Annotated in this window: 40 protein-coding genes (1 of these 40 only partly in view); 18 read left to right on the top strand and 22 right to left on the bottom strand. The window is 64.3% G+C overall.

The annotated features are described in order from the left end of the window. Positions 1-110: 110 nt before the first annotated feature. Positions 111-317 (bottom strand): DUF7455 domain-containing protein, encoded by a 207-nt coding sequence (locus GNZ21_RS13660; RefSeq protein WP_157325264.1) that lies wholly within the window; start codon positions 315-317, stop codon positions 111-113. A gap of 129 nt (positions 318-446) precedes the next feature. Between GNZ21_RS13660 and GNZ21_RS13655 the strand changes: the two genes are divergently transcribed. Genes GNZ21_RS13655 through GNZ21_RS13640 form a run of 4 tightly spaced genes read left to right on the top strand, consistent with a single transcriptional unit; the run spans position 447 to position 5,734 of the window. Further along, on the top strand, positions 447-2,507 hold the full coding sequence (locus GNZ21_RS13655) for a DNA gyrase/topoisomerase IV subunit B (protein ID WP_157325262.1): 2,061 nt from the start codon (positions 447-449) through the stop codon (positions 2,505-2,507). A gap of 49 nt (positions 2,508-2,556) precedes the next feature. Then, on the top strand, positions 2,557-3,513 hold the full coding sequence (locus tag GNZ21_RS13650) for a heme o synthase (protein WP_229659383.1): 957 nt from the start codon (positions 2,557-2,559) through the stop codon (positions 3,511-3,513). After that, positions 3,513-4,157 (top strand): ABC transporter ATP-binding protein, encoded by a 645-nt coding sequence (locus GNZ21_RS13645; protein ID WP_157325257.1) that lies wholly within the window; start codon positions 3,513-3,515, stop codon positions 4,155-4,157. Before GNZ21_RS13650 ends, GNZ21_RS13645 begins: the two co-directional genes overlap by 1 nt. Beyond that, a complete protein-coding gene (locus GNZ21_RS13640; protein WP_157325255.1) occupies positions 4,154-5,734 on the top strand; it encodes a hypothetical protein in 1,581 nt (526 codons plus the stop codon). Before GNZ21_RS13645 ends, GNZ21_RS13640 begins: the two co-directional genes overlap by 4 nt. A gap of 4 nt (positions 5,735-5,738) precedes the next feature. On the opposite strand, the gene adhP is transcribed toward GNZ21_RS13640, so the two are convergent. Together adhP and GNZ21_RS13630 are read right to left on the bottom strand one after the other, a co-directional pair. Beyond that, entirely contained in the window at positions 5,739-6,764 is a 1,026-nt protein-coding gene (gene adhP, locus GNZ21_RS13635; protein WP_157325253.1) for an alcohol dehydrogenase AdhP, read from the bottom strand. 65 nt (positions 6,765-6,829) lie between these two features. Further along, a complete protein-coding gene (locus GNZ21_RS13630; RefSeq protein WP_157325251.1) occupies positions 6,830-8,020 on the bottom strand; it encodes a sigma-54-dependent transcriptional regulator family protein in 1,191 nt (396 codons plus the stop codon). Between the two features lie 157 nt (positions 8,021-8,177). On the opposite strand from GNZ21_RS13630, the gene exaC reads away from it, so the two are divergent. Next, on the top strand, positions 8,178-9,701 hold the full coding sequence (gene exaC, locus GNZ21_RS13625; RefSeq protein ID WP_157325249.1) for an acetaldehyde dehydrogenase ExaC: 1,524 nt from the start codon (positions 8,178-8,180) through the stop codon (positions 9,699-9,701). A gap of 26 nt (positions 9,702-9,727) precedes the next feature. Next, positions 9,728-10,126: a DUF779 domain-containing protein gene (locus GNZ21_RS13620; protein WP_157325247.1), complete on the top strand. Its 399-nt coding sequence runs from the start codon at positions 9,728-9,730 to the stop codon at positions 10,124-10,126. A 21-nt stretch (positions 10,127-10,147) separates the two neighbouring features. Here the strand turns inward: GNZ21_RS13620 and GNZ21_RS13615 are convergent, their stop codons facing one another. The 4 genes from GNZ21_RS13615 to GNZ21_RS13600 are packed head-to-tail and all read right to left on the bottom strand — an operon-like array spanning position 10,148 to position 15,907. Next, positions 10,148-12,067 carry a glycoside hydrolase family 13 protein gene (locus GNZ21_RS13615; RefSeq protein WP_157325245.1) on the bottom strand — a complete coding sequence of 640 codons (1,920 nt, stop codon included), beginning with the start codon at positions 12,065-12,067 and terminating at the stop codon, positions 10,148-10,150. After that, entirely contained in the window at positions 12,064-12,960 is an 897-nt protein-coding gene (locus GNZ21_RS13610; protein ID WP_157325243.1) for a sugar ABC transporter permease, read from the bottom strand. Before GNZ21_RS13610 ends, GNZ21_RS13615 begins: the two co-directional genes overlap by 4 nt. A gap of 1 nt (position 12,961) precedes the next feature. Next, positions 12,962-14,605, bottom strand: coding sequence for an ABC transporter permease subunit (locus GNZ21_RS13605; protein WP_157325242.1), 1,644 nt, complete (start codon positions 14,603-14,605; stop codon positions 12,962-12,964). Between the two features lie 3 nt (positions 14,606-14,608). Further along, the gene (locus GNZ21_RS13600; protein WP_157325239.1) at positions 14,609-15,907 is read right to left on the bottom strand and encodes a sugar ABC transporter substrate-binding protein; all 1,299 of its coding nucleotides are present in this window, start codon (positions 15,905-15,907) and stop codon (positions 14,609-14,611) included. A 153-nt stretch (positions 15,908-16,060) separates the two neighbouring features. Between GNZ21_RS13600 and GNZ21_RS13595 the strand changes: the two genes are divergently transcribed. Further along, entirely contained in the window at positions 16,061-17,737 is a 1,677-nt protein-coding gene (locus GNZ21_RS13595; protein WP_157325237.1) for a glycoside hydrolase family 13 protein, read from the top strand. A gap of 28 nt (positions 17,738-17,765) precedes the next feature. Next, positions 17,766-18,782: a LacI family DNA-binding transcriptional regulator gene (locus GNZ21_RS13590; protein ID WP_188503463.1), complete on the top strand. Its 1,017-nt coding sequence runs from the start codon at positions 17,766-17,768 to the stop codon at positions 18,780-18,782. A 28-nt stretch (positions 18,783-18,810) separates the two neighbouring features. Here GNZ21_RS13590 and GNZ21_RS13585 read toward each other — a convergent pair whose 3' ends face one another. Next, positions 18,811-21,471 carry an alpha-1,6-glucosidase domain-containing protein gene (locus GNZ21_RS13585; protein ID WP_229659368.1) on the bottom strand — a complete coding sequence of 887 codons (2,661 nt, stop codon included), beginning with the start codon at positions 21,469-21,471 and terminating at the stop codon, positions 18,811-18,813. Positions 21,472-21,986: 515 nt separating this feature from the next. On the opposite strand from GNZ21_RS13585, the gene GNZ21_RS13580 reads away from it, so the two are divergent. After that, complete coding sequence (locus GNZ21_RS13580; protein ID WP_188503449.1) at positions 21,987-24,116, top strand: carbohydrate binding domain-containing protein; 2,130 nt, start codon at positions 21,987-21,989, stop codon at positions 24,114-24,116. Here the strand turns inward: GNZ21_RS13580 and GNZ21_RS13575 are convergent, their stop codons facing one another. The 3 genes from GNZ21_RS13575 to GNZ21_RS13565 form a co-directional block, all read right to left on the bottom strand. Continuing rightward, on the bottom strand, positions 24,117-25,715 hold the full coding sequence (locus GNZ21_RS13575; protein WP_157325228.1) for an HNH endonuclease: 1,599 nt from the start codon (positions 25,713-25,715) through the stop codon (positions 24,117-24,119). It abuts the gene before it with no gap. A 91-nt stretch (positions 25,716-25,806) separates the two neighbouring features. Further along, positions 25,807-27,165: an NADP-specific glutamate dehydrogenase gene (gene gdhA, locus GNZ21_RS13570; protein ID WP_188503450.1), complete on the bottom strand. Its 1,359-nt coding sequence runs from the start codon at positions 27,163-27,165 to the stop codon at positions 25,807-25,809. Between the two features lie 91 nt (positions 27,166-27,256). After that, the gene (locus GNZ21_RS13565) at positions 27,257-28,501 is read right to left on the bottom strand and encodes an MFS transporter (RefSeq protein ID WP_188503451.1); all 1,245 of its coding nucleotides are present in this window, start codon (positions 28,499-28,501) and stop codon (positions 27,257-27,259) included. A 105-nt stretch (positions 28,502-28,606) separates the two neighbouring features. Here GNZ21_RS13565 and GNZ21_RS13560 point away from each other — a divergent pair, with 105 nt between their 5' ends. Genes GNZ21_RS13560 through GNZ21_RS13550 form a run of 3 tightly spaced genes read left to right on the top strand, consistent with a single transcriptional unit; the run spans position 28,607 to position 33,427 of the window. Continuing rightward, complete coding sequence (locus GNZ21_RS13560) at positions 28,607-31,516, top strand: DEAD/DEAH box helicase (RefSeq protein WP_157325226.1); 2,910 nt, start codon at positions 28,607-28,609, stop codon at positions 31,514-31,516. Then, positions 31,513-32,676: an amidohydrolase family protein gene (locus GNZ21_RS16410; protein WP_157325224.1), complete on the top strand. Its 1,164-nt coding sequence runs from the start codon at positions 31,513-31,515 to the stop codon at positions 32,674-32,676. Before GNZ21_RS13560 ends, GNZ21_RS16410 begins: the two co-directional genes overlap by 4 nt. A 10-nt stretch (positions 32,677-32,686) precedes the next feature. Continuing rightward, positions 32,687-33,427 (top strand): polyprenol monophosphomannose synthase, encoded by a 741-nt coding sequence (locus tag GNZ21_RS13550; protein ID WP_157325222.1) that lies wholly within the window; start codon positions 32,687-32,689, stop codon positions 33,425-33,427. A 12-nt stretch (positions 33,428-33,439) separates the two neighbouring features. Here the strand turns inward: GNZ21_RS13550 and GNZ21_RS13545 are convergent, their stop codons facing one another. The 4 genes from GNZ21_RS13545 to GNZ21_RS13530 form a co-directional block, all read right to left on the bottom strand. Next, the gene (locus tag GNZ21_RS13545; RefSeq protein ID WP_157325220.1) at positions 33,440-33,781 is read right to left on the bottom strand and encodes an RNA polymerase-binding protein RbpA; all 342 of its coding nucleotides are present in this window, start codon (positions 33,779-33,781) and stop codon (positions 33,440-33,442) included. A gap of 76 nt (positions 33,782-33,857) precedes the next feature. Continuing rightward, positions 33,858-35,150, bottom strand: a complete 1,293-nt coding sequence (locus GNZ21_RS13540) for an SPFH domain-containing protein (protein WP_157325218.1) — start codon at positions 35,148-35,150, stop codon at positions 33,858-33,860. A gap of 39 nt (positions 35,151-35,189) precedes the next feature. Beyond that, entirely contained in the window at positions 35,190-35,675 is a 486-nt protein-coding gene (locus tag GNZ21_RS13535) for an NfeD family protein (RefSeq protein WP_157325216.1), read from the bottom strand. Positions 35,676-35,721: 46 nt separating this feature from the next. Beyond that, positions 35,722-36,603, bottom strand: coding sequence for a putative RNA methyltransferase (locus GNZ21_RS13530; RefSeq protein WP_157325214.1), 882 nt, complete (start codon positions 36,601-36,603; stop codon positions 35,722-35,724). Between the two features lie 136 nt (positions 36,604-36,739). Between GNZ21_RS13530 and GNZ21_RS13525 the strand changes: the two genes are divergently transcribed. The 5 genes from GNZ21_RS13525 to GNZ21_RS13505 all read left to right on the top strand — a co-directional run bounded on the left by GNZ21_RS13525 (position 36,740) and on the right by GNZ21_RS13505 (position 41,008). Then, positions 36,740-37,114, top strand: a complete 375-nt coding sequence (locus GNZ21_RS13525) for a DUF3054 domain-containing protein (protein WP_229659369.1) — start codon at positions 36,740-36,742, stop codon at positions 37,112-37,114. A 121-nt stretch (positions 37,115-37,235) separates the two neighbouring features. Further along, positions 37,236-38,423, top strand: coding sequence for an alcohol dehydrogenase catalytic domain-containing protein (locus tag GNZ21_RS13520; protein ID WP_188503452.1), 1,188 nt, complete (start codon positions 37,236-37,238; stop codon positions 38,421-38,423). Positions 38,424-38,459: 36 nt separating this feature from the next. Then, positions 38,460-39,380, top strand: coding sequence for an SDR family oxidoreductase (locus GNZ21_RS13515; protein WP_157325210.1), 921 nt, complete (start codon positions 38,460-38,462; stop codon positions 39,378-39,380). Positions 39,381-39,386: 6 nt separating this feature from the next. After that, positions 39,387-39,656 (top strand): DUF7218 family protein, encoded by a 270-nt coding sequence (locus GNZ21_RS13510; RefSeq protein WP_157325208.1) that lies wholly within the window; start codon positions 39,387-39,389, stop codon positions 39,654-39,656. Beyond that, complete coding sequence (locus GNZ21_RS13505) at positions 39,656-41,008, top strand: GntP family permease (RefSeq protein WP_157325206.1); 1,353 nt, start codon at positions 39,656-39,658, stop codon at positions 41,006-41,008. The genes GNZ21_RS13510 and GNZ21_RS13505 overlap by 1 nt, the downstream gene beginning before the upstream one ends. 9 nt (positions 41,009-41,017) lie before the next feature. Here the strand turns inward: GNZ21_RS13505 and GNZ21_RS13500 are convergent, their stop codons facing one another. The 5 genes from GNZ21_RS13500 to GNZ21_RS13480 form a co-directional block, all read right to left on the bottom strand. Further along, complete coding sequence (locus tag GNZ21_RS13500) at positions 41,018-41,425, bottom strand: sensory rhodopsin transducer (RefSeq protein ID WP_157325204.1); 408 nt, start codon at positions 41,423-41,425, stop codon at positions 41,018-41,020. Beyond that, positions 41,425-42,675, bottom strand: a complete 1,251-nt coding sequence (locus GNZ21_RS13495; protein ID WP_157325202.1) for a D-arabinono-1,4-lactone oxidase — start codon at positions 42,673-42,675, stop codon at positions 41,425-41,427. Before GNZ21_RS13495 ends, GNZ21_RS13500 begins: the two co-directional genes overlap by 1 nt. A gap of 17 nt (positions 42,676-42,692) precedes the next feature. Continuing rightward, the gene (locus GNZ21_RS13490; RefSeq protein ID WP_157325200.1) at positions 42,693-44,291 is read right to left on the bottom strand and encodes an NAD-dependent epimerase/dehydratase family protein; all 1,599 of its coding nucleotides are present in this window, start codon (positions 44,289-44,291) and stop codon (positions 42,693-42,695) included. Positions 44,292-44,422: 131 nt separating this feature from the next. Next, entirely contained in the window at positions 44,423-44,770 is a 348-nt protein-coding gene (locus GNZ21_RS13485; protein ID WP_157325198.1) for a MerR family transcriptional regulator, read from the bottom strand. Positions 44,771-44,777: 7 nt separating this feature from the next. Further along, positions 44,778-46,907, bottom strand: coding sequence for an amylo-alpha-1,6-glucosidase (locus GNZ21_RS13480; RefSeq protein ID WP_157325197.1), 2,130 nt, complete (start codon positions 46,905-46,907; stop codon positions 44,778-44,780). A 130-nt stretch (positions 46,908-47,037) separates the two neighbouring features. On the opposite strand from GNZ21_RS13480, the gene GNZ21_RS13475 reads away from it, so the two are divergent. Next, positions 47,038-48,159, top strand: coding sequence for a glycosyltransferase family 4 protein (locus tag GNZ21_RS13475; RefSeq protein WP_157325196.1), 1,122 nt, complete (start codon positions 47,038-47,040; stop codon positions 48,157-48,159). A gap of 75 nt (positions 48,160-48,234) precedes the next feature. On the opposite strand, the gene GNZ21_RS13470 is transcribed toward GNZ21_RS13475, so the two are convergent. Both GNZ21_RS13470 and GNZ21_RS13465 read right to left on the bottom strand, forming a co-directional pair. After that, entirely contained in the window at positions 48,235-51,072 is a 2,838-nt protein-coding gene (locus tag GNZ21_RS13470) for an aconitate hydratase (protein WP_276529592.1), read from the bottom strand. 104 nt (positions 51,073-51,176) lie between these two features. Next, on the bottom strand, positions 51,177-51,746 hold the 3' portion of the coding sequence (locus tag GNZ21_RS13465; protein WP_157325194.1) for a class I SAM-dependent RNA methyltransferase. The gene runs 861 nt beyond the window's last position; only the last 570 of its 1,431 coding nucleotides appear in the window; its start codon lies beyond the right edge, outside the window; it ends in the stop codon at positions 51,177-51,179.

Below are 51,746 nucleotides of genomic sequence, written 5' to 3'. Positions count from 1 at the left end.
CGAGAGCCGAGCGGGGTTTCCCCGCCGGCGGGACAATGCAGCTAGCGGGATACGGTTCCCGAGCATGAAAAATGCCCCGGCAGACTGCCGGGGCATTTTTCTGTGCGGACTCAGCTGATGCGGTCGGACTCGTCGATCCAGCTAGCGGTCTGCGGCCGCAGCTTCGCCTCCACGTCCCGACCGTGGTGGTTGCAGAAGAGCAGCACTCCGCCGGAGAGGAGCTCAGCGCGAATATAGGCCTGTGCACCGCAGCGGTCGCAGCGGTCCAGGGCAGTCAGCTTGGTGGTGGCCTCCAGAGTGCCAGTGGTTGCTGTCATGCTCTCGCCTCCTAGCGTTGAGTGATGGTGTCACCCATACAACCACGTGAACCGCCTGCACATTCGCGATTTGCTCCGCTGAGGCGTGCCTTTCGCCACCGGCGAAGAGGTGCGGATAGTCTTTCCTGCATGGCAAAGCGCGATGAGTACAGTGCCCGGCACCTCTCCGTCCTCGAAGGGCTGGAGGCAGTGCGCAAACGCCCCGGCATGTACATCGGCTCCACCGGCTCCCAGGGGCTGATGCACTGCCTCTGGGAGATCATCGACAACTCCGTGGACGAGGCCCTGGCCGGGCACGCCTCGACCATCGCTATCACCCTGCACCCGGATGACTCCGTAGAGGTCTCCGACGACGGCCGCGGCATCCCCGTTGACGTGGAGCCGCGCACCGGGCTTTCCGGGCTTGAGGTGGTGTTCACCAAACTCCACGCCGGCGGGAAGTTCGGCGGCGGCTCCTACAACGCCGTCGGCGGACTGCATGGCGTGGGCGCCTCAGTGGTCAACGCGCTCTCCGCCAGACTGGACGCCACGGTGACCCGGGGCGGGAAAGTCCACCAGATGAGCTTCCGGCGCGGTGAGCCTGGCACCTTCGCCGGCGCCAAGCCCACTGATCCCTTCACCGCCGCGGAGAAGGGATCACCGCTTCTAGCCGCAGGCAGGGCCAAGCGCGGGGTCACCGGCACCACAGTGCGGTACTGGGCCGATCGGGACATCTTCTCCCCGGAGGCTCAGTTCATGGAGGATGAGCTGGTCAACCGTGCCCGGCAGACGGCCTTCCTGGTGCCAGGACTGCGGATCACCATCGAGGACCGCCGCGGGGCCGAGACCAGCGAACAGGTCTTCCAGTACGACGGCGGAATCAGCGAGTTCGTGGACCACCTGGCCACTGACGGCCCGGTCACCGGCATCTGGCGGATCCAGGGTCACGGCAGCTTCAGCGAACGGATCCCAGTGGACGGACAGATGACCGATGTCGAGCGCGACTGCGAGGTGGACATCGCCCTGCGCTGGGGAGTCGGCTATGACACCACGGTGAAGTCCTTCGTGAACATCATCTCCACCCCCAAGGGCGGCTCACACCTCACCGGATTCGAACAGGCCATGGTCAAGGTCCTGCGCAAAGTGGTGGAGGCCAATGCCCGCCGACTCAAGGCCGGCAACGACAAGCTCGAGAAGGACGATGTGCTGGCCGGGCTGACCGCAGTGGTCACGGTACGCATCGCCGAGCCGCAGTTCGAGGGCCAGACCAAGGAAGTCCTGGGCACCCCCGCGGCCAAGCAGATCGTCAACAGAGTGGTCTCCACCGAGCTCGAGAAGCGGCTGACCAGCACCAAGCGCGCCGAGAAGCAGGAGGCCGCCGCGGTTCTGGAGAAGGTGGTGGCGGAGATGAAGTCCCGTATCGCCGCGCGCCAGCACAAGGAGACCCAGCGCCGCAAGAACGCCCTGGAGAACTCCTCTATGCCGGCGAAGCTGGTCGAATGCCGCAATAAGGACGTGGAATCCTCCGAGCTGTTCATCGTGGAGGGCGATTCCGCCCTGGGCACCGCCAAACTGGCCCGCTCCTCCGACTTCCAGGCGTTGCTTCCCATCCGCGGCAAGATTCTCAATGTCCAGAAAGCCTCAGTGGCAGATATGCTCTCCAATACTGAATGCGCGGCCCTCCTGCAGGTGATCGGAGCCGGATCCGGACGCAGCTTCGACCTCGAGGCGGCCCGCTACGGCAAGGTAATCCTGATGACTGACGCCGATGTGGACGGAGCCCATATCCGGACACTGCTGCTGACCCTCTTCTTCCGTTATATGCGCCCGATGATCGAGGCTGGACGGGTCTTCGCCGCAGTGCCTCCGCTGCACAGGGTAGAGGTCATCCATTCCGGCCGGAAGGCCAATGAGGTCCGCTACACCTATTCTGAAGCTGAGCTGGTCACCCTGCTGGCCGAACTGGAGAAGAAGGGGCTGCGCTATAAGGAACCCATCCAGCGCTATAAGGGCCTGGGGGAGATGGACGCCGACCAGCTCTCAGAGACCACTATGGATCCCGAGCACCGTTCCCTGCGCCGGATCCGAGCTGAGGACGCCGAGGCTGCCGAACGGGTCTTCGAGCTGCTGATGGGCTCCGTGGTGGCTCCTCGTAAAGAGTTCATCATCGAGGGCGCAGCAGCCCTGGACCGCGAGAAAATCGACGCGTAGCAATTCTTCTACGGGCTGTAGAACACGGTAGACTGACATGGTGACCGATCTGAGCACCCGCCCAGCTGATGACGCCGCTGCATCTGTGGCACCCACAGCAGGCCGGATCGGATTCAAACGCAAGGCCGCCGCCTACCTGTCTCTGACCAAGCCGCGCGTGGTCGAGCTGCTGCTGGTGACCACCCTGCCGACTATGTTCTTCGCCCAGGGCGGGCTGCCGAACTTCTGGACGGCATTGGCCACCATGATCGGCGGTGCTTTCTCCGCCGGCTCGGCCGGTGCCTTCAACTGCTACCTGGACCGCGATATGGACCGGTTGATGAACCGGACCAAGAAGCGGCCCCTGGTCACCGGGGAACTGAGCCCGCGGGAGGCCCTGGTCTTCGCAACCCTGCTGGGCATCGCAGCACTTGCGATCCTCTGGTTCGGCGCCAATCCACTGGCCGCCGGGCTCGGAGCACTGGCCATGTTCTTCTACGTGGTCATCTACACCATGGTGCTCAAGCGCCGCACTGAACAGAACATCATCTGGGGCGGCCTGGCCGGCTGTTTCCCGGTGCTGATCGCCTGGGCGGCGGTTCGCGAGACGGTGGAATGGCCCGCCCTGGTGCTGTTCTTCATCATCTTCCTGTGGACCCCGCCGCATTACTGGCCGCTGTCCATGAAGTACCGCACCGACTATCAGAATGCCGATGTTCCGATGCTGGGTGCGGTGGCCACCGCCAAGACAGTGTCGGTGCAGGTGGTGCTCTACGCCTGGGCCACCGTGGCCTGCTCGCTGCTGCTGATCCCGCTGGGCTGGGCCGGCATCACCTACACCGGATTCGCAGTGGTCGCCGGGGCCTGGTTCATCTATGAGTCCCATGTGCTCTACCGTCGAGCGCAGAACGAGTCGCTCACTGATAAGCGGGCGATGAAGCTGTTCCACCTCTCGATCCTCTACCTGACCCTGCTGTTCATCGGGTTGTGGATCGACCCCTTCATCGGCAGTCCCCTGATGGGCTGATGACCGCCTCGGTGATCTGCCGCGGGCTGGGAGTCTCCGCAGAGGAGGCCGTCCTGCTCCCGGAGACCAGCCTCACGGCGGAGAAGCCAGCCCTGATCGCACTGACCGGGGCCAATGGGACTGGTAAGACCACCCTGCTGAAGACCCTTGCCGGTAGGCAGCTGCCCAGCATCGGGGAGTGCCTGATCAACGGGCGGCCGCCCTATGAGTTCGATCCCGCCTTCCGGGCTGCGGCAGCCTCGCTGATCGACACCCCGCCGATGGCCAGGGATATGACACTGTGCGAACAGCTGGCCCTAGTGCGGGTCTCCTGGGGGGAGGACGAGGCCGCAGCCTTCACTGGTGCTGAGCAGACTCTGGAACAGCTCACCATCGCCGAACTGGGGGAGCGGTTCCCCTATGAGCTTTCCGCCGGGCAGCTGCAGCTCTTCGCCCTGGCACTGACGCTCAGCCGGCCCTTTGAGCTGCTCCTGCTGGACGAGCCCGAACGGCATCTGGACACTGACCGGGTGCAGCGACTGATCAGCCTGCTCCAGCAGCGGGTGGCTTTCGGAGCGCTGATCATCACCGCCACGCACCGGGCTGAGATCATCAGCCAGGCAGATCAGCAGATTGCTCTGAACCGCAGCCCAGCAGCCGAATGAGTACTCCGGCTCAGCGGCTGAAGGCAGCGCGCGGGATCCACCTGGGCCGCGAAGGTGCGCCCACAGCAGGGGACCGCTGGTTCTCCCTCTACCTGATCGGCTTCGTCACCGCGTTCTACATTCTGCCGGTGGTCTACGTGGTGGGTGATTTCCTTGACCCGGATTTCGCCCTGCAGCTCACCCAGCCGCAGAGCGAGCCCGTCATCACGGCTGCACTCACCCTGCTCGCCGTGGCCGCGCTATGGACCGGGCGCATTCAGGGGCCGGTGCTGCTGACCCCATTCCTGGCCCATACGCTGCTGGGCACTGATATCCCCAGGCGCCGGGTGCTGCTGCTGCCTACGCTCAAAGCGGTGGCCTGCGTAGGTATGGCCGCTGCGGGGCTGGCCGCAGTGGGCCTCTTTGCACTGACCCTGACCGGGGTCTGGGACTGGGACCGGTTCGGGCTGCTGGTTGCCGCCGCATTCGCCGGCGGCGTGCAGCTGGCACTGCTGGCCTTCCTGGGTCAGCGGCTCAGCCTCCGAGCCCTGCTCTTCAGCGCGGTGGTGATATCGGCTGCTGGGGCACTCGGCCTGGTCTTCTCAGAAATGCGTCTGGCCACACCAGCCGGGTGGTCGGGGCTGCTCTGGACCGGCGGGGCTGCCTGGCCGGTGGCAGCCCTGGCATTGACAGCTGCTGCGGGGGTGATCCTGATCGCAGCAATACCTGCGGCCCTGGATCGACTGCCTGCGGCACGGGTGCTGAACCAGAGCCGCAGAATCTCCGAAGCCCGGCTGTTCACCTCCACCGGCAGCATCAACGACGCGGTGGAGCTCTTCCGGAGCAAACCCGCACACCGGTTCCACCGGGTGCCGGTGACTGCTGGCCCGGCAGCGCTCAGCGGACTGCGTCAGGACCTCATCTCGGCACTGCGCAGCCCGCTGTCCCTGCTCGGGGCAGCCGTACTGGTCCCGGCAGGGGCCGCCCTGCTGACCCTCGCCGCCCCAGCCGCCGGGGAGAGTTTCCAGGACAGCAACCTGCTGGCCACCGTGCCTCTGGGTGTGGCCGGAGCGGTGCTGCTCTTCCTGGGCACCGGCAGCCTCAGCGAGGGATGGCGGCAGCTGAAGAACGAATTCGACGCCGCCGCCCTCTTCGGCTGGTCATCTGCTGGCGCCCTGGGCCGCCGGCTGCTCTGGCCGGTGCTGACCAGCGGTGTGCTCACCACGGCAGGTGCGGCGGGCGTCGTCGTACTCCCCGGCAGTGCTGCGCAGTGGAAGGAGCCGGCATGGACCCTGGCCGTGACTGCGGCGGCGCTGGCAGCCCGGTTCTTCCAGTCCATGCGCAGCCGGAACATCCCGGTGGAGTTCCTAGCCCCCACCGTGATTCCGGGCCGGGTTGACCTTTCGGCGGTGAAGATCCTGCTCTGGCTGGGTGACGGGATCATCATCACCGTCACCGCGGTGCTTGCCGTGGTGGTGCTGCCCCTGCAGCCGAGCACGTTGGTTGGGGTGCTCGGCGCCCTGATCCTCACGGTGATGATCTGGGGCTGGGCCCGGACCGGGGTGCAGATGACTGCTGGTCCACCTCGGCCGGTGTGAGTCCTCAGCTGGTGTAGTCGATGACCACGCGACCGTCGATCTTGCCGTGTCGCATTTCGTCCAGAATGGCGTTGATATCGTCCAGTGGCCGCTTGGAATACGTGGGGTGGATCAGCCCCCGTGCGTAGAAGTCCAGGGCTTCGACCATGTCCTGCCGGGTTCCGACGATGGACCCGCGGATGGTCAGGCCTTTGAGCACAATGTCGAAGATCGGGGCCGGGAAGTCCCCTGGGGGCAGTCCGTTGAACACGATGGTCCCGCCGCGACGTGTCATACTGATCGCTTGCCCAAAGGCGCTCGGGTGTACAGCGGTGACCAATACTCCATGAGCACCGCCGATCTGCTCCTGGATCTCATGGGCAGGATCGGTTCCCATGGCGTTGAGGGTGAGCTCAGCCCCATGCTTCTTGGCCAAGGCGAGCTTGTCATCGGCAATGTCTACTGCAACAACGCGCATGCCCATGGCCACCGCGTACTGAACAGCAATATGCCCCAGACCACCGATGCCTGAGATCACGACCCACTGGCCGGGGCGGACGTCAGTCATCTTCAACCCCTTGTACACGGTCACGCCAGCACAGAGGACTGGGGCGATTTCATGGGGGTCGGCACCTTCCGGGATGGCCGCAGCATGGCTGGCCTCCACCAGCATGTATTCGCCGAAGGATCCGTCTGAGGAGTAGCCGCCGTTGAGCTGATCTTCGCACAGGGTCTCCCACCCGGTCCGGCAGTACTGGCAGTGACCGCAGGCCCTCCACAACCAGGCATTGCCAACGGTCTGGCCAACCTGTATGTTCGTCACCCCCTCGCCGAGCTTCTCCACAATGCCTACTCCCTCGTGTCCGGGAATGAGGGGCAGCGTGGGCTTTACCGGCCAGTCTCCCTCCGCAGCGTGCAGATCGGTATGGCAGACTCCCGAGGCGATCAGTTTCACCAAGACCTGACCGGGGCCGGGTTCCGGCACGGGCTGGTCTGTGACGGCAAGCTCCTTGCCGAAATCTTCCACTACTGCTGCAGTCATAACTGACATGTCGGCTCCTTTTGTCACAAGTGGTTTTCAGGTGCACTTGTGACGTTAGCCACACTGAGGTTGCGTCAAGGTTGCATACGTACCACCAGTGCTGCACGCTGCGGGGAATCCGGGGGCAGCAGCCGCAGTGCGGTGTAGACCACCTGCTCATCGCGGGCAGCTTCAGACAGTTGGAGGTACCTCAGCAACTCCTCAGGTGTACCGTCTGAGAGCAATGCTTCACGCAGCGCCGCTGAGATGTGCTGGCGCAGCTCCAGAATGCCGGGGGCCTCAGAATTCGGCAGCAGCGCCCCTCCGTAGATGTCCAGTGCGGTGCTGCGGTCTCCGGCGGTCAGTGCCGTGACCACTGTCAGCGCATCCAGATCCAGAGGGGAGGAGAGCCGGTAGGGCCTCGATTCCAGATCCATGCCGGCAGCAGCTGGGGTGGCCCTGAGGATCCTGCGAAGTCGAACAATCTCAGCACGGAGCGTGACTTCATGGCCGGACTCGCCGAAGATGAGCTCCGCCAGTTCTCCGGCACTATGCCCTCTGCCCGAGGTGGAGCCGTCCCAGGCGAGCAGGGTGAGAATCTCTGCATGGCGCAGGCTCAGCGACTCCCGGGCTGCGGCAATACCGATCTGTGGCCGGCGGGTTCCCAGCGTGGTCAGCTGGGCAAGGCCGGTGTCCGCCGGCAGAACCTTGAGCTCTGCCTCCGCTGCCGAGATGGCTGCTTGAATAAGCGGCAGCGAGTGGGTGGCCACTGCCATCTCGCCCCCCGTGAGGTCCACTACGCCCAGCAGGCCGCCGGTGTGGGGGTTGCAGATCGGTGCCGCAGAGCATGAGAACTGGTGTGCCGAGGAAGCGAAATGCTCCTCCTGATGAACCTGGACACCCTGCCCGGTGATCAGCGCCACGCCGGGAGCTGAGGTGCCGATAGCCTCCTCGGACCACGTGGCCCCTGGCTGAAACGCTGAGCCCTCAGCTATTCGCAGGGCCTTCCGGTCCCCATCCACCCAGAGCAGCCTGCCCTTGGCATCTCCGATTGCCACGACCAGCCCGGCGTCGGCAGCAGGTTGCACCAGAAGCTTCTCAAAGATGGGAAGCACCTGGCGGAGGGGATGTTCCCTGCGGTAGGCGTCGAGATCCCCGTCATCCATTTCCACCGGAGCCAGTGCTGAACCAGGATCCCGCAAAAACTGCGCTGAACGGTGCCAGGACTCGCGCAGCGCCGGCCTGAGTGCGCTCCAGGTCTGAGGGTCGTCAGGGACTGCCTTCATCTCCCTCCTTCGTGGAAGAGAAACGTGCTGTGGATCACAGTCTACTGTGCCGCCGGCATGCTGAGTCATGCAACGTTGGTGCAACGGTGCATGGGGTAGGTTCTTGAATTGTAGTGATCTTCATCACTATCCTTGACCTGACGACAAAGGAGTCACCATGACCGTATATGCACAGCCCGGCACTGAGGGAAGCACCGTCAGCTTTAAGTCTCGGTACGAGAACTTCATCGGCGGCGAATGGGTGGCCCCGGTCAAGGGCCAATACTTTGAGAACCCCTCGCCGGTGACCGGAAAGACCTTTACTGAGGTGGCCCGCTCCACTGCCGAGGACATTGAGCTGGCCCTGGACGCCGCCCACAAGGCAGCCCCGGCCTGGGGGAAGACCTCAGTGGCTGAACGTGGCGTACTGCTGAACAGAATCGCTGATCGGATCGAGGAGAACCTCGAAGCTCTGGCCGTGGCAGAAACCTGGGAGAACGGCAAGCCGGTGCGCGAGACTCTGGCCGCGGACCTGCCGCTGGCTGTAGACCACTTCCGCTACTTCGCCGGGGTGATCCGTGCCCAGGAGGGCGGGATCAGTGAGATTGACTCCAGCACTGTGGCCTATCACTACCACGAGCCGCTGGGCGTGGTCGGTCAGATCATCCCCTGGAACTTCCCCATCCTGATGGCAGTCTGGAAGTTGGCGCCGGCCCTGGCCGCGGGCAACGCTGTGGTGCTCAAACCTGCCGAGCAGACGCCCAGCTCCATCCTGGTGCTCATGGAGCTGATCCAGGACATCCTGCCTGCCGGCGTGGTCAACGTGGTCAACGGGTTCGGCACCGAGGCCGGAGCGCCGCTGGCCTCCAACCCGCGGATCAAGAAGATCGCCTTTACCGGAGAGACCACCACCGGCCGGCTGATCATGCAGTACGCCAGCCAGAACCTGATCCCGGTCACTCTGGAGCTGGGCGGGAAGTCCCCGAACATCTTCTTCGAGGATGTGGCCGCCGCAGATGACGCCTTCTACGACAAGGCTCTGGAGGGCTTCACCATGTTCGCCCTGAACCAGGGAGAGGTCTGCACCTGCCCCTCCCGGGCGCTGATCCAGTCCACCATCATTGATGAGTTCCTGGACAAGGCGGTGGCCCGCACCAAGGCGGTGAAGCAGGGCAACCCGCTGGACACCGAGACCCAGGTGGGCGCCCAGGCCTCCAATGACCAGCTGGAGAAGATCCTCAGCTACCTGGACATCGGCCAGAAAGAGGGCGCAGAGGTGCTCACCGGCGGTTCGCGGTTGCAGCTGGAGGGTGATCTCGCCGAGGGCTACTACGTGGAGCCGACCATCTTCCGCGGCAATAACAGGATGCGTGTCTTCCAAGAGGAGATCTTCGGACCGGTGGTCTCGGTGACCGAGTTCACCGATTACCAGGATGCCATCTCCATCGCCAATGACACGCTCTACGGACTGGGGGCCGGAGTCTGGGCGCGCAGCGGCAATACTGCATACCAGGCGGGCCGCGACATTCAGGCCGGCCGGGTCTGGACCAACTGCTACCACCAGTACCCGGCCCATGCCGCATTCGGCGGGTACAAGCAGTCCGGCATTGGGCGGGAGAACCATCTGATGATGCTGGCCCACTACCAGCAGACCAAGAACCTGCTTGTCAGCTACAGCGAAGACAAGCTGGGCTTCTTCTGAGTTAGTTCCGGGGAAAGGAGAGTGCCATGGGTGCTGAGCGCGTTGCAGTAACAGATGATGCTGCCGCTCTGCTGCGTCAGCTCCGTGACGAGCACGGACAGCCGCTGATGTTCCACCAGTCAGGAGGATGCTGCGACGGCTCGGCACCCATGTGCTACACCCAGGGGACCTTCATGACTGGGCCACAGGACGTGCTGCTGGGTCAGCTGGAGCCGGGCACACCGGAGCCGGTGCCGGTATGGATATCCAAACCGCAGTTCGAGTACTGGGCGCATACCCATATCACCATCGATGTCACCAAGGGCCGCGGCTCAGGCTTCAGCATCGAAGGTCCCACCGGCAACCGGTTCATCGTCCGGTCCCGGCTCTTCACCGAGCAGGAAACCGCGCAGCTGGAACCGGTCAGCTACGGTTCAGTGGCCTGACTCACCTGGTCTGTGGGACTTTTAGGGAACGACGACGCCCGGCAGCTGCCATACAGCGAAGCAGGGGCCCTGAGTGCCCAAAGTCAGTGAGTCGGCACCGAAGCTGAGTTCAGCATCGCCGAACAGCCTGGCAGCCTGCGAGACTCCGCCGCCGAGCAGCGCTGAGGGAAGTTCCGCCCGCCACTGCTGGCCCTCAGCCGGCGCTGCGGCGAGCACCAGCATGGTCTCCTCTGTCGAATCGCGCAGGAACACCACGGCCTGTTCGTCCGCGTGGAGCCAGCGCATGCTCCCGGTGCGCAGCACCTGATGCTGCCGCCTGAGCGCGATCAACTCTCGGTAGAGGCTCAGCCGCCGCACAGTCTCCGGCTGCTGCGCACTGTCCCAGGGGATCGGGGTGCGGCTGCTCTCGCCGTCGGCGCCGCTCAGCCCGAACTCATCTCCGGCGAACAGAGTGGGCAGCCCCGGCAGGGTCATCTGCAGGCCCACCGCCACCGGAACAGTGCCTGGCGCGGCGTTCTGCACGAAGCGGGCCGTGTCATGGGTATTCAAGGGGTGCATATTGCCCAGCCGAACCCGCCAGGGGATGGGAGAGTTGAACCGATCCACTGCCGCGGCGAACTTCTCCGCACTGCCCTGCGGGATCCCTCCGGCAGGCTGGCCGAAGAACCATGGAACGGTCTCCTTCTCACCCTGGGCGTCCAGATAAGGCTCACCAGAAGAGGCGGAAAGCCAGCTCCACAGCGGTCTGGTGAATGACGGATACGTCATCGCCCCGTGCCAGGCATCTCCAGTGAGATCGCTGGTGGCATCGTTGGTCGACTCTGCCAGCAGGATCGAGTCCGGCTTCACCTGCTCCATGGTGCGCCGCAGGATCTGGCGGACCTCAGCATTCAGGTCAACCTCACCGAGCCGTCCGGTCATATTGGCCACGTCGATCCGCCATCCGTCCAGGTTGAACGGTGACTTCAGCCAGTGGGCGACCACGGAGTCCGGCCCTTCGATAAAGGCCTCACGCAACTGCTGAGAAGCCCAGTTGAACTTGGGCAGGGTGGCAGTGCCCAGCCAGGATTCGTAGCTGCCGTCCTCGTTGAAATAGTAGAAGCTGCGCTCGGGAGACTCGGGGTCGGCCAGTGCACGCTGGAACCACTCATGGCGGTCCCCGGAATGATTGGTGGTCAGGTCCCCAATCACCTTCATGCCTCGGTCATGGGCGGCCTCCACCAGACGAATCAGCGCCTGCTCCCCGCCGAGCAGCGGGTCGACCCGCATGAAGCTGGAAGCGTCGTAGCGGTGGTTGGAAGCAGCTGGGAAGAACGGGGTCAGATAGAGGATCCGCACCCCCAGTGACTCCAGATGGTCCAGTCGCTCGGTGATCCCGTCCAGGTCACCGCCGTAGAACTGACGGACCCGCGCGGGCATCACCGGGTCCACCGGGTCCGTCCAGTCAGCTGGCTGTGCCCAGTCCGGCAGGCTGCGCTGGTCCGCGGCAGCCGAGCGGGCGAACCTGTCCGGGAAGATCTGGTACATCACGGACTCGCACAACCAGTCCGGCGGTGCGGGATGCGCCAGCAGCCGGAAATCATAGGCATCGAGAACCTCTTGGCGGTGTGTGCCGGCCTGATTGACCCACCCCACTCTGGGCTGGGAGCCGGCTGGGGCCTCGTCGTCGGTCTCATGCACCAGCATCCAGCGGTAGCCATGGTTCGGAGTGGTCACCGTGATCTCCGCCTGCCACCAGTCCCAGCCTTGGGCAGTGCCCACCAAGCGGGCGTGGTCCCAGTGCGGTTCGTGATCGGGGTTCGACCGCACGGTGACCTGTCGCAGCGGGGGATAGCCCGTGGGCACCCGCAGCCGAAGAGTCACCTTCTCACCAAGACTGGGCGCCTGGTTGGAGACGTGCAGCGGGGAGCCGTCGTGATGGGGGAGGAGCGGTGCCGTCATTTCACACTTCCCGCCACGAGCCCTGAGACGATGTAACGCTGCAGCACCAGGAAGAGGGCCACCGGGATGATGGCGGCAAGCACGGCTCCGGCAGCGAAGATCGACCAGTTTTGGGAGGTCTCCTGAGAGATGAACTGGTAGAGCCCCACTGCAAGGGTCTGCCGCTCCGGATCGCGCAGCAGCACTGAGGCGATCACGAACTCGCTGAGCGTACCGACCAGCGAGAGCAGTGCGACCACAGCCAGGATAGGGGAGACCAGCGGCAGGATGATGGTGAAGAAGATCCGGGCGTGGCCGGCGCCGTCGATCCGCGCTGCCTCGTCGATGGATGTGGGAACGGTGTTGAAGAACCCGTACATCAGATAGGTGTTGACCCCCAAAGCTCCGCCCAGGTACACCATGATCAGGCCGATCTGACTGTTCAGTCCGATGGCGGGAAAAACCTCACCGATGCCGAGCATCAGCAGGAAGATCGCGACCATTGCCAGCAGCTGCGGGAACATCTGCACCAGGACCAAGGTGATCAGCCCGAAGCGCCGTCCGGTGAACCGCATCCGGGAGAAGGCATAGGCTGCCAGCGCCCCGAGCAATACTGATCCTGCCGCGGCAGTCAGGCCGATGAACAGCGTATTGAGAAACCACGCGGCATAGGGCTGCTGGGGGCGGTTGAACAGTTCGACGTAGCTGTCGAAGCTGAAGTTGCTGAACAGGTTGTTCGCGGTGATCAGAGTGCCTCCGGGGTTCAGGGAGGCGGAGAAGACGTAGATCAGCGGGAAGACGGAGAAGACGACGACGCCGACTCCCACGAGGTGCCGCCACCCGGTCTCCCGCCACCAGCGGCGGAAGGGGCGACGGAGCAGCTTGGCATCATATGTGGCGCTGCGCTGCGACATATCAGTTCAGCTCCTCGAAGGACTTGGTCTTCCGGAACGCGATCACCGAGATGGTGCCGACGATGATGAAGATCAGGATGGAGAAGGCGCTGGCCAGGCCATAGTCAGCTTGAGAGCCGACGAAGGCGACTTTATAGACCATGGAGATCAGAATGTCGGTGGAGCCGACGTTCACCCCGGCTGAGACGTCCCTGGGTCCGCCGCCGGTGAGCATATAGACCAGGTTGAAGTTGTTGAAGTTGAACGCGAAGGAGCTGATCAGCAGCGGAGCGATCGCGGTCAGCAGCAGCGGCAGCTTGATGGAGCGGAAGGCCTGGAAGGCTTTGGCACCGTCCACCTGGGCGGCTTCGGAGAGCTCTTCGGGAATAGCCTGCAGCGCGCCGGTGCAGACCAGGAACATATAGGGGAAGCCCAGCCACAGGTTGACGATCAGGATGCTCAGCTTGGCCAGCCAGGGGTCTGTCAGCCAGGGAATAGAGGCCCCGCCGAAGAGCACATTGTTGATGAAGCCGAACTCCTGGTTCATCATTCCGGCCCAGACCAGCGCGGAGAGAAAGCCCGGGAACGCGTAGGGCAGGATCATCACCAGCCGGTAGTACTTCCGGGACTTCATCCGCTGATCGTTGAAGACCATGGCCAGGAACAGGCCCAGGATGAAGGTGGTGGCCACAGAGAGGAAGGCGAAGGCAAAGGTCCACAGGGTCACATAGATGAGCGGACCGCGAATGGAGTCCTCAGTGACGGCTCGGATGAAGTTGTCGAACCCAACGTTGATCTGCCATCCGGGCATCAGCTGCTCTCCAGCCTCGGAGACGAAGGCGCCTTCTCCGGTGTCCCGGTAGACCTCACCGGTCTCGGTGTTGGTCATGGTGTCGGCGGCCTCGTCGTACACGTACCGGGAGGTGTACTGGTAGGCCCGCTGGCCGTCCTGGGTTCGCAGGTATCCGTCGTTGGGATCCTCGCTGATCGGGACCACCAGGTCAGTGACCTCCTGCTGCCGGTTGAGCAGCTCGGCGAAGGGCAGTACGTTATAGCCGTCCACGGAGGTGACCCGCCCGTCCTCGACCACCGCGCCCTCAGCGGGCTCCAGAGGCTCTTCATCAGCTCCGATGAGGGCCTCTCCATCGGCTGTGACAACGGCGAAATAGAGCTCTTCCGAGGCCAGCAGCTCTCCGGACTCCTCAAGGACAGAGACCTGGTAGGTGGGGGAATCGGGCACCCGGTCCTGGGTCTGGAGCATGATCGCGTGGATCGCGTGGTCCTTCGTGGAATTGTGGCCGGTGCCGTAGTTGGTGAAGGCGACATAGCCGGAGTAGAGCACCACGAAGATCTGGAAGATCAGCAGAAAGACCAAGCCCGGAGCCAGGTACTTGGCCGGTAGGGCGCCGCGCTGCAGGTAGATCCAGGTCAGGGCGGCGCCACCGACCACCACCAGCGAGCCGACGAACCATCGCTCATTCATGAAGAGGACCAGGGCCGCATAGACCGCGGTGGCGCAGAGCAGGCCGAGGACCACGATCTTGAACAGGATGAGCTTCCATCCTATAGATGTGGCGTCAATGATCTTGGCCGCCTGCCGCTGACGCCGGGTCAGCTTACTCGCCTCCCGAGGGGGCGGCCCGCTGGTGGTGGTGTGCTCAGGCATGGACTACTCGATGGCCCCTTCGATGTCCTCAACCATCTGCTCCCAGAGCTGGGCCGGGTCACCGTCACCGTTGATGATCGCAGCCTGGGTAGCGCCCCAGAAGTCCCAGACGGCACCCATCTCCGGGATGGAAGGCATCGGAACAGCCTCAGCCCCGACTTCGCCGAAGCCTGCCACAATCTCATCATCGGCCAGTGCCGCATCGAAGGCCTCCGTCAGTGCCGGGGCGCGGCCACCGACCTCATAGAGTGCCGTCTGCACCTCAGGGGAGCCCACGTAGTCCACCAGGAAAGTGGTGGCAGCCAGAGTGTTCTCACTCTGTGACGAGAGGAAGAATCCCTGCACTCCGGCAAAGGGCTGCGCCTCAAGATCACCGGCAGGGGGAATGAAATCGACCTCCACATTGATCCCTGCCTCCTGAGCGCTGGGCACGTTCCAGGGTCCTGTCAGCTGGAAGGCCGCCGCCCCGTCGTTGAAGGTCTCTTGGGCCAGGTCACCGTCAATATTGGTGTTCAGCACGCCGGCTGAGCCCTGCTCGGCCAGCCAGTCAGCAAACTCCAGGCCACCCTCGTTGCCCAGCTGCAGATCCTCGGGATCGTAGCTGCCGTCCTCGTTCTGCCCGAAGACCGGTGCCCCGTAAGACATTTGGAAGGGGTAGAGGTGGTACGGATCTGCGGCCTGCGCATGGAGGCCTACGACAAACGGATAGTCGGCCCCGGAGTCCTCGCCGAGCTCGATCATCTCGTCGAAGGTCTCCGGCGCTTCGTCAACCAGATCAGCATTGCGCAGCAGGGCGATGTTTTCGATGGAGTAGGGAACCCCGTAGACCTGGCCGTCATAGGACCACGCCTCGATGGCGACATCCTCGAAGTCGTCCACGGCATCGCCAAGCTCGACCGGTGCCACCACTCCGTTGGTGACGAGGACGCCCAGCCAGTCATGTGCTCCCACCGCGATGTCCGGGCCCTCACCGGTGGGGACCTGGGAGACGAACTGGTCGCGGATCTCCCCGAAGTCCTGCTGCACCAGGTTGACCGAAATTCCAGTGTCGGCCTCAAACTCCTCTGCCGCATCGGCCAGCACGTCGGCACGGTCTGCATCGACCCAGACCGTCAGATCCCCGGAAGCCTCCAACTGCTCGCCGTTGTCGCCGCCGTTCTCCTCCGGCCCGCCGTTCTCGGCTCCTTCGCCGTCCAGTTCGGGGGCCTCCTCCCCGCCGTTGCCTCCGCAGGCGCTCAGTGCCAGGGCGGAGATGCCGAGCACCGCGGTCAGGCGGAACAGTCCTTCTGACGTCGTCCTCATGGTGTGCCTCTCTGTGAGTCGGAATGCTTGCTCTCCGAGTGATTGAATGCAAGCGCTTCCAGTATGACTGGAAAGTGTGACCCACGCAACTAGTCACCATCTCGCGTTTCTCCGGTAGTGGCATATGGAATCGCTTCCATATAGGGTGACCCCATGACCTCACACCATGACGTGCATCACGAACAAGTGTCCACAGCTGGTCGGGAGTGGTGGCGCAGTGCGGTGATCTACCAGATCTACCCGCGCTCCTTCGCCGACTTCAACGGCGACGGGCTGGGCGACCTGCCCGGAATCACCGCACGGCTGGACGAGCTGCAGGAGCTGGGCGTCGATGCGGTCTGGCTCAGCCCCTTCATGACCTCCCCGCAGAAGGATGCCGGCTACGACGTTGCCGACTACTGCGATGTGGACCCGATCTTCGGCACCCTGGCGGACTTCGACCGACTGCTCGCCGCAGCCCACGCCCGGGGCATCCGGGTGATCGTCGACCTGGTGCCGAACCATTCCTCCGACCAGCATGAGTGGTTCCAACAGGCCCTGAAAGCTGCACCCGGCAGCCGAGAGCGAGGCCGCTACATCTTCCGTGACGGCAAAGGGGAGAACGGCGAACTTCCGCCCAACAATTGGCAGTCGATCTTCGGCGGACCCGCCTGGACCCGGATCACTGAGCCGGACGGACACCCCGGCCAGTGGTACCTCCACCTCTTCGACTCCTCCCAGCCAGACTTTGATTGGTCCAATGAGGAGGTCAAGGAGGAGTTCCGCCGCATCCTGCGATTCTGGCTCGACCGGGGAGTGGACGGCTTCCGGGTGGATGTGGCTCATGGCTTGGTCAAGGACCAGGAGTTTCCCGACTACACACCTGATCCGGAAGCGGCCTCCATGGGCGGGGAGCAGACTCCGGCACCCTACTTCGAGCAGCCCGGTGTGCATGAGGTCTACCGGGACTGGCGCAGAGTTTTAGAGGAGTATGACGGGGACCGGGCGCTGTGCGGAGAGGCCTGGGTCTCTTCGGTGGAGTCGATGGCCCAATGGGTTCGGCCTGATGAGATGCATCAGACCTTCAACTTCGAGTACCTGCTGGCCCCCTGGGAGGCCGGGGAGCTGAGAGACATCATCGACCGGTCCATCTCCGCGTTCACTGCAGTGGGTGCCCCCAGCACCTGGGTGCTTTCCAATCACGATGTCGTCCGCCACGCCACGCGGCTCTCCCTCACGGAGGAGAACCCCCAGGGAACAGGAATCGGCCCAGACTTCCCCGGAATTCCCGACCACCGGGACGCAGTGCGGCGCGCTCAGTCCGCCACAGCGCTGATGCTGGCGCTGCCCGGCTCCTCCTATATCTACCAAGGTGAAGAGCTGGGCCTGGACGAGGTGCACGATCTGCCCGATGAGGCCCGGCAAGACCCGACCTGGTTCCGCACCCAGGGGCAGAAGTATGGCCGGGACGGCTGCCGGGTGCCGATACCCTGGGCGGCTGAGTCCCCAGCTTTCGGGTTCAGCCCCACCGGAAAGTCCTGGTTGCCTCAGCCGCAGCGCTGGCAGCAGCTCGCCCGTGATGCCCAACAGGCTGATCCGGCCTCCACGCTTCACCTGTATCAGCAGCTGCTTCGACTGCGCCGGGAACTCGGTCTGGGCGCCGGACAGTTGGAGTGGTTGGACGGATACGACAGGGGAGTCTTAGCGTTCCGGAACTCAGCAACGACCATCATCGCCAATATCAGCGCCTCCCCGTTGGAGCTTCCGCGGGAGGCTGAGCTGCTGATCGCCAGCGCGCCGCTGGAGAATGGGCGGCTTGGGACTGATACCACAGTATGGTTGAGGCAGTAGGCGTTCGGCGTTGTATGAGAGGGGCGCAGTGGTCAGTCTGGATGAGGTCGCCCGTGCCGCGGGAGTCTCCTCGGCCACAGCCTCCCGTGCCCTGAGCGGGAGGGGGCACGTCTCCCCGGCCACCCGGCAGAAGGTCAATGAGGCAGCTGAGTCTCTGGGCTACGTCGTCTCCTCTGCGGCATCCTCCCTGGCCTCCGGGCGCAGCCGGAGCATCGGAGTGATGGCTCCGGACCTGCACCGCTGGTTCTTCAACTCCGTGCTGTCCGGCATTTCCGACACTCTCACCAGAGCAGGGTACGACCTGACCCTCTACAACGTCACCAATGACCCACAGCTGCGGCGGGAGATCTTCCGGGCCTTCCTCCGCAGGAGGCGGGTCGACGGCGTGATTGTGGTGGCTCTGGAGCTGGACGAGTGGGAGACCGAGCAGCTGGGGAGCCTGGGACTGCCGGTGATCGTGCTGGGCGGCCGCCCCCGGGCGCTTCCGGGCATGGCCATCGATGACCAGGGGGTCACCCGGCTGGCCGCTGAGCACCTGCTGACCCTGGGGCATCGGAAGATCGGCTATATCGGCGGTGACCATGCCTTCGATGTGGACTACCATGTGCCCACTCAGCGCCGGGAGGGGTTCGACCAGGCAGTGGAGGCCTACGGGCTCGACCCCGCAGATTCACCCGCCGGGGTCGCAGACTTCACTATCCCCGGCGGCTACCGTGCGGCCAAGCAGCTCTTCGGCACCCCCGGGGCCTCATTCACCGGTCTGGTGGCTGCCTCAGACGAGATGGCCATCGGCGTGATGCTGGCAGCCAAGGACCTTGGCGTGCAGATTCCGCAGCAGGTCTCAGTAGTGGGCGTGGATGGCCATGAACTCGGCGGGCTCTTCGGCCTGACCACTGTGGACCAGCATCCGGTCGGCCAGGGCCGCACGGCGGCCGAGCACATCCTGGGCCGGGTGGACGGCCAGGGCAACGGAGACTCAGACCTACCCTTCGAACTCGTCGTCCGTTCCAGCACCGCCGCCCCTGCTGAAGTCGAACCATTCTGAGCGGCTCGACTTCAGCAGGATGGGCTTGCTACTCACTGACGAATACTGTGGCGGAGCGCGCCGGGGCTGTCACAGTGCCAGTCGATTCGTCGAATTCTGCCCCAGCGAAAACCGGGTCGACGGACTCCTGAAGCACGGGATGCAGCTCGAGTGAGGTTCCGCTGAGGTCCTCGACGGACTGTTCCACCACTTCGTCAGTTCCGTTGAAGACCACTACCACCTCTTCAAAGGCATCATCCAGGCCACGCATATCGATCACCATGGTGATGACACCGGGAGTCTCGTTCTCCCCGGAGAGCGGGAAGCTGACCCGTTGCTGCACTTCCTCGGCTGACCCAAGACTGAACGCCTGGGTGGAGTTCGCAATCCGTAGTTGCTCTAAGAACCTGTCCTTGCTGAACTCGATATCTTCACAGCTGGGGGCCTCAACTGCGTTGAGCGTCTCCTCGGCATAGGGCCACTTTTCCTCTGTCGTCCAGGCGGGGGGCAGTCCCGCGCCGAATCCGTTTGTCGAGGGCCCGAACTCGTCGCTTGCCCCGCAATTCCAACGAATAGCGTTGAACCAGTCGCCGGAATCGTAGGAATCCCGGTCCAACGACTTCGATCGCATCAGCTCTGTGCCCGCGGTGTAGAACCCGCTGCCCTGACTCAGGGTTGCCAGTGACAGGTTGAAGATCTGCATCCGGGCGCGGTCCTCGCCTGATACCTCATGGTTGAGCTTATAGGCCAGGATGTCGAAGAGAATCTCATTGTCGTGGGCATCCACATAGTTGACCGTCTCACCCGGCTGCTCGGCGTACCCCGCAGGTGCCCCGTTGTAGTCGAGGTCAGCACCGGTTGTCTGCTGACCGTCAGAAGCGATGAAGCTGTAATCAGCGAGGTTTCCTACGAGTCCCATTTTTACCAGGTCTCCCGCATGCAGCAGTTCTCTGAGCTGCTCCTCCTCATCCCCGTCGATATCTGCAGCATTGGGCTGGCTGAGCAGGCCGGTGCCGAAGCCTTGGCTGCGGGGGTCTTCGTCGAAGGGTCCACCACCATGGGCGGCATCACGCATGCGGTCGTTGAAGGTTCCGATATCGGTCCCGCCCATATTGGACTGAGAAGCCTGCTCGAAGAGTGCATCATTCTCCACCTCGCCGAACTCCCACCCCTCACCGTAGATCAGGATCCCCGGGGCGATGTTCTCCAACGCCTCTTGAACAGCGAGAATGTTTTCCTTCGGATGGTGGCCCATCAGGTCGAAGCGGAACCCGTCCACCTGATACGCCTCCGCCCAGAGTTCCACGGACTCCACCACAAATTTGTCGAACATCACCCGCTCAGGAGCCGTGTTCTCGCAGCAGGTGGAGCGCTCAATCTCTCCCTCGGGATCGTAGCGGTGATAGTAGCCGGGGACTATTCGATCGAAGACCGACTTCTCCCCGGTTCCCGAGGCATGGGTGTGGTTGTAGACGACGTCGTTGACTACTCTCAGGTCGAGCTCATTGAGCGCCATCACCATCTCCCGGTACTCGATGATGCGCTCCACACCCTCCGGTTCGGTGGAGTAGGACCCTTCCGGCACGTTGAAATGGAACGGATCGTAGCCCCAGTTATAGGCATCCTGCTCTCTGACCTCAGCGATGCACTCCTGCTGCTCCGGAGAATCATGCTCAAAACTGGCGAGATCACAGTCCGACTCAGCAGCATCCACCCCAGGAATGGTTGCGATGTCATATGTAGGCAACAGATGGACATGGGTAATACCAGCATCGGAGAGGTCGATCAGATGCTGCACCGCACTCGACTCATTCTCACCGAATGCCCGATATGTGCCTCGAAGCTCCTCCGGCATGCTGTTGTCGGCCACGGAAAAGTCTCGAACGTGAACCTCCCAGATATGGACAGCCGCCGGGTCGACAGGCTCAGGGCGCACAAGTTCCTCCCACCCTTCAGGAGCGAGATCGTCATCATCAAGATTCACGATCTGGCTGCGGGTAGAGTCAGCTGTTAGGGAGACTGAATAGGGATCCGTCACAGAGTAAGTCTCAGTCTGTTGGCTATCCGGGTGCCATACTTCCACCCGGTAGGTGTAGTAGAGCCTGTCCCACCCGGAATCGCCCTGAAGCGTCCAGATCCCAGTGGCAGGGTCGTAATCCATCTCATGGGCCGTCGGATCACTTTCCGGCGTCTCGTAGATCTCCAGTTCAACCTGATGAGCAGTGGGGGCCCACACAGCGAAAGTGGGAATGCCGTCTTCCCAGAGGAGGCCGAGGTCAGTTTCCACGGCGGAGGCGTACAGATCGTCGAGTACAGGCCCCGCCTGAACTCCTGTGGCGAACTCCGTGGTTTCGTCTTCCCTGTCCACGACAGCCAGCGATTCTCGGAGGGCCGCCTGAGGATCCAGGCTCTCTGGAACGGTGAACGTCTGGTATCCGGCATAGCGTTGGCTCTCTGCCACCTGCCCCGCCTCCAATACTCCCTCCGGAGCGAGTGGATATGCCTGAGTACCACCGACTACCAGCTCGAGGTCGCGATCCCTGCTGCTCTCCTCATCGAGGGCAATCGTCCTAGCGTCCAACCAAATCGCCCGGCGGTCTTCCACCGAAATGTCTAGGTCAACAGACTCTGGCGATCCATCTTCTTCTGAATCGCTCCCTGCGCCACCTTCAGAAGGGCTACATCCGGTGATCGCCAAGATCGCAGCCATCCCTAACCCCCAGAACTTTCTACGCGGTGGACTGAACAGTCTCATTTCCCTTGCTCATCCTCGATTCGACAATCATTGTGGAAGCGCTTGCATATTTGCTTGTGAGAAGTGTCACACAGTGTTATGTTGTGAAGCAAGCCTTGCGGAGAAGTTTCGACCAGCATGCGCAAAGGGATTCCAAACCTTTCCGAGAATAACAGTGTTCATGCCGCATCACTAGCGAGAGGAATGTCATGAGGGGCGTTAATCTGAACTCAAGATGGTCGAGCCAGGAAAAGTGGAAGCGCTTCCGGACAGTGTTCGCAACTGCAGCCGCGAGTTGTCTCATCGGCGGGTCCTTCGTCGTATCCTCTGATGCTCCGGCGGAGGCCGATATTGTCCCTGCGCAGACGGAGGGTGACACCACAGCAGTTCTCTTCCAATGGCCCTGGGATGCTATTGCTGAAGAATGTGTCCATACACTGGGTCCGGCCGGCTATCGCTATGTGCAGACCTCACCGGTGCAGGAGCACATTATGGGAGATGAATGGTGGGTCCACTACCAGCCGGTCAGCTACCAACTGGAGTCGCGACTGGGGTCACGCGAAGAGTTCGAAACAATGGTCCAGACCTGCAACGAGGCAGGGGTCGAGGTCATTGCCGACGTCGTGATCAACCATATGACCGGCCAGCAGGAGGGAACCGGATGGGCTGGGACGGAGTTTACCCACACGGACTATCCCGGCACCTACGGTCCGGAGGACTTCCATAATCACGGGTGCGAGATACAGGATTACAGCAATCGCTGGGAGGTGCAGGAATGCGACCTGCTTGGACTGGCCGACTTGTACACCAGCTCCGAGGCTGTCCAAGAGACTATTGCTGCCCACTTGGAGGACTTCATCAGCATCGGTGTGACTGGGTTCAGGGTGGATGCAGTCAAGCACATTGCTTCAGAGGACCTTGAGGGTATCTTCAGCCGAACACAGGGACTGGATGATGTGTATATCGTTCAAGAGGTCATCCGGGGATACGGCGAGCCCATTGAGCCTGAGGAGTATCAGCACCTGGGGGATGTCCACGAATTCACCTATGGCCGCACTCTGAGGCAGGCGTTCCAAGCCGGTGACCTGGCCTGGCTCCTAGAGGGGCAGGGGATCGGGGAAACCTGGGACGGATTCATCGCATCCGACTCCGCCGGCACCTTTGTCGACAACCATGACACGGAGCGCAACGGTGAGACTCTCAGCTATAAGGATGGCGAGATCTACGAGCTGGCTCAAGCGTTCACCCTCGCCTGGCCGTACGGCAGCCCCGCAGTCCACTCTGGATACCAGTTCGAGGGGTTTGACGACGCTCCTCCGCTCAACAGTGATGGAACCGTAGCCGACCCCAGCTGCGGTGAGGGCACGTGGACCTGTATGCATGCCCGCACCTCCATTACGGGGATGGTTGATTTTCGAAACGCGGTGGGGGACGCGGGGGTGACCAACCAATGGACTAATGACAGCGACGCCATCGGGTTCAGCCGTGGTGACAGCGGCCACCTGGTGCTGAACCGCGGAACCAGCTCCGTGGAAGAGACCTGGCAGTCGGATCTTCCCGCAGGTGAGTACTGCAATGTCTATCTGGGGCCCCCGACCGACACCGGCTGTGCGGCGGAAACGATCACTGTGGCTGAAGACGGAACGTTCAATGCCACTGTGGGCCCGGATTCAGCCGTCGCTCTGCATGTCGGGGCCATGGCTGGAACAGGGGAGGAGCCCACAGTGAACCCCGCAGATCCGCACAGGCGCGCCTCTATCTACTATCCCGCTGAATGGGAGAATCCTCATATTCACTATCAGATAGGCAGTGCGGAGTGGACCGAGGTGCCTGGCATCCCTATGGAAGATGCCTGTGAGGGGTGGGCCGTGATTAACCTCGATCTCGGGACTGAGCGAACAGTCACGGCAGCTTTCAACGACGGGAGTGACTCCTGGGACAACAATAATGACAGCAACTACGTATTCGGCCCTGGTGAGACGTACCTGGCCGATGGTGAGCTGCACCGCGGGAACCCTTGTGAGGAGGAGACGCCTGAGCCAGAAGGAGACGCTGACCTGGTGCTCTTCTACGCCACCGAGTGGGAGTCCCCGAACATCCACTTCCAGGTGGGTGATGGAGAATGGACAGACGTTCCGGGTGTGCCCATGGCAGAAGCCTGCGAGGGTTGGTTCGTCACAGAGATTCACCTCGATGGGGCGGAATCCATTACGGCCGCACTGAATGACGGCCGGGAGGACTGGGACAACAATGAGGGCCAGGACTATACGATTCCGGCAGGAGTGCATCAGCTGTCAGGTGGTGAGTTGACCGCAGGCGACCCCTGCGAGGAAGAGTCGGCATCGCCGAGCCCAGATGAAACCCCCGACCCTACTGAGCCGTCGATCGAGGATCCAGCTGGAGATGATGGGGATCTTGGAGAAACTCCCGTACCAACTGAGCACGCAGGTACTCCGGACCCAACCAGTGACGGCAGTGATCAGGCCACTGCGGACGGAGAGGAAAGGGATCTTGCCGCTACTGGATTCAGGGGGACTGCCGTCGTGATTATCGCCGTGCTTCTCATCGCTGCCGGCGCAGTTGCCCTGCTCTACCGCAAAGGTCGTGCTGGCCGCCCCTGACTACGCGGCGGCGCCGTAGTCGGAGGCCGGCGGCGGCCAAAGGGCGGCGCGGGGCAGCCGGCGCTGCGGATTCTCCACTGTGGTCAGGGTGAATCCTTGGGTTTTGATGTTGTGGTGCTTGCGGCATAAGGCTCTCAGGTTCGCTGCGGAGGTCGGCCCCGCCGGCCAGGAGATCCGGTGGTCGATGTCCCCACGCTCAGCGGGCAGGTGGCAACCCCCGGCGCAGCAGGTTCCGTCACGCAGGATGATGTGCTCGCGCAGCAATTTTGGAACCTGATACCCGGAGTAGGAGGCTGCGGCGATGTTGAACTCCACCCCAGTCGGTCCGTAGAAGTGCTCTCCAGGTGCCTGTTCGGGCGGAAGCGGCTCATCGGTGATGTACATGCAGTGCCATCGTCGGCGGATATTTGGGCTCCGAGCCAAGTACCGGACGACCGGAGCGGGGACCGCTGCCTGCCGGTTGGCCGTGATGCCCGGTCGCTGAGCATCCTCGGTAAGGGTCTCGATCGGCACCAGCAGACCGATCTGGGCCTCGAACGCTGTGTGCCCATCAGGTGCCGCTCCACCGAGAATCCAGGCAGCCAGCAGATCAGCTTCCCGCTGGGCCAGCGTCCGGGTGTCGCCCTCCTGGTACGACTCGGCCAACTGGGGTGCCAGTGACCACTGTTCGGCTTCGTATGACATCTGGTCTGCCCCGAAAAGGTCGCTCGGGACCGGCTCCGAGGTGTCATAGAGCTCCTGGCCGAAGCTGCCGAGGACCGGTCCCGGGGCCTCTGGCCGGCGGCCGGCCAGCTTCGGCTCGGCCAATGCTGCGCTCACTACATTGTGCGGAATCCGCTGTGTATGGGATCGTGCGACGGCGGCGAGCCGGCGGCTGACAGCCTCCGCCACCAGAGTCGGCAGCCGGGCCGTTAACACGCTCATGCCCTCAAGGTCTTCACAGGGGCGGACGCTGACGAACCGCTGCGCTGTATTGCGGGCGCATTCCTCTGCGTGGCTCTGTGGATCTTCAACAGCAGTGAACCGGCCGAGCCAGGCCTCGAGCTGCCGGGGCCGCATCCGTGCCGCAACAGCGGGGACTTCCGCATCCAGCCGGAGAAGCTTCTCCGGAGCAGTCTCATGCAGGCGTCTGGCCGCGGTGGCGATCTTGGCCAGCGCCAAGGTCGTGATGCGCAGGCTGGTGAAGAACTCCCAGACCGTGGGCAGCTCCTCCCTGACGAGCGCGGCATCCTGATAGGTCTTCTCGGTACGGTATTCAGACCAGCCCAGTGCCTGGGACGCATAGGTGATGGCAGCGTCCTTGGCTGTGGCCTCCACCTCCCGGTAACGCCGGTGCTGCTCCGCCCTTGGGACGAGTTCACCGGTGCGCCAGCGCTCGGAATCCTGAAAGCTCTCGACGTAGTCCAAAAGCCCCTGCACGGCTTCATGCTCAGCCCGCCGGGCGGCCACTGCCCAGCCGCGCAGCCGGGCACTTGCCGGATCGTCCATCGTAGGAAGGCAGTCACCCAGAGGCGGCACGGCGCTGCTGTGCGCACTCTCCTGTTCCGCCCCGCCGCGGCGACGGAAGCTTCCCCAAGCCACTGGTGTGTTCTGCGTCATACTCCGAATCTAGCAGCGGGCACGGACATCAAAAATGTCCGTTGGACAGGCCCCGGCCCAGCTGCCGGTCAGAGTCCGGAGCGGTGCAGAATCAGATCACGCCCTGGGCGATCATGGCGTCGGCAACCTGGGTGAACCCGGCGATATTGGCCCCCACCACGTAGTCGCCGGGCACTCCGTACTCCTCAGCGGTGTCGGCGCAGCGGGCGTGGATGTTCTCCATGATCTCGGAGAGCCGCTGCTCGGTGTAGTCGAAGCTCCAGGAGTCCCGGATGGCGTTCTGCTGCATCTCCAGGGCCGAGGTGGCGACCCCGCCTGCATTGGCCGCCTTGCCCGGGCCGAAGAGCACCTCAGCCTCCCGCAGCTGCCGGATGGCCTCCGGGGTGGTGGGCATATTGGCTCCCTCAGCCACTGCCCTGACCCCTGCTGAGATGAGTGCGGCGGCGTCGTCCGCGGTGAGTTCATTCTGGGTGGCGCAGGGCAGGGCCACGTCCACCGGCGTGCGCTCGGCCACCGCCCACACCCGCCTGCCCTCCAGGTACTGGGCTGAGGGCCGGGCCTCGGCGTACTCGCTGATCCGGCCGCGGCGGACCTCCTTGACCTCCCGCAGCAGATCCAGGTCGATGCCTTCGGGGTCGTAGACGCTGCCGGCAGTGTCGGAGGCGCCCACGACGGTGCCGCCGAGCTCGGCGACCTTCTCGATCGCGTAGATGGCCACGTTGCCCGAGCCCGAGACCAGCACTTTGGCCCCGTCGAAGGAGCTGCCCTGGGTGGCGAGCATATGCTGGGTGAAGTACACCGTGCCGTAGCCGGTGGCCTCGGTGCGCACCAGGGATCCGCCCCAGGTGATGCCCTTGCCGGTGAGCACACCGGACTCATAGCGGTTGGTGATCCGCTTGTACTGGCCGAAGAGGTAGCCGATCTCCCGGCGGCCGACCCCGATATCGCCGGCGGGCACATCGACCCGGTCGCCCAGGTGCCGGTAGGCCTCGGTCATGAACGACTGGCAGAACCGCATGATCTCGGCATCGCTGCGTCCCTTGGGGTCGAAGTCGCTGCCGCCCTTGCCGCCGCCGATGGGCAGGCCGGTCAGCGCGTTCTTGAAGATCTGCTCGAAGCCCAGGAACTTCACCGTGCCCAGCAGCACGCTGGGGTGGAAGCGCAGCCCGCCCTTGTACGGGCCCAGCGCCGAGTTGTACTGCACCCGGAAACCGCGGCTGATGTGGACGTTGCCCTGATCATCGGTCCAGGGGACCCGGAAGATGATCTGCCGCTCCGGTTCGCAGATCCGCTCCAGGATGGAGGCCTCCACGTACTCGGGATGGCGGGAGAGCACCTGCGGCAGCGAGTCGAAGACCTCCCGGACAGCCTGGTGGAACTCGGACTCGCCCGGGTTGCGGCTGATGACTTGCTCGTAGACCTTCTCGATCCGCTGGGTGCTGGGGCTCACGCAATTCCTCTCCGGTCAGTTTCCACAATGTGGAAACATGCTATCTGCTGAGCCGATCCGGGTCCGTGCCGTATCAGATGCTGAGACAGAATTAGTCGATTAGACCAGCACGACGCCGCGTGGTGCGGTTGGCATGGTCAGAGTACCGCGGCAGCCACCGCTGCATCCCGGCGGCCCCCAACGGGCCGATCAGCGAAGCCGCCCAGATCCCCACCGCCAACGACCCCAGGGCCGCACCGGCAGAGAGGATCAGCGGGCCGGCGCCCAGGCCGATATCCGTGAGCAGACGCCAGGCACCGAGGAACTGCGGGCGCGCCTGAGGCGGAGCGATATCCGAGGAGATAGTCATCATGATCCCGGAGCCGCAGCCGTTGGCAAAGCCCAGCAGCACCGCCACCACCGCCAGACCGGATGCGGTGGAGGTGACCGGGACAGCGGCCATCGCCAGGCCCAATACCGTCATCGCCGGTACGCCGACCCACAGCCGGCCCAGCTTGTCCATGACTTTCCCGGCTGGGTAGAACAGCAGCATATCGATGCCCCCGGCCAAGCCGAAGAGCAGCGAGATGGTGGTGGGGTCCAACTCGATGTACTGGCCCCAGAGCGGAATCACCTGCTGGCGGGCCCCGCGGATCGCCCCCACCAGCATTCCCACTGCACCGAGCCTGGCCAGCATCCCGCGGTGGGCGTGCAGCACTGCCCAGAACTTAGGTGTGGCGGCCTGTTGGGCAGGCGAGGAGGCGGCGTCGTCGTTCTTCCTACTGGTAGGCCGGGCCAGCCAGACTGTCACCGTGGCGGCTGAGGCGGTGATCACCGCGATGAAGAACACCGCCCGGGTATCGAAGAGGTGGATCACCCCGGCGCCCAGGAAGGGGCCCACAAACTGCCCGATCCGGTGCACCCCGCCCAGAGTGGAAAGCACGGTGGCGCGGTGGAAGGCGGGGGTGACCTCCGTGAGGTAGGAGTGCCGGGCCAGGTGGAAGACAGCATTGGAGGCGCCCACCAGCAGCACCGCGGCGGCCAGTGTGATCACCGAGGGAGCCAGAGCCGCGGCCAGGAAGCCCAGCCCGGCCACCAGGCCCGCGACAAGCATCGCGGCGCGGTCCCCGATCTTCGCCGCCAGCTGGCCTGCCGGAAGATCGGCCAGGATCTGCCCCAGCGGCAGCATCGCGGCTACCACGCCCGCGGCCGCCAAGGTGGCACCGCGCTCCACACTGTAGGGCGCGATGATTGGAATCAGCGCACCGATCCCGATGCTGAAGATGAAAGCGGGGATCAGCGCCCCGAGCACCACATCCCGGAATGGGAATCTGGGCTGGGCGGTGGTTCTGGTCACGGCTGATCAGTCTACTCCGCAGTTAGTTGCCCGGCGCAACGGACCAGCTGTCAGCCCAGCGTGGACATGGGCCGGGACCTGAGCTGTGGCCGATAGGCTTGGGTCATGTCTACACCCGCCGAGCGCTACGCAGAGTCCCGCCGCCGCTCAGCTGAGGCCAAGACCCAGCTCGGCATGTTCAAGGCCCAGCAGGCCTTTGACCTGGATGAGTTCCAGCTGGAGGCCTGCCGCCATCTGGAGGCGGGCAAGGCCGTCCTGGTGGCCGCGCCCACCGGGGCCGGGAAGACCATCGTGGGGGAGTTCGCCGTGCACCTGGCCCTGGCCCAGGGCAAGAAGGCCTTCTACACCACCCCGATCAAGGCATTGAGCAATCAGAAGTTCCAGGAGCTGCGCCAGGAGTACGGCGCCGAGCGGGTCGGGCTGCTGACCGGAGACACCTCGATCAACTCTGAGGCTGATGTGGTGGTGATGACCACCGAAGTGCTGCGGAACATGCTCTACCAGGACTCCGCCACGCTGGCTGAACTGGGATTCGTGGTGATGGACGAGGTGCACTACCTGGCCGACCGGTTCCGCGGGGCCGTTTGGGAGGAGGTGATCATCCACCTCCCGGAGTCGGTGCAGCTGGCCGCGCTCTCCGCCACAGTGTCCAACGCTGAGGAGTTCGGCGCCTGGCTGGACACCGTGCGGGGAGAGACCGCCGTGGTGGTCTCCGAGCACCGCCCGGTCCCGCTCTGGCAGCACATGATGGTGGACTATCAGCTCCATGATCTTTTTGTAAGTACCGAGCAGGAGGACCACGCCGCCACCAACACTCTGGTCAACCCGGAGCTGCAGCGGCTTGCCCACTACGCCCAGGCGCCGGTCTCGCGGCGCTCGGGAGGCCACCGTGGCCGGGGCCGGGGCAGGCGCGACCAGCGCCGCGACTACGGCCGGTCCAACCATCGCAGCGGATCAGCGGAGGTCTCCCGGCTCTCCGGCTCCCCGCGCGGGGCGCCCAGACTCAGCCGGCCGCGGATGATCCGCGCCCTGGACCGCGACGGACTGCTGCCCTGCATCGCCTTCATCTTCTCCAGGGCAGGGTGCGAGGCCGCAGTGGAGCAGTGCCTGCACCATGGCCTGCAGCTGACCAGCAGAGGGGAGGCCGCAGAGATCGCCTCCCGGGTGGAGGAGATGGGCTGGGAGCTGCCTGCGGAGGATCTCTCCGTACTGGGCTTCGACAGCTTCCGCGAGGCACTGATCAACGGGATCGCGGCCCACCATGCTGGAATGCTGCCCCCGTTCAAGGAGCTGGTGGAGAACCTCTACGCGGAGGGTCTGCTCAAAGTGGTCTTCGCCACCGAGACCCTGGCCCTGGGCATCAATATGCCCGCCCGCACGGTGGTGTTGGAGAAGCTGGACAAGTTCGATGGGGAATCCCATCAGGACATCACCCCTGGTGAGTACACCCAGCTGACCGGGCGGGCCGGGCGCCGCGGCATCGATGTGGAGGGCCATGCCGTGGTGGTCTGGCAGCCCGGGATGGACCCCCGGCAGGTGGCCGGACTGGCCTCCAAGCGCACCTACCCGCTGAACTCCAGCTTCAGCCCCAGCTACAACATGGCGGTTAACCTCACCGCCCAGTTCGGCCGCCGCCGAGCCCGGACCATTCTGGAGTCCTCCTTCGCCCAGTTCCAGGCCGATCGCGGGGTGGTGGGGATGGCTCGGGATGTGGCCAAGCGGGAGTCCTCCCTGCGCGGGTACCAAGAGTCCATGGCCTGCCACCTGGGAGACTTCCAGGAGTACTTCCAGCTGCGCCGTGCTGTCAACGAGCAGCAGAAGGACCAGGCCAAGTCCCGCAACAGGCAGCGCCGCCGGGAGGTGATCCGGGTGCTGGCCTCCCTGGAACCCGGTGATGTGATCGAGGTGGGGGGACGGCGTCGTCTGGGTCACTGCCTGGTGGTGCACACCGCCCCCGAACATGACCCGCGGCCCGGAGTGATCACCGAGGACGGCAGACTGCGCAATATCAGCGTGGAGGACTTCAGCCAACCCCCTGAGGTGACAGCCAGTATCCGGCTGCCGCGCAAACCCCAGGTGAAAGTGCCAAAGATCCGCCGTGACCTGGCCTCCAGTATGCGCAGCGCCCTGCGCGAACGCACCCCGCCGAGGAAGAACGCACCGCAGCCCGGATTCGGGTATGAGAACGACGACGCCGGGGAGCAGAGTCTGGAGAACCTCGAGTCGGCACTGCGCAAGCACCCCTGCCACTCCTGCAGCGACCGGGAGAACCATGCCCGGTGGGCCGAGCGCTGGTGGAAGCTGCACCGGGAGACCGAGCAGCTCAAGGCCAGCATTGACCGCAAGACCGGCTCCATCGCCAAGACCTTCGACCGGGTGTGCGGGGTGCTGTTCGATCTGGGACATCTGCAGGCTGCCGAGGCCGAGCACGTTCCCCAGGCCGCCCCGCTGCCCGAGGAGTTCCACGCCGAGGAGTTCCTGGTCACCGAACGCGGGCAGCGACTGCGCCGGATCTACGGTGAGCGGGACCTGTTCACCGAGCTGCTGATGGAGCGTGGGGTGCTCGCTCAGCTCAGCGCAGAGGAACTGGCCGCTTTCTCCACTCTGCTGGTCTACCAGGCCAAGCGGGAGGACGAAGGGGCGATGCCGCAGATGCCCACCAAGAAGCTGACCCAGGCGGTGCGCACGGCCCTGGAGGTGCACACTGAGCTTGAGACCTTGGAGAAGCGGCACCATCTGGAGCCCACCGACGCCCCGGAGCTGGGGCTGAGTCTGCCGATGTACTACTGGGCCTCTGGAGCCAGCCTGCGCGCAGCCCTGGAGGAGTCTCCACTGGCGGCTGGGGACTTTGTGCGCTGGGCCAAACAATGCATCGATGTGCTCGACCAGCTCTCAGCAGTGCCGACTGCCAGCGCAAAATTTGCCAACCGCTGTCAGGAGGCAGTGGATCTCATCGCCAGGGGAGTGGTCTCCTACTCCTCGGTGGCCTATCAGTCCGTCGAGGAGGACCAATGACACTGATGCTCTCAAACGGCACTATCCACTCCACCGCGGAGCCGTACGCGGAGGCGATGCTGGTGGAGCAGGGGCAGGTGACCTGGCTGGGCTCCGATGAGACCGCTGCCCGGCTGGCAGGCGAAGGTGTGCGCAGCCAGGACCTGGATCGGGGGTTGGTGGCTCCAGGGTTCGTTGGTCTGGTCGGGCTCACTGTGCAGCAGGCTGATCCAGGAACTGTCTCCGAGGTGCTCAATGTGGCGGTGCGGGGGTTGGGCTATACCGCCCTGCGACTGCGCCTGGACCTGCAGCTGGCGGATTTGGTGCCCAGCCGCGCAGACGCGCTGCGCAAGGCCCTGCAGGCCGCTGCGGAGCGCCCAGCAGATGTCTGGCCAGTGCTTGCCCTGCACGGGCTCGCAGCCGACGGGGGAGCACCTTCGATCAGCCCGGTCAATGAGCTGCTGGACTTGGCTGAGTTTCTCGACTCCGATGAGACGGCAGAGGCCGCCTGCCTGCGCCGTACCGCCGTGTCCCTGGACCTTCCGGAGGTCCTGCCGAACCTGCTCGGTGTCCGCTCCTGGTGCTCGGAGGCCGGCCGCCAGCTGCTGCTGAACTGCAGTGCGGCTGACCCGGGCGTGGCAGTGGAGGCCATGGTCACCACCACTAAGCACCTGCGTGAGCTGAAGCAGGCACCCCATCCCGGCACGCCTACGGTGCTGGTGGGCTTCGACTCCGCAGAGCGCAGCCATTGGGAGCAGCTGCTGAACACCGGTGCCCATGTGCTGCTGACCGGTCCCGGCCATCTGGGCACTGCGCTCAGTGTTGGAGTACCCACCGCCGCCGCACCGGCGGAGGGTGAGAACCCCTGGCAGCTGATTTCGCGTCATGTTCATCACAGTGCGGACCCGGTCTCAGTGCGCGCCGGATTCAATGCCCAGACCCGGGGTGCCTACCGTTCGCTGCCACAGGCTGCGCCTTCGGCCGGTCAGCTGAACCCCGGCGCTGAGGCCACATTTGCGGTATGGGAGGTGGAATCGCTGGCCGTGCAGACCCCCAACAGCACAGTCTCCGCCTGGAGCACGGACACGCGGGCCCGCACCCCGCTGCTTCCCTTCTTGGAGGCCGACCAGGCCACGGAATCACTGCCCCGGCTGGTCAGCACAGTGATCCGCGGAGGGTAGGTTGGTGGCCATGAAAATCCTGACCATCATCCCCACCTACAACGAGATTGACGCCCTGCCCACTACAGTGGACCGGCTGCGGGCGGCGGTGCCGGAGTCCGAGGTCCTGATTGTTGATGACAACAGCCCCGACGGCACCGGCGATCTGGCCGAGCAGATGGCCGCTGCGGATGAGCAGATCCATGTGCTGCACCGGGTGAAGAAGGACGGCCTGGGCGGGGCCTATATCGCCGGTTTCGGCTGGGGCCTGGAGCGGGACTATGACGCCTTTGTGGAGCTTGACGCTGACGGCTCCCACCAGCCTGAGCAGCTGCCTGATCTGCTCAGCGAGATCGACTACGCAGATCTGGTGATCGGCTCCCGTTGGGTGGCCGGAGGCTCGGTGGTGAACTGGCCGCTGCACCGTGAGCTGATCTCCCGTGCCGGCAGCCTCTACTCCCGGACCATGCTGGGCCTGCGCGTACGGGACATCACCGCAGGGTTCCGGGTCTTCCGCCGCAGCACCTTGGAGGAGATCGACCTGAGCTCCATCGAATCAGTGGGCTACGGCTTCCAGGTGGATATGACCTTCCGGGTGGCGCGCCAGGGCAAGACCATCAAGGAGGTGCCGATCACCTTTGTGGAGCGCACCCTGGGGGAGTCCAAGATGAGCAGTGGAATCGTGCTGGAAGCGGTGGCTAATGTCACCAAATGGGGACTCTGCGCACGCGCAAAGGCCCTGGCCAAAAAGGCCAGGGCCTATCAGCGCTAGTCCCCGCGGCGGCTAGACCTTTTCGCCGCGCTTTTCGCGCAGGATCTTGAGCCGGTCCTTGAGGATGTCCTCAAGCTCCTTCTCGCTGCGCCGCTCCAGGAGCATGTCCCAGTGGGTGCGCACCGGCTTCTCCGGCTCCTCCTCGGGGACCTCGCCCTCAGCGAGTACGCCGACCTTTCCGGAGTTTGAAGTCCAGGTGGCCGGGATCTCGGCATCTGCCGCGAACGTCACGGTGATCTTCTCGCCGTCCTCGCAGAGGTACTCAACGTTCTGGCGGGGGGCCGGCTCAACACCGGACTCAGTCTCCATGGACTGGGCGCCCAGGCGCATACCGCGCAGGCTGCGGTCGCTCATCGATGCTCCTTAGATACGGTGACAGTTCTGTTCCGAATAGCCAACAGCGGGCCCAGCCGGAGTATTCCCGGCGGGCTCAGCCCTGCCTCGGCGCCTCGGTGCCCTGCTGGTCAGGACCCTGCTGCGGGTGCGGCGGGTTCTGGGCATCGCCGAGGCCGGTGTCAGCCTCCGGGGGAGCGCTCTCCTCGACTCGTTTGAGCACCTCATCGGAGTCCTCCAGACCGGGCACCGGTGCGTCGGCTGCTGAGGCATTGCCGTGCTCAGCCTTGCGGGCCTCCTCCTCGAGCTCCTTGGAGCTGAGGTAATGGGTGTTCTCGTCCGTGACGGAGGTGGACCGGGCGGATTCAGCCAGGTCTGCGATGGCGTTAGAGATGGACGGCTTGCCCCGGCCGCCGGAGGAGGACTGCTCCTGCTCGCGGCGCTTCTTCAACCGTTCGGCACGTGCCTCCAGGGCCTTCTCACGCTCCTCGAATGACTGTCCCGGGGCGGCGTCGTTATTTCCGCCGAATGCTCCGGAGAGCGATTTGAGCGCCTCACCGAACTCACCGGGGATCACAAACATCGTGTTGGACTCGGACTTAGCCATCTCCGGCAGAGTCTGCAGGTACTGGTAGGAGAGCAGCTCAGGGCTGGGCTCGGAGGCGTGAACAGCATTGAACACGGTCTCAATAGCCTGGGCCTCAGCGTTGGCGGCCAGGATCCGGGACTGGGCCTGGCCCTCAGCTTCGAGAATCGCGGCCTGCCGGTCACCTTCAGCATTGAGGATGGCCGACTGCTTATTTCCCTCTGCGGTCAGGATGGCCGCACGGCGGTTGCGCTCGGCGCGCATCTGCTGCTCCATGGAGTCCTGGATGCTGTGCGGCGGATCGATGGCCTTCAGCTCCACCCGGGCGACCCGGATGCCCCAGCGGCCGGTGACCTTGTCCAACTCGCCGCGGAGCATGGAGTTGATCTGGTCGCGGGAGGTCAGTGCCTCCTCCAGGTTCATACCGCCGACCACATTGCGCAGGGTGGTGGTGGTCAGCTGTTCCACGGCAACGATGTAGTTCTGGATCTCGTAGGTGGCGGCCTTGGGGTCGGTGATCTGGAAGTAGACCACAGTGTCGATCGAGACCACCAGGTTGTCCTCGGTGATCACCGGCTGGGGCGGGAAGCTGACCACCTGCTCACGCATATCCAGCATGGGCAGCAGCCGGTCGATGAACGGGACCAGCAGGGTCAGTCCGGGCCCCTGGGTGCGCTGGTACTTACCCAGGCGTTCGATGATGCCGGCGCGGGCCTGCGGGATGATGCGAACACTCTGGGCGAGCACCACCACCACAAAGGCGACCAGTGCAAGGAGTACGACTATGACAACTACTTCTGGCATGGTGACCATCCGTCCTGTTCGGTTGCGGTCTGTATCAGTTCAGGCTTCACGGGTTTGTGAATCATTCCACTCGATGCTTGGTGCCGGCTTGAGGTAGACAGTGGCGCCGTCCACGGACTCGACCACCGCGGCGGCGCCGGGCTCAATCCGGTAATCACCAGCGGCCCGAGCCGTCCAGGTGTCCCCGTCCACCTCGGCCAGTCCTGAGGTTTCGGTGACGGTCTCCAGGGCCTCTGCATGCAGGCCCTGCATCCGGTCAATATTGGTGAGTTGGTCCTGGGGGCCCTTCTTGAGGTGCTTGAGGGCCACCGGGCGCACGGCGCCGAGCATGAGCAGGGCGGTGACGGAGCCGATGACCACCTGCAGCCAAGCTTCACCGCCGGCCAGGGACACCGTCATCGCTGCCAGTGCCCCGACAGCCAGCATCAGGAACATCAGATCCAGCACGAAAGACTCGATGACGGCCAGCACGAAGGTCAGAGCCAGCCAGGCGGCCCACAGGTTCTCGCCGAACCACTCGATCATGAGTACCTCCCATCAGCTGTGACCTGCATCGATGTTCCTACCCAGCCTATCCGGAAGTGCTGTCCAGGTCACTTGCCGGTTTTCGCCAGAGCAGCAGGTCCAGGTCTACAGTGACCTGCCCGGTCGGTAGGGCAGCAGCACGGGAACGGACTTCCACCGGGTCCAGGTGGTGGCCGGCGGGGCCCATGAGCACCAGATCGGCAGCGAGGTCAGTGCTCCACGGCATCTGACTGCTGAGCCGGCGGTGGGCGAGGGGCTCGCCGAACTGGGGCTGCATCTGCTGTATCAGTTGGGCGCGCTTCTCCTGGTGCTGGCCCAGCAGTCCGGCTGCTCGGAGCTGAAGGAGATGATCCGGGCGGGGCAGGGCCACGGCTACCAGGCCCAGTGGGCGCAGGGCGCGGGCGTACTCTGGTGGATTCCGTGGGGCGAAGATGTTGAGCAGCAGGTCTGCGGTGGCATCGGGAAACGGCAGCGGCTGCCAGAGATCCCAGGTCAGTGCCAGGGCGCGCGGGTGCTTGGCAGCGCGCTTGAGTCCGGCAGGGGAGAGGTCCACAGCGATGCCGTGAGCCTGCGGATGGTCCTGCAGCAGTCGGTGAAGATAATGTCCGGTGCCGGCCCCACAGTCCAGGATCAGCGGCGCGGAACTGCGGAGTTCACTTTGGAGCTCCTCGATGAGCACAGTGCACAGTGCCTGGCTCAGCTGGGCGAAGACGCCCGCTTGCTGAACCCGCTCACGGGCCATGATCATCGGCGCGGTGTCCGGTCGGAACTTGACTCTGCGCCCGGCCAGGAGGTTGACATAACCTTGGCGCGCGGCATCAAAGCGATGCCCGGCGGGGCAGACTGCTGCACGGAGCCGATGCTCATCGTGTTCCAGGCTCAGCAGCGCACTGCAGTGTGGGCACAGTACCGGCCAGGAGAATCTCATCTGGCTCAGAGTATCTGTTTCACTGGCTAGGTGTCGGCGCAGAAAGCCGAGCGACCACGCATAGCGACAGCTCTGGCCGCCAGTCCGATAATCTGCATTATGTCAGGTTATGGATCTCGCCCTGTAGTCTGGACCGGTGCGCACGCTCCCCTTCCTGCTCATCGACGCTGCTTTGGTGCTGGTCTTTGCTGCACTGGGCAACCGGGCCCATGACTCCGGACTGAGCCCAGCCGATCTGATCTCCACGGCCTGGCCGTTCCTGGTGGGTCTGGCTCTGGGCTGGGCGGCCTCGGGTTCCTGGCGCCGTCCGCACAGCCTCTGGCCCCATGGGGTGATCCTGCTCGCGGTCACCGTAGTGGTAGGCATGCTGCTGCGTCAGCTCTTCACTGATGGCGGCGCGCAGTTCTCCTTTGTGCTGGTGGCCACCGGCACCCTGTGCCTCCTGCTGCTGGGCAGACGACTGGCGGCCTTGATCACCTTGCGCCTGCTTGCACACCCCACAAGGGCGTGACCCCTGTCTGATCTGGGAATTTTGGCTGAACCTCAGGCCCATGTCCAGGCGGCGTCAAGGCTGGCGTCGTTACTCTGGCACTGTCCAATGCAAGCGTCACCCACCGTTCAAGGAGGACGCAGTGAAGGCAGTGACATGGCAGGGCCCGCGCAAGATGTCCGTGGAGGATGTCCCGGATCCGCGGCTTGAAGAGCCCAGTGATGCTATCATTGAAGTAACCTCGACCGCGATCTGCGGCTCAGACCTTCACCTCTACGAGGTTCTCGGGCCCTTTATGCGCCCCGGAGACATCGTGGGTCATGAGTCCATGGGCCGGGTGGTCGATGCCGGGCCGGAGAGCAATCTGCATCCCGGGGATCGGGTGGTGGTGCCTTTCCAGATCGCCTGCGGCAACTGTTACTTCTGCCAGCAGGGTCTGCAGACCCAGTGTGAGACCACTCAGGTCACCGCCCAGGGCTCCGGAGCCATGCTCTTCGGCTACTCGGAGATTTACGGCTCGGTCCCGGGCGGGCAGGCCGAGTACCTGCGTGTCCCCCATGCCGACTATGGGCCGATCAAGGTCGGCGATGAGCTGCCGGATCACCGCTACCTCTTTCTCTCTGATGTACTTCCCACCGCCTGGCAGGCCGTGGCCTACGCCCTGCGCTCCCCCGGTGACTCCGTGGCAGTACTGGGACTCGGACCCATCGGCCAGTTCTGCGCCCGCATCGCCCAGCACCTGGGTATGACCGTCTACGCCATCGACCCGGTCCCCGAGCGGCGGGAGATGGCAGCCCGGCATGGGGCTGTGGTCTATGACAGCACAGAGGATTCGGTGGGTCAGATCAAAGAAGCCACCCAAGGCCGCGGACCCGATGCGGTGATCGACGCCGTGGGCATGGAAGCACACGGCGATGCCCAGTCGAGGCTGGCAAAATTCGCCCAGCGGTCCGTGCAGTTCCTTCCCGACAAGCTGGGCAAACCGGTCATGGAGAAGGCCGGGATGGACCGGCTGGCCGCGCTCTACACCGGTATCGAGCTGGTGCGCCGCGGCGGTACGCTCAGCCTCTCCGGAGTCTACGGTGGTCAGGCCTCTCCCCTGCCCATGCTCACCCTCTTCGACAAGCAGATCCAGGTCACCATGGGCCAGGCGAACGTCCGGCGCTGGGTGGAGGAGATCCTGCCCCTGGTGGAGGACTCCGATGATCCGCTGGGCCTGGAGGACTTCGTGACCCACCGCCTCCCCCTGAGCGAGGCGCCCAGCGCCTATGAGATGTTCCAGAAGAAGGAGGACGGCTGCATCAAGGTCGTCCTGGACCCCACCGCCTGAACCACACCGACTTAACCAACCAGAAAGGAGCAGAGAATGACGACGACGCCCGAGGGGGCGCAGCAGCCCCAGACCCAGCAGGACCCACGCGCCAAGCATCAGGATGAGTTCCCGGCGCATGAGGATATCGGCCAGCCTGGGCTGACCTCACAGACCGCCCCTGATCCGGACCACGGCGAGGAGAGCTACGTGGGCTCCGGGAAGCTGAAGGGCCGCAGGGCGCTGATCACCGGAGGCGACTCCGGGATCGGCCGCGCGGTGGCCATCGCCTTCGCCCGGGAGGGCGCGGATGTGGCGATCGTGCACCTTCCTGAGGAACAGGAGGACGCCGAGACAACCCTGAAGCTAGTGCGCGAGGCCGGTCAGAACGCCGCCGCATATGCCCAAGACCTGCGCGCAACCGATGCCGCAGAGACGGTCCTGCAGCGCGCATTGGAGGACCTGGGCGGGCTCGACATTCTGGTGCTCAACGCCGCTTACCAGCGCAAGCGCAGCGGGATCGATGAAACCCCCATCGAAGAGGTGCAGCGGGTCTTCGACACCAATCTGATCTCCCATATCGCGCTCACCAAGGCGGCCGTCCCCCACCTGAACCCGGGCAGCGCCATCATTACCACCACCTCAATCCAGGCTGCAGGGCCTGCTCCCCCACTGTTCGACTACGCGATGACCAAGGCGGCTCAGGTGGCGTTCACCGAGGTGCTCGCCCAGGAGCTGACCCCGGCAGGCATTCGGGTCAACGCGGTGGCACCAGGCCCCATCTGGACTCCGCTGATCCCCGCCACCAACTTCCCCGAGGACAAAGTGGAGAGCTTCGGGTCCGACACTCCCATGGAGCGTGCCGGCCAGCCGGCCGAACTCGCCGGGGCCTATGTCTACCTGGCCTCGGAGGACGCCAGCTACACCTCAGGGGCAGTGATACCTGTCACCGGTGGAAAACCGTTCACAGGAGGATGATCTCCAATGGCTGAACAGAACCGATCGAGTGTGAAGGACGAGGAGCTCTACGAGAAGCTCCGCGATGAGCAGGGCTACTCCAAGGAGAAGGCCGCCAGGATTGCCAACTCGGCAAACCGGGAGGGCCGCTCGGCCCAGGGCAAGAAGGGCGGAAGCTCTCCCCAGTATGAGGACTGGACCGTAGAAGAGCTGAAGGACCGTGCCAAAGAGCTCGATCTCACCGGCTACTCAGATATGACAAAGGACGAGCTCATCGACGCCCTGCGCAACCACTGATGTCTACGATTGGCCTGCTGCTTTCAATAGTCGGCGCCGTGGTGGTGCTCTTCCTGCTCATTATGGGGTTGAAGCTGCACGCCTTCGTAGCCCTGCTGGTGACCTCGATTCTGACTGCCGTGGTGGTCGGCGTCCCGCTGGGGGATGTCATCGAGGTGGTCGAGGAAGGAATGGGCGGAGTCCTGGGCTTCGTGGCGATCATCGTCGGGCTGGGGGCGATGTTCGGGCAGGTGCTTCGTGTCACCGGCGCAGCCGAGAAGATCGCGGACACCCTGGTGGAATCCTTCGGGGAGAAGCGGCTGCCCTCATCACTGGGCCTGACCGGGTTCATTGTGGCAATACCCGTCTTCTTCGACGTGGTGCTGGTGCTGCTGATGCCGCTGCTCTATACCCTGGCCCGCCGAGCCGAGGTCGCCCTGCTCACCCTGGCCATCCCACTGCTGGCCGGAGCGAGCATCGCCCACAGCCTGGTCCCGCCCACCCCCGGCCCGGTCGCGGCAGCCGGGGTACTGGGCGCGGACCTGGGTTGGGTGATCCTGCTGGGCATTGTCGCCAGCATCCCGGCGGTCATCCTGGGCGGGGTGCTCTACGGTAAGTTCATCGGTGCCCGGATCCAAGTGGGAGCACCTGATGAGGGTGACTCCGATGACGAGGAGGAAGACCAGCCGAGTTCGGACAGCACCCCGAGCTTCGGCATGATCTTGAGCATCCTGGCTGTACCGCTGCTGCTGATTCTGGGCAACACTGTCGCCGAGGCGGTGATGGATGAGGACCAGCTGGTGGCGCAGATCATCGCATTGGTCGGAGATCCGATCGTCGCGCTGATCATCGGGGTGCTGCTGGCCTTCTACGTACTCGGCATGCGGCACGGGCTCGGCCGGGAAGAGCTCCAGACGGTCGCCTCCAAAGCCTTGGAGCCGGTGGGGCTGATCATCCTTGTCACAGGTGCTGGAGGGGTCTTCGGCGAAGTGCTGGAGCAGTCCGGCGTGGGCGAGGCCCTGGAGAACACACTCGGTGATCTTGGGATCCCGGTGATTCTCACCGCCTTTGTGGCAGCGGCCCTGCTGCGCGTTTCACTGGGTGCCAGCACCGTAGCCACCGTCACCGCGGCCGCCATCGTGGCGCCGATGGTGGAGGGAGGGGACTTCTCCCCCGCGATGATCGGCGCAATCGTTGTGGCGGTGGGAGCTGGTTCGGTGATCTTCTCCCATGTCAACGATTCCGGGTTCTGGCTGGTGAACCGCTATCTGGGCCTGACGGAGAAGCAGACGCTGGCCTCCTGGTCGGTGATGCAGACCATCCTGTCAGTGGTCGCTTTCGGCACTGTTTGGGCCATGACTCCACTCCTATGAGCAGAGGGCTCAGAGATCGGTGCGATCCAGCGGAACCGGATTGAGATGTGAGACGGCCAGGTTCCCGTTACGTGAGTCCAGGTAGTAGAGCTGGGCCACCACCGGCTGATCCGCGTTCACCACCAGTCCGTAGGGCCTGTCCAGGTACACCGCCTCAGGCTCGATCAGATCATTGATCCGCTGGTGTTTTACCCGTTGGGGTTTCACCAGCACCTCGAAGGGACCGACCGGATCGGTGTCCTCGTAATAGACACTCAGCCTCACACAGGCCTCCTGCTCCCCTGTGTTAAGCAGGCATAGGGTGTTGCGTGAGGTGAACTCCGGCTCATGACCGGTGCTGGCGCTGGGCGCAAATCCTGCGGAAAACACCCAGGTGGTGCGGCCCAGGCCGGTACTGTCTTTGCTGAAGATGCCCATCAGTTCTCCTCCTCGCCAAAGAGCTTCTGCAGGTAGCTGTTCATGAAGACGCCGTCAGGGTCCATCTGACGGCGGACCTCCTGGAAGTGTGCCCAGTCCGGGTACAGAGGTGCCAGCTCGGCAGCACTCAATGTGTGCTTCTTTCCCCAGTGCGGGCGGCCGTCGAACTCCCAGAAGATCGGCTCAATATCATCAAAGTACTGAGCGAATGGCAGCGTGTTGTTCTGCAGCAGGGCCACTGTCATGGTCGGGAGGCCCCCATTGCGGTATTTGGCCTCGGTGTTGGAGATCATCGCCCGGTCCGCTGCGATGGTGCGCACCAGCACCCGCCATCCCACCTGTGCTCGATGCTTAGCCTTGATCCGCTCCCTGATTTGGCGGAAAGCCGTGAGCTGCCCGTCGAATGGCAGCATGTACTCCATCTCTTCGAAGTGCAGATGCCGGTCATTGGGAATGATCTGGTAGTTGGGCCCGGTCAGGTCCTTCTTGAGATAGCTGTGCGGTTCACCCTCAGGTGTAAGTTCAGGCTCATCACCGGGCTTATTCAGCATCCGCACCTGGGCCAGATCGCTGCGCGGGTACCAGTAGAAGTCCATGCTTCGGTTGGTCTCAACAAGCTCCTGGTAGTTCTCCAGCACCCAGTCGATATGGGTGATCCAGTTCTGCCGGTGCAGCTGATGCGCCTCCTCCACCCGCAGGGTCAGCGAGGTCAGCACGCCCAGGCTGCCCAGGGAGACCTGGGCAGCACGAAGCAGGTCGTCGGATTCGGGATCCTCCGCCGGGGCACCTGCGGCCAGACCGAAGGGTACTTCCTCACCCAGGCCGTTGACCAGGGTTCCGCCGACCATAGTGGAGGAGAGATTCCCCAGGCTGATTCCTGAACCGTGGGTTCCAGTGCCGATAGCCCCCGCGATCGCCTGATAGTCCACATCCCCTAGGTTCTGCATAGCCAGTCCGTGTCCGGCCAGCTGCTCCCCGAGGTCCCTCAGGCCGGTGCCCGGCAGCACCGTGGCCAGACCCTGTTCCTGATCTGCAGAGACCACACCGGTGAGGTTCTCCAGGGAGAGCAGCGTGTCCTCAGTGCTGAAAATCGGCACCGAGGAGTGGCCGGAGCCCACCGGTCGCAGAGTTCCCCCGCGACCGCGAGTCTTTGCCACCAGCTCTGCAAGGTGTTCGGGCTTTCTCGGGGACTCGCGACGCTTTGGGGTGAAGCTCACGGATCCGGACCAATTGGTGAACGTCTCTGCCATAGCGCTAAGCCATCCTCCTACAGCTGGGGGGTCAGGGTCTCGCGGTCAGTGCGGAAAGCCCGGCTCCGGGCGTAGCTGTGAACCTCGTCGAGCATCTCGCGCTGCTCGTCGGCAGCTGCAATGAGATCGTGGAAGACATGATGCGGCACCCCAAGCTCCTCGGCATAGTCTGAGAGAACCTCCCAGCCCTGCCGCTTTGCGGTGATCGCGGCAATCATCAACTCAGTCTCCAGCACCAGCGCCGAAGGTGAGCGTTTCAGCGGGGGCCGGGCATAGGGCTTGAGCCGGGCCACCTTCTCCCCCACCCAGAACAGCGGTGCGGTCATCCCGGGCCGGGGGAAGCCCTGGCGCTGGATCAGATCGCTGAGCCACTGGTGCTCTGAGGCGATTGCCTGCGCCACCTGGGACAGCTGCGGATAGGTGGGGGTGTCCTCGAAGGCTGAGGCCATTGCCCAGATCCGCTGCACCCCGGCCGTGGCTCCGGCCAAGTGGTCAGACATGTACTGACGCAGCAGCATGACATCAATGCCCTCAGGCAGACTATGGTCCGCATCGGGCAGTGGATAGCCGGAGTGTGGGGACTCCCCGCGGGGCCGCATCGGGGCTGACCCGCGCCCGGCACCGGAGCTCATTCCCGCGACCAGCTCGGCCAGGGCGTCCTTGGCCGAGACAGTGGGCTGCCAGCCGAGCTCCGTCCTGGCCCTCGTAGTGTCCAGCACCGGCACCTGTTCAGCCATCTGCAGCCAGCCCTCGTCCATGGGCAGCAGATGAGCGCGATTGGCGGCCTTGACCAAGGGCTTCAACGGCCCAAGCGGGATGGGGAGACTGGCCCGGCCGGTTTCACGCCCGGTGATCACCCGGGCGATAGTCTCGGCAGTGAGCAGGTCATCGGCGGCGATGTTGAACGCTCCCCTGGCCCCCTGGATGAGGGCTTCGGCGAAGGCCGCAGCGACGTCGCGGGAGTGCACGGCCTGAGAACGGATGTTCCTCGGCATGGGCAGCATCGGAGGCCGAACGATGTTGAGCAGCTGCACTGGGGCCAGGGAGCCGGCGAAGTACCGCTGGATCTCGGAACCTGCTCCGGACTGGAAGATCAGCCCCGGGCGGATCCGCACCAGGGCTGTATCCGGGTGTAGTGCCTCGAACTCGTCCATTACCCGTTCCTGGGCAGCCTTGTCCTCGCTGTAGTGGGAGCCCGGTATTCCCTCCGTGCCCCAGGACTCGTCCCGGGGGGCGTCATCAGAGACCGGCGAGTAGGCGCCCACACTGGAGGCCACCGCTACCCGGCTGACCCCCGCCGCTGCTGCGGCTTCCAGCACGTGCTTGGTGCCTTGCACGTTCACCCGCCGCAGCAATTCTCTTTTGCTGTTGGGCTGGATCAGCCAGGCCAGGTGCACCACGGCGTCGGCTCCGTCGAAGAGCTCGGTGAGGGTCTCCACGGACTCTGGGAACTGAATGTCCGCAGAGGACCACTCGGCATAGGTATAGGGGACGGCGTCCTGCTGCGGAAGCCTGCGGGCGATGCCCAGGAGTGAGCTGACCTCCTCACGCCCATGGAGCTCCTCCAACAGGGCAGAGCCGATGTTCCCGGTGGCTCCGACAATGGCGATACGCATCTGACGACCAACTCCTCGAGCCGAAACTCTCAAACAACCTGAACTACTCGGTCCCTCTCCAGCCCACCACCTTGACCTGGACTTTTCCTGCACAGACGCTATAAGGCACAGCGCGAAGTGCGCAGCGAGCTTCAGGGGCTCTCGGTCTCCTCGCCTCGGAGTTCGGCGACCTCTTCTCTGAGCTGTTCCACCTGCTGCTGCAGTTCCATCACCTTGCGCACTCCGGGCAGGGTCACGCCCTCCTCGGTGAGGGCCATGACCTGGCGCAGCTGCTCCACCTCGTCCTGGGAATAGCGCCGTTGGCCGCCCTCGGAGCGCTCCGGGGAGACGATCTCCTGATCATCCAGGCGCCGCAGAGCGGCTGGCTGGATGCCCAGAAGCTCTGCGACCTGGCCGATGGTGTAGAAGGGCGCTGAGGTATCCCCCAGCAGGGTGTCCGCCTGCTGGCCGGCGCGGGTCTCGGCGGGAGTGTTGTTCATCTCAGCCTCACAGTGTAGCGGGCAGAGGACCCCTGAATCGCTCCGGCAGGCCTTCCAGGCGGATATTCTGCTGATCAGCCACTACGTCCAACCAGCCGTGCGCGCCAAGGGAGATTCCGTGCACGCTCAGCGTTCCGAACAGGGCCGGAGCCGGTGCAGCATCCACTCGCCCGGCGAGCACATCCACCTCCAGATCCAGAGCGATTCGCAGCATCTCGTAAGGCACTGCGGCGGCCCAGGCCTGGGGCGAGCAGGAGGTGGGGTAGGGCACCGGGATCGGCATATCCGCTCGTGAGAACCCGCAGAACAGTTCGGGCAGGCGTCCGCCGAAGGCCTCCAGGGCGTCTGTCAGGGCGGTGAGCACAGTGAGCGCGGCCTCCCGGAATCCGTACCGGGCCATACCCGCGGCTCCCAGCACGGTGTCATGAGGCCAGACCGAACCGTTGTGGTAGCTGGCCGGATTGAAGATCGCCGAAGAGGCCGAACGGGTGCGGATGCCGAATCCGCTGAACAGATCGGCACTGATCAGCCTGTCCACCACCTTCCCGGCGTGGTCTTCATCCACGATGCCCGTCCAGAGACAGTGGCCGATATTGGAGCTCAGGGCATCTACCTGGTTCTTGTGCCCATCCAAGGCCAGAGCGTAGAAGCTGTGCTGCGGCATCCAGAAGGCTGTGTGGAAACGCTCCTTCAGTTCCGCGGCTCGCCGGCGCCACCCCTGGCCCTGCTCGGGATGGCCCCAGGCCTCCTCCAGTTCGGCCACCGCCAGATAGGCCGCGTAGGCGTAGCCCTGCACCTCTGCCAGAGCAATGGGTGTCACGGCCTGCCGCCCTGCGGAGGTGGCGATGGAATCGTGACTGTCCTTCCAGCCCTGGTTGGCCAGTCCCCTGTCCGAGCTGCGTTGATACTCCAGGAAGCCGTCCCCATCGCGGTCTCCGGATCGGACCAGCCACTGCGCGGCAGCTCGAACTGCTTGCTGCAGGGGCAGCAGCTCCTCAGGCGGGGTGCCCCAGCGCAGTGCCCGGCCGGTGAGCATGAGGAACAGCGGGGTGGAGTCGATGGAGCCGTAGTAGACGCTGTCGCCGCCCAGTGCGAGCGAGAGATCCGCGCCGTGGCGAACCTCGTGAAGGATCTTGCCAGGCTCCTCCTCAGTCATGGGATTCCCCCTCCCCCCTTGCAGGCGGGCCAGCGTGGTCAGGGTTCCCAGCACCAGGGAAGGAGCGAAGGGCAGCACCATCCAGGATGTCAGCAGGGAGTCCCGTCCGAAGAGGGCCATGAACCAGGGGGCTCCGGCGGCGACGACATCGTCCTCGGGGTGATCCGGATCAGTGATGCGCAATGCACCGAGGTCCTGCTCGCTGGTCCGCAGAGCCGATGCCAGCACGGTGTTCGCCACTTCGATGCGCGGGGTTCTCTCCCGCCAGCTGTGCATGCGGCGGGCAGGCTGAGCAGCTTCTACCGCCTGGCCGGCCGGAAAGGCGATATCCAGTTCCCGCCCACTAGCTGAGGGATGGACATTGACTGTGGTGGACCATTCTCCGTGCGGGGGGACCACTGCCCGGTAGGTCAGAGTGTGGGGGGATGCGATGGCCCCGGCGGCGGTGACGCGCACTCCGCGGTGCTCGCCTCCTCGCTCGGCGCGGAACAGCAGGTCGTTTCCTGCCTGAGTGTGGGTCACCGAGCCGACGGCCCCGGTGCCGCGCTCTTTGACCTGGAAGAGATCGGCGAAATCAGCGTCAGCGGTGAGTGTCAGGTGGATCCCGGCGGCCTCGGCGCCGTAGTTTCGCACGGTGATGTCCTCACGCATCCCCTGTCCCACCAGGCGACGGCGCTCCACAATCAGGGTGGGCTCAACTAGGCCCGCCCTGGCGGGGGCCCGGCTGATGAACCGCTGCTCGAAAGGTTCCCCCGGGATGACGGTGAGTGCCTCTAGGGGCTCGCCGTCGATGCGCAGTTCCCAGTGGGAGATGACCCGGGTGTCGCGAACAAAGAGGCCTTCGGCCCGGCCGGGCTGGACGTCCCCGTGAACCCCGGATACGCAGAACGTGGAGCCTTCCACCAGAGTGACCTGGGTCTGCGGCAGGGAGACCGCAGGAAGGCCTGTGGGGCGGACATCCGCATGTGATTCTGATCCCATATGCGCTCCTTAGAGTCGACGCCTTGCACTTGGACAGAATATTAGTTACAACTTCAAATGCAAGTCTTTTAGCACCCGAGTTGCAGGTATCCATTGGCTCTGATTTGTCCCACGGAGGCACTGCGTCACCATGTCCATCGCTACTCATGTACCTGAGAACACCTCTCCGATCCACGGCGAGATTCGGCCCCTGCGCATCGGCATGATCGCCCCGCCCTGGTTTGAGCTGCCACCCAAGGGTTACGGGGGCACGGAGGCCGTCGTGGCCGCCCTGACCGACCAGCTGGTGCTGCGCGGGCACCAGGTGGTCCTGCTCTCGGCAGGCCGCAACGGCACCCAGGCCCAGCAGCACATCAGCGTCTTCGAGCGCCCGCCCAGCGAGATGCTGGGGGCCGATCCTATGCCGGAGGTCATCGCCGCAGCCCAGACCGCCCAGGCCCTGCGGGACCTGGACCTGGATATCGTCCATGATCACTCACTGGCCGGGCCCCTGCTGGCAGCCGGCCGGCAGATGCCCACAGTGACCACGATGCACGGGCCGGTCACTGGGCTCAATGGGGAGTACTTCCGGCGCCTGGGGGCCGCAGTGGACATCATCGCCATCTCGGACGCCCAGCGGAGACTGGCCCCGGATCTCAATTGGATCGGGACGGTTCACAATGCGGTGGACGTCGCGAGCTTCCCCTACCGTGAAGATAAGGAGGACTTCCTGCTGTGGATCGGGCGCTTCAGCCCTGATAAGGGTGCTCATCTGGCCATCGACGCCGCCCGGGCTGCGGGCCGGCGCATAGTACTGGCCGGTAAGCTCAGCGAGGCACCGGAGCAGAAGTACTTCGACGAGCAGGTACGCGCACGCCTGGGCGCAGATGCCGAATACGTGGGCGAGGCTGACGCCGTGCTCAAGCGGGAACTGTTCTCCCAGGCATCGGCCTTGATGTTCCCCATCCAGTGGGAGGAGCCCTTCGGGATGGTCATGGTGGAAGCTATGGCCTGTGGAACCCCCGTGATCGCCACCTGCCGCGGCAGCGTACCGGAGGTGGTGGCCGAAGGCATCAGCGGGATCGTGGTGGATCGAGTTGACCAGCTCCCCGGTGCCGTGGCACGCGCCTGCGCACTGGACCCGCGGACCATTCGCGCCTGGGCCGAGCAGAGGTTCGATCTTCCGGTCATGGCCGAAGGCTACGAGCGGATCTACCGAGTCCTGGTGGAGGGCACTCAGAACATCCAGGATCTGGCCTCCCGGGCCCTCTAGGGACGCCCTCAGGACACACGAAGGGGGCCCCGGGCATCTGCCCGGAGCCCCCTTCGGTTCAGTGCGGACGATCCGTCAGGCCTTGACCAGGCTGCGCAACACGTACTGCAGGATGCCGCCGTTGCGGTAGTAGTTGGCCTCGCCGGGGGTGTCGATGCGCACTACGGCGTCAAACTCCACGGCAGCGCCGTCTTCCTTGGTGGCGGTGACCTTCACGGTCTTGGGGGTCTCACCCTCGTTGAGGGCGGTGATCCCGCTGATGCTGAAGGTCTCGAACCCGGTCAGCCCCAGAGTCTCCGCGGTCTCACCCTCGGGGTACTGCAGGGGCATCACGCCCATGCCGATCAGGTTGGAGCGGTGGATGCGTTCGAAGGACTCGGCAATCACCGCGCGCACGCCCAGCAGACGGGTGCCCTTGGCGGCCCAGTCACGGGAGGACCCGGAGCCGTACTCCTTGCCGCCCAGCACAACCAGCGGAATGCCGGCTTCCTGGTAATTCACTGCCGCGTCGTACACGTAGGCCTGCTCGCCGTCCTTGGTGAAATCGCGGGTGAACCCGCCCTCGACGCCGTCCAGCAGCTGGTTCTTGATCCGGATATTGGCGAAGGTGCCGCGGATCATCACCTCGTGGTTGCCGCGCCGGGAACCGTAGGAGTTGAAGTCCTTGCGCTCCACACCGTTCTCCAGCAGGTACCGGCCGGCCGGAGTATCGGACTTGAAGGACCCGGCCGGGGAGATGTGGTCGGTGGTCACCGAATCGCCCAGCTTCAGCAGCACCCGGGCGCCCTCGATATCCTGCACCGGCTCAGGCTCCAGCTCCATACCCTCGAAGTAGGGGGCCTTACGCACGTAGGTGGAGTCCTCGTCCCAGGCGAATGTGGCGCCTTCCGGGGTATCCAGGGCCTGCCAGCGGTGGTCGCCGTCGTAGATGGTGGAGTACTTGGAGGTGAACATCTCGGTGTCGATGGACTCCTCGATGATTTTCTCCACCTCGATGGGGTCGGGCCAAATATCGCGCAGGAAGACATCATTGCCCTCGGCGTCCTGGCCCAGCGGGTCATTCTCGAAGTCGAAGTCCATGGACCCGGCCAGAGCGTAGGCCACCACCAGCGGCGGGGAGGCCAGGTAGTTCATCTTCACATCCGGGTTGATCCGGCCCTCGAAGTTCCGGTTGCCGGAGAGCACCGAGGTCACTGCCAGGTCCTGCTCCTGCACGGTCTTGGAGATCTCCTCCTCCAGCGGGCCGGAGTTGCCGATGCAGGTGGTGCAGCCGTAGCCGACCACGAAGAAGCCGATCTTCTCCAGGTACTCGATCAGCCCGGACTTCTCGTAGTAGTCAGTGACCACCTTGGAGCCGGGTGCGATGGAGGTCTTGACCCAGGGCTTCTGCACCAGACCCTTCTCCACGGCGTTGCGAGCCAGCACACCGGCGGCCAGCATCACATTCGGGTTGGAGGTGTTGGTGCAGGAGGTGATCGAAGCGATGGAGACTGCACCGTGGTCCAGGTGGAACTCACGGCCGTCAGGCATGGTCACCGGCACCGGCTTGGAGGGACGGCCCACCGCCGGCTCGGCGTTGGGATCCATCGGCCGGGGCTTATCGGCGGGGTCCTGAGACTCGTTCGGGCTGTGTGAGGGCGAGTCCGAGCCCGGGAAGGACTCCGCGGATGCCTCATCGGCCTTACCGTTGAAGCCGTCGGTGGCCGCAGCGGTGTCATCCTCCACGTAGTTGTGGATGTCCTTGCGGAACTGCTCCTTGGCATCGGTGAGCTCGATCCGGTCCTGCGGACGCTTGGGCCCGGAGATCGAGGGCACCACAGTGGAGAGGTCCAGCTCCAGCTGCTCGGAAAACCGCAGCTGCCGTGCGGGATCGTGCCACATGCCCTGCTCCTTGGCGTAGGCCTCCACCAGAGCGATCTGCTCCTCGGTGCGGCCGGTCAGGCGCAGGTAGTCGATGGTGACCTGGTCGATCGGGAACATCGCCGCGGTGGAGCCGAACTCCGGGGACATGTTGCCGATGGTGGCACGGTTGGCCAGCGGCACCTCGGCCACGCCCTCCCCGTAGAACTCCACGAACTTGCCGACCACCCCGTGCTGGCGCAGCATCTGGGTGATGGTCAGCACCACGTCAGTGGCGGTGGCTCCGGCGGGGATCTCACCGGAGAGCTTGAAGCCCACAACGCGTGGGATGAGCATCGAGATCGGCTGGCCCAGCATCGCGGCCTCGGCTTCAATGCCACCCACGCCCCAGCCCAGCACGCCCAGGCCGTTCTCCATAGTGGTGTGCGAGTCAGTGCCCACACAGGTGTCCGGATAGGCGCGCAGTGTGCCCTCGACCTCGCGGGTCATCACCACCTGCGCCAGGGACTCAATATTCACCTGGTGCACGATGCCCATACCCGGGGGCACCACTTTGAAGTCGTCGAATGCGGTCTGGCCCCAGCGCAGGAACTTGTACCGCTCACCGTTGCGCTGGTACTCGATGTCCATGTTGCGCTCGATCGCATCCGAGTTGCCGAAGGAGTCGATCTGCACTGAGTGGTCGATGACCATCTCGGCCGGGGCCAGCGGGTTGATCTTGGAGGGGTCGCCGCCGAGTTCGGTGACGGCCTCACGCATAGTGGCGAGGTCCACTACGCAGGGCACACCGGTGAAGTCCTGCATCAACACCCGGCCGGGGGTGAACTGGATCTCGGTGTCGGGCTGAGCGTTCTCGTCCCAGCTGCCCAGGGCTTTGATGTGCTCGGCGGTCACATTGGCGCCGTCCTCGGTGCGGAGAAGGTTCTCCAGCAGAACTTTGAGGCTGTAGGGCAGGGATTCGTATCCCTCGACCGTGTTGAGCCGGAAGATTTCATAGTCGGCGCCGGCGACGTTGAGAACGCCTTTGGATCCGAAACTGTCCACTGTGCTCACGCTTAGACTCCTTAGTCTCGTTGGCGGGCTGACACAGCGCATGGGTGCGCGCTAATCAACATCCATCCTACTCATAGCGGCGGACCGCTCTGTTTAGGTAACACTCACCGCGTGGCCGCAGATGAATGTGGTTCAAAGAGTGCAACAGATTCCATGTGGTGAGTATTCGGGTACATGTCCAGCAGGGCCAGATCACGGATCTGCCAACCCAGCTCAGCGAGCACCCGAGCGTCCCTGGCGAAGGAGGCCGGATCGCAGGAGACATAGACGATCCGTTGCGGCTGTGAGGCACTGAGCCCCTCCAGCACGGTTTTGGCTGCACCGGCACGGGGCGGGTCCAGTACGACGACGTCAGCAGACTCCAAGCGGGCGGCCACCGTTTCTGCCGAAGCATTGACCACCTCCACTGAGGGGAGGCCTCTGAAGAGCCTCTGAGCAGCTGCTGAGGTGCCTTCGGCGGCCTCCACGGAGAGCACCTGCCCGCTCTCCCCCACCCGGGAGGCGGCCCAGGCGGTGAACAGCCCAGCCCCGGCGTAGAGGTCCACGGCGGTGCCGCCGGGTCCCAGCCCGGCGAACTGGTCCACCTGTTCGACCAGAGTGCGCGGGGCGCTTCGGTGAATCTGCCAGAACCCCTCCGGGGGCAGCTGCACGCTGCTGCGACCATCCACTGCAGC

This window comes from Nesterenkonia alkaliphila, from assembly GCF_009758175.1.
Taxonomy (GTDB): Bacteria; Actinomycetota; Actinomycetes; order Actinomycetales; family Micrococcaceae; genus Nesterenkonia; species Nesterenkonia alkaliphila.
Note: the sequence above shows the minus strand (reverse complement) of the source record. Positions and strands in the feature narration are given on the sequence as shown.

What these genes read in the sequence shown, in the direction of transcription:
- GNZ21_RS13660 (WP_157325264.1), bottom strand. Translation starts at nt 317, where the DNA reads ATGACAGCAACCACTGGCACTCTGGAGGCCACCACCAAGCTGACTGCC.
- GNZ21_RS13655 (WP_157325262.1), top strand. Translation starts at nt 447, where the DNA reads ATGGCAAAGCGCGATGAGTACAGTGCCCGGCACCTCTCCGTCCTCGAA.
- GNZ21_RS13645 (WP_157325257.1), top strand. Translation starts at nt 3,513, where the DNA reads ATGACCGCCTCGGTGATCTGCCGCGGGCTGGGAGTCTCCGCAGAGGAG.
- GNZ21_RS13640 (WP_157325255.1), top strand. Translation starts at nt 4,154, where the DNA reads ATGAGTACTCCGGCTCAGCGGCTGAAGGCAGCGCGCGGGATCCACCTG.
- adhP (WP_157325253.1), bottom strand. Translation starts at nt 6,764, where the DNA reads ATGTCAGTTATGACTGCAGCAGTAGTGGAAGATTTCGGCAAGGAGCTT.
- GNZ21_RS13630 (WP_157325251.1), bottom strand. Translation starts at nt 8,020, where the DNA reads ATGAAGGCAGTCCCTGACGACCCTCAGACCTGGAGCGCACTCAGGCCG.
- exaC (WP_157325249.1), top strand. Translation starts at nt 8,178, where the DNA reads ATGACCGTATATGCACAGCCCGGCACTGAGGGAAGCACCGTCAGCTTT.
- GNZ21_RS13620 (WP_157325247.1), top strand. Translation starts at nt 9,728, where the DNA reads ATGGGTGCTGAGCGCGTTGCAGTAACAGATGATGCTGCCGCTCTGCTG.
- GNZ21_RS13615 (WP_157325245.1), bottom strand. Translation starts at nt 12,067, where the DNA reads ATGACGGCACCGCTCCTCCCCCATCACGACGGCTCCCCGCTGCACGTC.
- GNZ21_RS13610 (WP_157325243.1), bottom strand. Translation starts at nt 12,960, where the DNA reads ATGTCGCAGCGCAGCGCCACATATGATGCCAAGCTGCTCCGTCGCCCC.
- GNZ21_RS13605 (WP_157325242.1), bottom strand. Translation starts at nt 14,605, where the DNA reads ATGCCTGAGCACACCACCACCAGCGGGCCGCCCCCTCGGGAGGCGAGT.
- GNZ21_RS13600 (WP_157325239.1), bottom strand. Translation starts at nt 15,907, where the DNA reads ATGAGGACGACGTCAGAAGGACTGTTCCGCCTGACCGCGGTGCTCGGC.
- GNZ21_RS13595 (WP_157325237.1), top strand. Translation starts at nt 16,061, where the DNA reads ATGACCTCACACCATGACGTGCATCACGAACAAGTGTCCACAGCTGGT.
- GNZ21_RS13585 (WP_229659368.1), bottom strand. Translation starts at nt 21,471, where the DNA reads ATGGCTGCGATCTTGGCGATCACCGGATGTAGCCCTTCTGAAGGTGGC.
- GNZ21_RS13580 (WP_188503449.1), top strand. Translation starts at nt 21,987, where the DNA reads ATGGGAGATGAATGGTGGGTCCACTACCAGCCGGTCAGCTACCAACTG.
- GNZ21_RS13575 (WP_157325228.1), bottom strand. Translation starts at nt 25,715, where the DNA reads ATGACGCAGAACACACCAGTGGCTTGGGGAAGCTTCCGTCGCCGCGGC.
- GNZ21_RS13560 (WP_157325226.1), top strand. Translation starts at nt 28,607, where the DNA reads ATGTCTACACCCGCCGAGCGCTACGCAGAGTCCCGCCGCCGCTCAGCT.
- GNZ21_RS16410 (WP_157325224.1), top strand. Translation starts at nt 31,513, where the DNA reads ATGACACTGATGCTCTCAAACGGCACTATCCACTCCACCGCGGAGCCG.
- GNZ21_RS13550 (WP_157325222.1), top strand. Translation starts at nt 32,687, where the DNA reads ATGAAAATCCTGACCATCATCCCCACCTACAACGAGATTGACGCCCTG.
- GNZ21_RS13545 (WP_157325220.1), bottom strand. Translation starts at nt 33,781, where the DNA reads ATGAGCGACCGCAGCCTGCGCGGTATGCGCCTGGGCGCCCAGTCCATG.
- GNZ21_RS13540 (WP_157325218.1), bottom strand. Translation starts at nt 35,150, where the DNA reads ATGCCAGAAGTAGTTGTCATAGTCGTACTCCTTGCACTGGTCGCCTTT.
- GNZ21_RS13535 (WP_157325216.1), bottom strand. Translation starts at nt 35,675, where the DNA reads ATGATCGAGTGGTTCGGCGAGAACCTGTGGGCCGCCTGGCTGGCTCTG.
- GNZ21_RS13530 (WP_157325214.1), bottom strand. Translation starts at nt 36,603, where the DNA reads ATGAGATTCTCCTGGCCGGTACTGTGCCCACACTGCAGTGCGCTGCTG.
- GNZ21_RS13515 (WP_157325210.1), top strand. Translation starts at nt 38,460, where the DNA reads ATGACGACGACGCCCGAGGGGGCGCAGCAGCCCCAGACCCAGCAGGAC.
- GNZ21_RS13510 (WP_157325208.1), top strand. Translation starts at nt 39,387, where the DNA reads ATGGCTGAACAGAACCGATCGAGTGTGAAGGACGAGGAGCTCTACGAG.
- GNZ21_RS13505 (WP_157325206.1), top strand. Translation starts at nt 39,656, where the DNA reads ATGTCTACGATTGGCCTGCTGCTTTCAATAGTCGGCGCCGTGGTGGTG.
- GNZ21_RS13500 (WP_157325204.1), bottom strand. Translation starts at nt 41,425, where the DNA reads ATGGGCATCTTCAGCAAAGACAGTACCGGCCTGGGCCGCACCACCTGG.
- GNZ21_RS13495 (WP_157325202.1), bottom strand. Translation starts at nt 42,675, where the DNA reads ATGGCAGAGACGTTCACCAATTGGTCCGGATCCGTGAGCTTCACCCCA.
- GNZ21_RS13490 (WP_157325200.1), bottom strand. Translation starts at nt 44,291, where the DNA reads ATGCGTATCGCCATTGTCGGAGCCACCGGGAACATCGGCTCTGCCCTG.
- GNZ21_RS13485 (WP_157325198.1), bottom strand. Translation starts at nt 44,770, where the DNA reads ATGAACAACACTCCCGCCGAGACCCGCGCCGGCCAGCAGGCGGACACC.
- GNZ21_RS13480 (WP_157325197.1), bottom strand. Translation starts at nt 46,907, where the DNA reads ATGGGATCAGAATCACATGCGGATGTCCGCCCCACAGGCCTTCCTGCG.
- GNZ21_RS13475 (WP_157325196.1), top strand. Translation starts at nt 47,038, where the DNA reads ATGTCCATCGCTACTCATGTACCTGAGAACACCTCTCCGATCCACGGC.